57 protein-coding genes and 1 pseudogene (1 of these 58 running past the window's edge) are annotated in these 57,671 nt (G+C 30.3%); 25 read left to right on the top strand and 33 right to left on the bottom strand.

Annotated features, from left to right (window positions below):
• The 3 genes in view from thrC to SR63_RS03425 are tightly spaced (at most 3 nt apart) and all read right to left on the bottom strand, a layout consistent with a single transcriptional unit that may run on beyond the window.
• Positions 1 to 673, bottom strand: the 5' end (the start) of a protein-coding gene (gene thrC / locus SR63_RS03435) for a threonine synthase (RefSeq protein WP_002878020.1). 740 nt of this gene lie to the left of the window's left edge; the window shows 673 of its 1,413 coding nt (coding positions 1-673); it begins with the start codon at positions 671 to 673; its stop codon lies off the left edge, out of view.
• Complete coding sequence (locus tag SR63_RS03430) at positions 670 to 1,596, bottom strand: tetraacyldisaccharide 4'-kinase (RefSeq protein ID WP_002865989.1); 927 nt, start codon at positions 1,594 to 1,596, stop codon at positions 670 to 672. Before SR63_RS03430 ends, thrC begins: the two co-directional genes overlap by 4 nt.
• 3 nt (positions 1,597 to 1,599) lie before the next feature.
• Positions 1,600 to 2,340 (bottom strand): NAD+ synthase, encoded by a 741-nt coding sequence (locus tag SR63_RS03425; protein WP_002865990.1) that lies wholly within the window; start codon positions 2,338 to 2,340, stop codon positions 1,600 to 1,602.
• A gap of 73 nt (positions 2,341 to 2,413) precedes the next feature.
• On the opposite strand from SR63_RS03425, the gene SR63_RS03420 reads away from it, so the two are divergent.
• A complete protein-coding gene (locus SR63_RS03420) occupies positions 2,414 to 3,010 on the top strand; it encodes an MBL fold metallo-hydrolase (RefSeq protein WP_147498361.1) in 597 nt (198 codons plus the stop codon).
• 12 nt (positions 3,011 to 3,022) lie between these two features.
• On the top strand, positions 3,023 to 3,328 hold the full coding sequence (locus SR63_RS03415) for a hypothetical protein (protein WP_002865992.1): 306 nt from the start codon (positions 3,023 to 3,025) through the stop codon (positions 3,326 to 3,328).
• Positions 3,329 to 3,368: 40 nt separating this feature from the next.
• Here SR63_RS03415 and SR63_RS03410 read toward each other — a convergent pair whose 3' ends face one another.
• The 7 genes from SR63_RS03410 to murJ are packed head-to-tail and all read right to left on the bottom strand — an operon-like array spanning position 3,369 to position 11,948.
• On the bottom strand, positions 3,369 to 4,148 hold the full coding sequence (locus SR63_RS03410) for an enoyl-ACP reductase (protein WP_002878017.1): 780 nt from the start codon (positions 4,146 to 4,148) through the stop codon (positions 3,369 to 3,371).
• Positions 4,148 to 5,044, bottom strand: a complete 897-nt coding sequence (gene dapA / locus SR63_RS03405; RefSeq protein ID WP_002865994.1) for a 4-hydroxy-tetrahydrodipicolinate synthase — start codon at positions 5,042 to 5,044, stop codon at positions 4,148 to 4,150. Before dapA ends, SR63_RS03410 begins: the two co-directional genes overlap by 1 nt.
• The gene (locus SR63_RS03400; RefSeq protein ID WP_063674979.1) at positions 5,037 to 6,287 is read right to left on the bottom strand and encodes a M16 family metallopeptidase; all 1,251 of its coding nucleotides are present in this window, start codon (positions 6,285 to 6,287) and stop codon (positions 5,037 to 5,039) included. The genes dapA and SR63_RS03400 overlap by 8 nt, the downstream gene beginning before the upstream one ends.
• On the bottom strand, positions 6,284 to 7,342 hold the full coding sequence (locus SR63_RS03395) for a quinone-dependent dihydroorotate dehydrogenase (RefSeq protein ID WP_147498360.1): 1,059 nt from the start codon (positions 7,340 to 7,342) through the stop codon (positions 6,284 to 6,286). The genes SR63_RS03400 and SR63_RS03395 overlap by 4 nt, the downstream gene beginning before the upstream one ends.
• 31 nt (positions 7,343 to 7,373) lie before the next feature.
• The gene (locus SR63_RS03390) at positions 7,374 to 9,116 is read right to left on the bottom strand and encodes an ABC transporter ATP-binding protein (protein ID WP_002858782.1); all 1,743 of its coding nucleotides are present in this window, start codon (positions 9,114 to 9,116) and stop codon (positions 7,374 to 7,376) included.
• Complete coding sequence (cysS, locus tag SR63_RS03385) at positions 9,109 to 10,497, bottom strand: cysteine--tRNA ligase (RefSeq protein ID WP_002865979.1); 1,389 nt, start codon at positions 10,495 to 10,497, stop codon at positions 9,109 to 9,111. The genes SR63_RS03390 and cysS overlap by 8 nt, the downstream gene beginning before the upstream one ends.
• Entirely contained in the window at positions 10,497 to 11,948 is a 1,452-nt protein-coding gene (gene murJ / locus SR63_RS03380) for a murein biosynthesis integral membrane protein MurJ (protein WP_002878014.1), read from the bottom strand. The genes cysS and murJ overlap by 1 nt, the downstream gene beginning before the upstream one ends.
• Before the next feature lie 103 nt (positions 11,949 to 12,051).
• Between murJ and SR63_RS03375 the strand changes: the two genes are divergently transcribed.
• From SR63_RS03375 to SR63_RS03350, 6 genes are read left to right on the top strand one after another with little or no spacing between them, the layout of a single operon-like run.
• A complete protein-coding gene (locus tag SR63_RS03375; protein ID WP_002878012.1) occupies positions 12,052 to 13,911 on the top strand; it encodes a flagellar assembly protein A in 1,860 nt (619 codons plus the stop codon).
• Positions 13,887 to 14,438, top strand: coding sequence for a Holliday junction branch migration protein RuvA (gene ruvA / locus SR63_RS03370; RefSeq protein ID WP_002856927.1), 552 nt, complete (start codon positions 13,887 to 13,889; stop codon positions 14,436 to 14,438). The genes SR63_RS03375 and ruvA overlap by 25 nt, the downstream gene beginning before the upstream one ends.
• Before the next feature lie 9 nt (positions 14,439 to 14,447).
• The gene (locus tag SR63_RS03365; RefSeq protein ID WP_002866926.1) at positions 14,448 to 15,488 is read left to right on the top strand and encodes a D-alanine--D-alanine ligase; all 1,041 of its coding nucleotides are present in this window, start codon (positions 14,448 to 14,450) and stop codon (positions 15,486 to 15,488) included.
• A 59-nt stretch (positions 15,489 to 15,547) separates the two neighbouring features.
• Complete coding sequence (locus SR63_RS03360; RefSeq protein WP_002852622.1) at positions 15,548 to 15,763, top strand: type II toxin-antitoxin system Phd/YefM family antitoxin; 216 nt, start codon at positions 15,548 to 15,550, stop codon at positions 15,761 to 15,763.
• Between the two features lies 1 nt (position 15,764).
• The gene (locus tag SR63_RS03355; protein ID WP_147498359.1) at positions 15,765 to 16,484 is read left to right on the top strand and encodes an alpha/beta fold hydrolase; all 720 of its coding nucleotides are present in this window, start codon (positions 15,765 to 15,767) and stop codon (positions 16,482 to 16,484) included.
• Entirely contained in the window at positions 16,485 to 17,912 is a 1,428-nt protein-coding gene (locus SR63_RS03350) for a Mur ligase family protein (protein ID WP_002866924.1), read from the top strand.
• Between the two features lie 58 nt (positions 17,913 to 17,970).
• Here SR63_RS03350 and SR63_RS03345 read toward each other — a convergent pair whose 3' ends face one another.
• The 3 genes from SR63_RS03345 to SR63_RS03335 form a co-directional block, all read right to left on the bottom strand.
• A complete protein-coding gene (locus tag SR63_RS03345) occupies positions 17,971 to 19,287 on the bottom strand; it encodes a Cj0814 family flagellar-dependent secreted protein (RefSeq protein ID WP_038402108.1) in 1,317 nt (438 codons plus the stop codon).
• A 98-nt stretch (positions 19,288 to 19,385) separates the two neighbouring features.
• Complete coding sequence (gene flgS, locus SR63_RS03340; RefSeq protein WP_002881726.1) at positions 19,386 to 20,405, bottom strand: fla regulon two-component system sensor histidine kinase FlgS; 1,020 nt, start codon at positions 20,403 to 20,405, stop codon at positions 19,386 to 19,388.
• 3 nt (positions 20,406 to 20,408) lie between these two features.
• The gene (locus tag SR63_RS03335) at positions 20,409 to 21,287 is read right to left on the bottom strand and encodes a DUF234 domain-containing protein (protein WP_147498358.1); all 879 of its coding nucleotides are present in this window, start codon (positions 21,285 to 21,287) and stop codon (positions 20,409 to 20,411) included.
• Between the two features lie 35 nt (positions 21,288 to 21,322).
• Between SR63_RS03335 and SR63_RS03330 the strand changes: the two genes are divergently transcribed.
• Positions 21,323 to 22,597 (top strand): aminotransferase class V-fold PLP-dependent enzyme, encoded by a 1,275-nt coding sequence (locus tag SR63_RS03330; RefSeq protein ID WP_072238684.1) that lies wholly within the window; start codon positions 21,323 to 21,325, stop codon positions 22,595 to 22,597.
• On the opposite strand, the gene purU is transcribed toward SR63_RS03330, so the two are convergent.
• The 14 genes from purU to SR63_RS03260 all read right to left on the bottom strand — a co-directional run bounded on the left by purU (position 22,594) and on the right by SR63_RS03260 (position 35,296).
• Positions 22,594 to 23,418, bottom strand: coding sequence for a formyltetrahydrofolate deformylase (purU, locus tag SR63_RS03325; protein WP_002866915.1), 825 nt, complete (start codon positions 23,416 to 23,418; stop codon positions 22,594 to 22,596). The genes SR63_RS03330 and purU overlap by 4 nt on opposite strands.
• Positions 23,415 to 24,533, bottom strand: a complete 1,119-nt coding sequence (locus SR63_RS03320; RefSeq protein WP_002893128.1) for a CCA tRNA nucleotidyltransferase — start codon at positions 24,531 to 24,533, stop codon at positions 23,415 to 23,417. The genes purU and SR63_RS03320 overlap by 4 nt, the downstream gene beginning before the upstream one ends.
• The gene (locus SR63_RS03315; protein ID WP_002866913.1) at positions 24,502 to 24,993 is read right to left on the bottom strand and encodes a CiaD-like domain-containing protein; all 492 of its coding nucleotides are present in this window, start codon (positions 24,991 to 24,993) and stop codon (positions 24,502 to 24,504) included. Before SR63_RS03315 ends, SR63_RS03320 begins: the two co-directional genes overlap by 32 nt.
• Positions 24,990 to 25,238 (bottom strand): tetratricopeptide repeat protein, encoded by a 249-nt coding sequence (locus tag SR63_RS03310; protein ID WP_002859818.1) that lies wholly within the window; start codon positions 25,236 to 25,238, stop codon positions 24,990 to 24,992. The genes SR63_RS03315 and SR63_RS03310 overlap by 4 nt, the downstream gene beginning before the upstream one ends.
• A gap of 78 nt (positions 25,239 to 25,316) precedes the next feature.
• Positions 25,317 to 25,490 carry a Sec-independent protein translocase subunit TatA2 gene (tatA2, locus tag SR63_RS03305; protein ID WP_002859817.1) on the bottom strand — a complete coding sequence of 58 codons (174 nt, stop codon included), beginning with the start codon at positions 25,488 to 25,490 and terminating at the stop codon, positions 25,317 to 25,319.
• A 9-nt stretch (positions 25,491 to 25,499) separates the two neighbouring features.
• Positions 25,500 to 25,838, bottom strand: coding sequence for a chaperone NapD (locus SR63_RS03300; protein ID WP_002866912.1), 339 nt, complete (start codon positions 25,836 to 25,838; stop codon positions 25,500 to 25,502).
• Entirely contained in the window at positions 25,831 to 26,745 is a 915-nt protein-coding gene (locus SR63_RS03295; RefSeq protein ID WP_002866911.1) for a WD40 repeat domain-containing protein, read from the bottom strand. Before SR63_RS03295 ends, SR63_RS03300 begins: the two co-directional genes overlap by 8 nt.
• A gap of 4 nt (positions 26,746 to 26,749) precedes the next feature.
• Positions 26,750 to 27,274: a nitrate reductase cytochrome c-type subunit gene (locus tag SR63_RS03290; RefSeq protein ID WP_010891887.1), complete on the bottom strand. Its 525-nt coding sequence runs from the start codon at positions 27,272 to 27,274 to the stop codon at positions 26,750 to 26,752.
• On the bottom strand, positions 27,271 to 28,053 hold the full coding sequence (napH, locus tag SR63_RS03285; RefSeq protein WP_072238685.1) for a quinol dehydrogenase ferredoxin subunit NapH: 783 nt from the start codon (positions 28,051 to 28,053) through the stop codon (positions 27,271 to 27,273). The genes SR63_RS03290 and napH overlap by 4 nt, the downstream gene beginning before the upstream one ends.
• A complete protein-coding gene (gene napG, locus SR63_RS03280) occupies positions 28,050 to 28,790 on the bottom strand; it encodes a ferredoxin-type protein NapG (protein ID WP_002866909.1) in 741 nt (246 codons plus the stop codon). Before napG ends, napH begins: the two co-directional genes overlap by 4 nt.
• 17 nt (positions 28,791 to 28,807) lie before the next feature.
• Positions 28,808 to 31,582, bottom strand: coding sequence for a periplasmic nitrate reductase subunit alpha (gene napA, locus SR63_RS03275; protein WP_147498357.1), 2,775 nt, complete (start codon positions 31,580 to 31,582; stop codon positions 28,808 to 28,810).
• A gap of 269 nt (positions 31,583 to 31,851) precedes the next feature.
• Positions 31,852 to 32,379, bottom strand: a complete 528-nt coding sequence (gene tpx, locus SR63_RS03270; RefSeq protein WP_004304147.1) for a thiol peroxidase — start codon at positions 32,377 to 32,379, stop codon at positions 31,852 to 31,854.
• A 97-nt stretch (positions 32,380 to 32,476) separates the two neighbouring features.
• Positions 32,477 to 33,217: an AcfC family adhesin PEB2 gene (gene peb2, locus SR63_RS03265; protein WP_004304145.1), complete on the bottom strand. Its 741-nt coding sequence runs from the start codon at positions 33,215 to 33,217 to the stop codon at positions 32,477 to 32,479.
• Between the two features lie 48 nt (positions 33,218 to 33,265).
• On the bottom strand, positions 33,266 to 35,296 hold the full coding sequence (locus tag SR63_RS03260) for an ATP-dependent helicase (protein WP_002866906.1): 2,031 nt from the start codon (positions 35,294 to 35,296) through the stop codon (positions 33,266 to 33,268).
• A 128-nt stretch (positions 35,297 to 35,424) separates the two neighbouring features.
• Between SR63_RS03260 and SR63_RS03255 the strand changes: the two genes are divergently transcribed.
• From SR63_RS03255 to SR63_RS03185, 15 genes are all read left to right on the top strand, one after another.
• Entirely contained in the window at positions 35,425 to 36,444 is a 1,020-nt protein-coding gene (locus SR63_RS03255) for a hypothetical protein (RefSeq protein WP_002866905.1), read from the top strand.
• A gap of 22 nt (positions 36,445 to 36,466) precedes the next feature.
• Entirely contained in the window at positions 36,467 to 39,079 is a 2,613-nt protein-coding gene (locus SR63_RS03250; RefSeq protein WP_004304140.1) for a valine--tRNA ligase, read from the top strand.
• 4 nt (positions 39,080 to 39,083) lie between these two features.
• A complete protein-coding gene (locus SR63_RS03245) occupies positions 39,084 to 40,094 on the top strand; it encodes a methionine ABC transporter ATP-binding protein (RefSeq protein WP_002893140.1) in 1,011 nt (336 codons plus the stop codon).
• Positions 40,091 to 41,002 carry a methionine ABC transporter permease gene (locus tag SR63_RS03240; protein WP_004304137.1) on the top strand — a complete coding sequence of 304 codons (912 nt, stop codon included), beginning with the start codon at positions 40,091 to 40,093 and terminating at the stop codon, positions 41,000 to 41,002. The genes SR63_RS03245 and SR63_RS03240 overlap by 4 nt, the downstream gene beginning before the upstream one ends.
• 191 nt (positions 41,003 to 41,193) lie before the next feature.
• A complete protein-coding gene (locus SR63_RS03235) occupies positions 41,194 to 41,967 on the top strand; it encodes a MetQ/NlpA family ABC transporter substrate-binding protein (protein WP_012006685.1) in 774 nt (257 codons plus the stop codon).
• 48 nt (positions 41,968 to 42,015) lie between these two features.
• Entirely contained in the window at positions 42,016 to 42,786 is a 771-nt protein-coding gene (locus SR63_RS03230) for a MetQ/NlpA family ABC transporter substrate-binding protein (RefSeq protein WP_002857015.1), read from the top strand.
• 9 nt (positions 42,787 to 42,795) lie between these two features.
• Complete coding sequence (locus tag SR63_RS03225) at positions 42,796 to 43,572, top strand: MetQ/NlpA family ABC transporter substrate-binding protein (protein ID WP_002866902.1); 777 nt, start codon at positions 42,796 to 42,798, stop codon at positions 43,570 to 43,572.
• 83 nt (positions 43,573 to 43,655) lie between these two features.
• Complete coding sequence (gene flgA, locus SR63_RS03220; RefSeq protein WP_002866901.1) at positions 43,656 to 44,318, top strand: flagellar basal body P-ring formation chaperone FlgA; 663 nt, start codon at positions 43,656 to 43,658, stop codon at positions 44,316 to 44,318.
• On the top strand, positions 44,315 to 44,878 hold the full coding sequence (locus SR63_RS03215; protein ID WP_002877254.1) for a UbiX family flavin prenyltransferase: 564 nt from the start codon (positions 44,315 to 44,317) through the stop codon (positions 44,876 to 44,878). The genes flgA and SR63_RS03215 overlap by 4 nt, the downstream gene beginning before the upstream one ends.
• Before the next feature lie 39 nt (positions 44,879 to 44,917).
• Positions 44,918 to 45,394 carry a pantetheine-phosphate adenylyltransferase gene (gene coaD / locus SR63_RS03210; protein ID WP_002852633.1) on the top strand — a complete coding sequence of 159 codons (477 nt, stop codon included), beginning with the start codon at positions 44,918 to 44,920 and terminating at the stop codon, positions 45,392 to 45,394.
• The gene (gene tmk, locus SR63_RS03205; protein WP_002866899.1) at positions 45,385 to 45,963 is read left to right on the top strand and encodes a dTMP kinase; all 579 of its coding nucleotides are present in this window, start codon (positions 45,385 to 45,387) and stop codon (positions 45,961 to 45,963) included. Before coaD ends, tmk begins: the two co-directional genes overlap by 10 nt.
• A complete protein-coding gene (gene hisS / locus SR63_RS03200; RefSeq protein WP_002866898.1) occupies positions 45,960 to 47,186 on the top strand; it encodes a histidine--tRNA ligase in 1,227 nt (408 codons plus the stop codon). The genes tmk and hisS overlap by 4 nt, the downstream gene beginning before the upstream one ends.
• Positions 47,183 to 49,018, top strand: a complete 1,836-nt coding sequence (gene speA, locus SR63_RS03195) for a biosynthetic arginine decarboxylase (protein ID WP_032595244.1) — start codon at positions 47,183 to 47,185, stop codon at positions 49,016 to 49,018. The genes hisS and speA overlap by 4 nt, the downstream gene beginning before the upstream one ends.
• On the top strand, positions 49,019 to 49,657 hold the full coding sequence (cysE, locus tag SR63_RS03190; protein ID WP_002866897.1) for a serine O-acetyltransferase: 639 nt from the start codon (positions 49,019 to 49,021) through the stop codon (positions 49,655 to 49,657). It begins immediately after the preceding gene.
• Between the two features lie 172 nt (positions 49,658 to 49,829).
• Complete coding sequence (locus SR63_RS03185) at positions 49,830 to 50,999, top strand: pyridoxal phosphate-dependent aminotransferase (protein WP_147498356.1); 1,170 nt, start codon at positions 49,830 to 49,832, stop codon at positions 50,997 to 50,999.
• Positions 51,000 to 51,048: 49 nt separating this feature from the next.
• Here the strand turns inward: SR63_RS03185 and SR63_RS03180 are convergent, their stop codons facing one another.
• Together SR63_RS03180 and SR63_RS03175 are read right to left on the bottom strand one after the other, a co-directional pair.
• Positions 51,049 to 51,390: a cupin domain-containing protein gene (locus tag SR63_RS03180; protein WP_002865985.1), complete on the bottom strand. Its 342-nt coding sequence runs from the start codon at positions 51,388 to 51,390 to the stop codon at positions 51,049 to 51,051.
• A gap of 69 nt (positions 51,391 to 51,459) precedes the next feature.
• Entirely contained in the window at positions 51,460 to 52,482 is a 1,023-nt protein-coding gene (locus SR63_RS03175) for an MBL fold metallo-hydrolase (RefSeq protein ID WP_002865984.1), read from the bottom strand.
• A 108-nt stretch (positions 52,483 to 52,590) separates the two neighbouring features.
• Here SR63_RS03175 and SR63_RS08690 point away from each other — a divergent pair.
• Positions 52,591 to 52,789 (top strand): annotated as a pseudogene (locus tag SR63_RS08690) (flagellar basal body protein FliL); the annotation flags it as partial.
• A gap of 45 nt (positions 52,790 to 52,834) precedes the next feature.
• Here SR63_RS08690 and dnaK read toward each other — a convergent pair.
• The 4 genes from dnaK to SR63_RS03150 all read right to left on the bottom strand — a co-directional run bounded on the left by dnaK (position 52,835) and on the right by SR63_RS03150 (position 57,445).
• Positions 52,835 to 54,706 carry a molecular chaperone DnaK gene (dnaK, locus tag SR63_RS03165; RefSeq protein ID WP_002856760.1) on the bottom strand — a complete coding sequence of 624 codons (1,872 nt, stop codon included), beginning with the start codon at positions 54,704 to 54,706 and terminating at the stop codon, positions 52,835 to 52,837.
• A gap of 22 nt (positions 54,707 to 54,728) precedes the next feature.
• Positions 54,729 to 55,259, bottom strand: a complete 531-nt coding sequence (gene grpE / locus SR63_RS03160) for a nucleotide exchange factor GrpE (protein ID WP_002865982.1) — start codon at positions 55,257 to 55,259, stop codon at positions 54,729 to 54,731.
• Entirely contained in the window at positions 55,256 to 56,047 is a 792-nt protein-coding gene (locus tag SR63_RS03155) for an HrcA family transcriptional regulator (protein ID WP_002856966.1), read from the bottom strand. Before SR63_RS03155 ends, grpE begins: the two co-directional genes overlap by 4 nt.
• A 216-nt stretch (positions 56,048 to 56,263) precedes the next feature.
• Positions 56,264 to 57,445 carry a hypothetical protein gene (locus tag SR63_RS03150; RefSeq protein ID WP_002865981.1) on the bottom strand — a complete coding sequence of 394 codons (1,182 nt, stop codon included), beginning with the start codon at positions 57,443 to 57,445 and terminating at the stop codon, positions 56,264 to 56,266.
• Between the last annotated feature and the right edge of the window lie 226 nt (positions 57,446 to 57,671).

Raw genomic sequence — 57,671 nt, 5'->3', positions numbered from 1 at the left:
TACGCCCAAAATTTACAGAATTAGCTGCGCAAAGCTCATAATTTAAAGCTTTAATTTCATTTTGAAAATCTTTTGAAAAAAGCAATTCTTTTAAAGTGCGTTGCGCTGCGTCAAAATCCTCATCTATGGCAAAAACTTTCAAGTTATCCTTATCTAAAGCTCGCATTTGCAACTCTTGAACTCCACTTGTGCCACCTTTTGGATACATACAAGCTACTTTAACATTTTTTGCATTTTCAAAGCTTTTTAGGGTTGCAGGTCCTGTATCGCCGCTTGTAGCACAAATAATTAAAATATTTTTATCCTTTGAAAATTCACTTAAAAGCACGCCAAAAGGCTGCAAAGCCATATCTTTAAAAGCTCTTGTAGGTCCATGCCAAAGCTCGTTAATATAGGTTTTTTCAGAGATTTTTTGCAAAGAAATAGGTGTATTTTTATCATCAAAGCTTTCGTAACTTTTCAAAGCCTTTTTAAAAAGCTCTTCTTCGCCAAAACCAAAACTTTCTATAAGCTTTAAAGCAAAATCTTTATAAGACAAATTGGCATATTTTTCTCCTTCAAAAATAGGCAAATTTAAAGGTGAGTAAAGCCCTCCTTCTGGGGCGTTTGGGTTAATCAAAGCTTCCTTAAAACTTGATACATTTTTTACATTTCTACTCTCGACCAATTTCACTGTTCAAACTCCTTGATATAAGTTTTTATTTTTTCTCTTAATGAATCTTTTAATTCTATATTTAATTCTATAATTTGACATTTAAAACCAAAATCTTTAACTTTAACAAAATCCTTAAAAGTAAGCATTAGTGTATCGCAATTATGTTTTTTTAGCAAATTTTCTAATTCTTCTTTTTTAAACTCATAATGATCTTTAAAAAAATAACAAGCCCTTGCTTTGATAAAATGCTCATACAATCTAAAAGGTTTAGCAATAGCAGTTACCAAAACAGCCTTTGGATTTTCTTTTACAAAAGAATAACGCACAAAATCCCTGCCTTCTAATGCAATAAAATCAGCCCTTTTTTCATAAAATTTCGGCAAACGATAAGCTCCACTTGGCAAGGTAAAATTAAAATAAGGTTTGATTTTGCTTTCAAGTAAAATATCAAATTTTTTAATATGAAATTTAGAAAAAGCATCATCAAGTACAACGATTTTAGCTCCCAACTCAAAAGCTTTTTCAATACCTTTTACTCTATCTTCGCTCACAATCACACCTTTGATATTTTCTTCAAAAGCATACTCCATAGCTTCATCGCCACTTTGCGTTAAGGTGCATAAAATTTCATTTTGATTTTTAACAACAAACAAACCTTTAGACTTTCTTTTATAGCCCCTAAGCACTATAAAAACGCCATCAAATTCCCTTGCTATAGCTTTACAAAGCGGGGTTTTTCCATTACCTCCAAAACTTAAATTACCAACGCTAATAACAGGCTTTTTAAAAACTATTTTTTTACGAAAAAAAGTATTTAAAATCGCAAAAAAAGCATAAAACACACTTAAAGGTAAAAGTATAAAAGCAAGGCATTTTTGCCAAAAATTAGGCTTAAAAAAATAATTATCAAGCCAAAGTTCATAATTTTTTTCTTCACTCATTGTTTAAATTTCCAAAATTTCAGGCATTTTTCCCTTAAAAGTATTTTTTTGCATGCGATTTTTTAGCATAGCAATCAAAGAAGGATCAAGCGTTCTTAAAAGTTTTTCATCATTAGTTTCTAAGGCTTTTAAACCTTCATCGATTTTTGCATAAGAAAAACCCAAATCCGCCTCATCGCTTTGATTTTCCCAAAGATCCGCACTTGGAGCTTTTTTGATAAAATTTTCATGCAAGTTAAGGTATTTTGCTAAGGTATAAATTTCACTTTTATAAAGCGATCCTATAGGATTAAAAGCACAAGCTAAATCTCCATAAATCGTACCATAACCCAAAAGTAATTCGCTTTTATTAGAAGTGCCTATGACTAAAGAATTTTTCAAAGCAGAATAATCATAAAGCAAACTCATTCTAATACGCGCTGCAAAATTTCCCAAAGATACTAGAGTGGTATTTTCACTTTGCTTTATAAAAGCATCCAAAATGCTTTGAATTTCTATGATTTTATATTCAAGATTTAAATCCGCACAAAGCCTTAAAGCGTCTTCAAGATTGGCTTTATTTGAAATTTGAGTTGGCATTAAAAGAGCAAAAACATTCTCTTTTAAAGCTCTTTTGCAAAGCGTTGCTACTAAAGCAGAATCAATCCCGCCACTAAGCCCCAAAACAACACCTTGACTTTGAGAATTTTTCACTTTTTCTTGTATAAAATCACACATTTTTTCCGTAATCTTTTGCCAATCCATAAAGCTTGCCTTTTAAAAATTTAATGTATAATTATATTTATTTAAGGCAAATTTTTTATTAAAGAGGTAAAAAATGCAAATTATCAAACAAGCTTGTGGAGCTTATGAGACAAATTGTTATATTTTATTTAGTGAGCATGGAGAAATTATCATTGATCCTGGTTTTGATGCACTAAATTTCATCAAAAAACATGTAAAAAATCCTTTAGCGATTTTAAACACTCACGGACATTACGATCATGTTTGGGATAATGAAAAAGTAAAACAAGCCTATCAAATCCCCATTTATATTCATAAAAATGATGCTTTTATGCTTGAAGATCCTTTTAATCAAGGTTTTATGCCTAGCAAAGCGGATTATTTGATTAATGATGAAAATATCATTTCTATAGGCGGACTTGACTTTAAATTTCACTTTTTACCAGGACACACACCAGGTTGCACTATGATAGAAATTGTAGGTAAAAATATCATGTTTAGTGGAGATTTTTTATTTTATAGAAGCATAGGAAGATGGGATTTTCCTTATTCAGATGCAAATTTAATGAAACAAAGCTTAGAAAAAGTTATGACTTACAAAGAAGATTTTAAACTTTTACCAGGACATGGACAAGAGACTACTTTAAAAGAAGAGCAAGTCCATCTACCCTCTTGGCTTAGATACTTTTAAGGTATATTTAAAATGGAATTAGATCAAATTTTATTATATGCTTTTATTTTTTTAAATCTTTTTGCCTTTTTTGGTTTATTTTTGGGAAATAAAAAGAAAAATCAATTTAACGATAAAAAATTTTATAAAATCTGCCCATGTAAAAAAATGGCAGAAAATGGATCTTTAAGTACGATTTGTATTTATTCAGCTGTGGGAGGATTTTTTTACAGCGTATTATCTATAGGTTTTGTAGGTTTTGGCAATTGGACTTTAAATTTTATTTTTTTACTTGCATTATTAAGTGTTTTTTTAGGATGGAAATTAAAACTTGATTGAAAAATATTTTTAAGAAAAATCCATTGATTTTTCTTAATTTTTATTTAAAAGTTGTACCACCATCAACGATGAAAGTATGTCCTGTTACCCAACTTGCCTTACTTGAACAAAGAAAAAGACACGCTCCAGCCAAATCCTCAGGCTGCCCCATGCGATTTAAAGGACTTAAATTTATAGTAGCCTGTTTTACTTCTTCATAATTTGTAAAAGCTCTTAAAGCATCAGTTTCAATAGGCCCACCACTTACGACATTTACACGGATATTTTTTTCTCCAAGTTCAGTAGCCGCATATCTTGCCATAGCTTCTACGGCAGCTTTTGCTGTGCCATGACCTGAATAATTTTCTATATACACTAAATTTCCTGTAGATGAGATAGAAATAATGCTTCCACCCCCTACTTTTTCCATTCTTTTAGCTGCTTCTTGTGCGCCCACAACAAAAGCATTTACTGTGGCTGTAAAGATGTTATTAATTCCTTTTGGTTTTAATTTCATAAATTTAGTATAACCACCTACAACCGCACGTCCTGAAATGATAGCATTTGAGATGAAATAATCCACTCTATCAAAATCCGCATCAATTTTTTCAAAAAGTTCTTTATAAGTTTCAGGTTCTAAGATATTAAATTCATAAGCTCTAGCTTTAATTTTATAATTTTTTTCCAAATCTTGTACCATTTCATCAGCAATTTGTGCATTAGAATTATAAGTAAAAGCTATATTTACACCCACTTTAGCAAATTCATAAACTATAGCCTTACCTATCCCACGAGTTCCACCGCTGATTACTAAAGTTTTTCCTTGAAATTCTGTATTCATTAAAATCCTTTGATCTTATATTTTTTCATCACTTCTTCAATTTTAGCAAAATTTTCCTTACTTGGAGGACAAAGAGGAAGTCTAAACTCCAAACTTTCTATCAATCCAGCTATATACATAGCCGTTTTAATAGGAATAGGATTACTTTCGCAAAATAAAATTTTATTGATATTATAAAGTTCATCATTGATTTTTTTAGCTTCTTTATAATTTTCATCTAAAGCGAAATGAGTTAAAGCGCTAATCATATCGGGTAATAAATTTGAAGTTACTGAAATAACTCCCTTTCCGCCATTTGAAAGTATAGGATAATTGATCGCATCTTCTCCTGAAATAAGCATCATTCTAGGTTCGTGCGCAAGCAAATCCACACACTTATCGATATTTCCACTCGCTTCTTTTACCCCATAAATATTTTCACAATCTCTAAAAAGCTTGATAATAGTATCTGTTGAAATTTCACAACCTGTTCTTCCTGGAACATTATATAAAAGCACAGGAATATCTACACTTTGCGCAATAGCCTTATAATGCTCATAAAGTCCTTGTTGCGTAGGTTTATTGTAATACGGTGCCACACTTAAAATCCCATCGGCACCATGTTCTTTAGCAAATTTAGCCAAACCCACTGCCTCATGAGTTGCATTACTTCCCGCACCTGCTAAAACCTTAACCTTAGTTCCTTTGCAAGTTTCAACGGCTATTTCTATGCAAGTTCTATGTTCTTCATGGGTTAAAGTTGCACTTTCTCCTGTTGTTCCTACTGGAACTACTGCATCGATGCCATTTTCTATTTGTCTTTTAATCAATCTTGCATAACTTTGCTCATCAACTTTTCCATTTTTAAACGGTGTAATAAGGGCCGTCATCGCCCCAATGATAATATTTTTATCCATTTGAATCCTTTCTTAGAATTACCGTAGTTGAATTTTCTTGAATAAAATATTTTTTAGCACAAGAAATCAAATCTTTTAATTCCAAATTTTGTATATCTTTCCCATAATTTAACAAAGGATCGATATCCCCTCTTGCTAGATATGAACCATAAATATTTGCCACTGCACTAGCATTGTTAAGTGAGAAAATAAAATCACTTTTGACATTATTTTTCACTCTTTGCAAATCTTTTTGAGAAATTTTACCCATTTTAAGTTTATCAATGATTTTTAAAAGCTCTTTTTCTACTTTTTCTGCATTAACATTGGGGTTACAATTACAAATAAAAATAAATAAATTTTCATCTATACAATCATTAACATAAGCATAATAATCATTGATTAAATTTAATTTATCAATCAAAATTTCACTCATTAAAGAACTTTTCCCACTTCCTAAAAGCTCGGATAAAGCATTTAAAGCAGGTATATCTTTGTGCTTGAAATTTGGAATTTTATAAGCAAGGGCTAATAGTTCAGTATCTGAGTTTTTATGCAAATATATTCTTTTTACTCCATCTTGCTTAGGCTCTTTTGTGTGAATTTTAGGTATAGTCCTAGTATTTTTAATCTTTTCAAAATGTTTTTTTGAAAGCTCAAAAACTTCTTTACTTTCTATATCGCCACTTACAAGTAAAATCGCATTTTTAGGTTGATAATAAATACTATGAAATTCTTTAATATCTTCAATGCTCCAATTTTCTATATCCTTAAAAAAACCTATAGGAGTCCAATGATAAGGATGATACATAAATGCATGATTAAAAAGTCTAAAATAAAGATATCCCAAAGGATTATTATCTGTTCTCCATCTACGCTCTTCTAAAACCACTGCTCTTTCAGGCTGAAATTCTTCATCTTTTAAATTTAAATTTGCCATAAGTTCTGCAAAAAGTTCCAAAGCTTTATCTAAATTTTTCTTCGCACATTTAATATAATAATGAGTATAGTCAAAACCTGTGCTTGCATTATCCACACCACCAAAACCCTTAACAATCTCATCAAATTCGCCAGCTTTTAAATTTTTAGTACTTTTAAAATTTAAATGTTCTAGCATATGAGCTATGCCGCTTTTTCCCATGATCTCATTTCTTGAACCCACTTTATAAAAAATATCAACGCTAATCACATCGCTATTTTTATTTACAGGTAAAGCATAAACTTCAAGCTTGTTTTTTAATTGAATTTTTTCATAAGCAATCATTTTAAATTTACCCCAACAGCTTCGCTAATGTGTAAAAAACCATCTTTTCTTAAAAGCTCTATAAGATTTTGATTGATATTTTTTACCAAAGAAGGGCCTTTAAAAATCAAAGCTGTATAAACTTGCACTAAATTAGCCCCATTTTTAATACGCTCATAAGCAATATCAGTACTATCAATCCCTCCACTTGCAATAAGCAAGGTTTTGCCAAAAAGAATTTTAGCTACTTCTTTGAAAAAAATACCACTTTTTTCCGTAATCAGCCTTCCGCTAATACCACCAAAAGTACGATTATTATCTAGCAAGCTATAATCAACACTAGTATTGGCTAATATAAACCCATCTGCACCTTTTTTAATGGCATTTTCACATAAATTTAAAGCATCATCTATTTTCATATCAGGAGCAATTTTTATCAAAATAGGCTTAGAAGTGATTTTTTTGGCTTCTTCAAGCAAGGTATTTAAAAAATCATCATTTTGCAACTCTCTTAAATTTTTAGTATTAGGAGATGAGATATTAACGATAAAATAATCACACAAATCCTTAAAATCTCTAAACAAAGTAAAATAATCCTCCAAGGCTTTATCATTTGGAGTGATTTTATTTTTCCCTATATTTACCCCTAAAGGCAAAACAAAAGGATAAGTTTTTGCAAGTCTTAAAGCAATCTTTTCAGCACCTTCGTTGTTAAAACCCATAGCATTTTGTATACTTTCTTGTTTTACAAGTCTAAATAGGCGTGGCTTTTCATTGCCTTCTTGAGGTTTTGGAGTAAAAGTTCCCACTTCTAAAAAACCAAATCCTAAAGCACTCAAAGGTCTTATCATAGTGGCATTTTTATCAAAGCCTCCTGCTAAACCTACAGGATTATTAAAATCAAGTCCAAGTAAATTTTGCCTTAAACTCTCATCATCAACTATATATTTGTGTGCTAAAAAACTTAAAGCTCCTGGAAAACTAGCACTTAAAGCCCTTAAGCTATATTCAACCAAAGCATGTGCATGCTCAGGGTTTAACTTAAAAAGTAAAGGTTTTATCATTTCATAAGCCATTTTTTAATCCTTTTTGAAATTCTAACTAAAATTAACTAAAGCTAGGCTTTGTTTTTTCTTTGCTTTTAAATTTTTGATACAAAGAACAAGTTTGCAAAAGCTCTTCATCTTTACCTATTGCCAATACCTTGCCCTTATCCAATACTACTATTTTATCTGCATTTTCTATAGTGCTTAAACGATGTGCAACCACTAAAATCAATCTATCTTGTTTTAAATTTTCTATAGTTTTAACTATTGCTTTTTCACTTTCATTATCCAAAGCTGAAGTTGCTTCATCAAAAATAAGCACATCAGGATTTTTATATAAAGCTCTAGCGATTGCTATTCTTTGTTTTTGCCCTCCACTTAAGTTCTTACCATGTTCTTTCACTTCAGCCCAAATCCCACCCATTTCTTTAACAAATTCATAGGCATTGGCCAATTTTAAAGCTTGGATGACTTTTTCTTCTTCTAACTCTTCGCTATAAGCAATATTTGCAGCAAAACTATCATTAAAAAGATAAATATTTTGCGTTACAAGTCCTATTTTAGCATGTAAGCTTTCTATGGTAAAAGTGCTAATATCTTCTTGATTGAGTAAAATTTTACCTTTTTGCTTTTCATAAAAATACATCAAAAGATTAATAATAGAAGATTTACCACCCCCACTTGTCCCTACAAGAGCAAGCATTTGCCCTTTAACAAAATCAAAATTTACGCCTTTTAAAACACTTTTATGCGGATTTTCATAAGCAAATTCAACATTTTCAAAGCTAATTTTTTCAATGTTTTTTAATTCTTTGCTTCCACCTTTAATTTGAGGTTCTAAATCCAATAAATAAAAAGTTCTTTCACTTGCCGCAACAGCACCTTGAAGTTTTCCATATAAAGACGAAAGACGCTTTAAAGGAGTATATATCGCAAAAAGTGCCGAAACAAAACTGATAAAACTTCCCACACTCATAGAACCATTGATAACCTCTCTACCCCCTACAATAATCACCACAGCAACCCCAACAGAACCCATCATATCCATTAAAGGACTTGTAAGTGCATCAATACGTGCGGATTTTAGGTTTAATTTACATAAAGTATCATTATGCTTAGCAAATTTATCACTTTCTTTTTTTTCATTATCATTAGCTTTGATCAATTCAATATTTGAAAAAATTTCACCCAAATAAGAAAGTAAATCCGAATTTGTTTCTTGTATATTTCTTGCATATTTTTTAAGTTTTTTAGCAAACCATACCAAAGGAAAAATAGCTAAAGGCAAAATCACTAAAGCAAAAAAAGCCAAAGTAGGACTTTGATACAAGACTACCGCAAGCAGTCCTATAGCAGTTAAAAGCTCTCTAAAAAAATCAGGAATAATGTTTGATACTATGCTTTGAAGTGCATTAATATCATTAGTACAACGACTTACAAGCTCTCCGCTTCTATAGCGTTTAAAAAAATCCATATCCAAGCGTAAAACATTTTTCAAAACCCTAGCACGCAATACTCTTAACATATCTGTTCCTATAAAGGAAACATAAAAACTTTGTAAATAAGTTCCAAGATTTTTAAAAAAATACATCAATACTAGCAAAAAAGGCACTGTATAAAGTAAAGCTTCATTTTTTTCAACGAAAATATAATTTAAAATAGGCTCTAAAGCATAAAAACTTCCAGCAGTTCCTCCGCTTGCTAAAATCATACCGAAAATAGCTATAGCAAATTGTTTCCAATATCTTTTATAAAAGGGCTTAAAGCGTATTAAAACCTCTTTTAAATTCATCTCATTATGCATTTATTTTCTCCCAAATTGTTCCATTTGGAGTATCTAAAAGAGTGATTTTTTTACTACTTAATCGCTCTCTTATTGCATCAGCTGTGTTAAAATCTTTGTTTTTCTTAGCCTCAGTTCTTTCTAAAATTAACTTTTCAATTTCTTCTCGTTCTTCTTTGCTTACACCCCATTGAAAATATAAAGTTGTATCCATAAAACCAAAGCCAAAAATTTTAGCTAGCTCGCTTAAAGCTTCTTTGATATTTTGTTTTAAAATTTTATTTTTGCTTTCTTTATCCAACTCTAAATTTGCACTACTGATAAAATCATCCAAAAGAGCTAAGGCTTTAGAAATATTTAAATCATCATTTAAAATCTCTAAAATTTGCTTAGCAATTTCGCTTTTTATTTCAATATCATTTAAAACATCAAAATCAGAAATTTCACCTAAATCCAATCTTTTTTTAAGGCGATAAAATTTATCTAAACGTTTTTTAGCATTTTCTAAATCCGATAAAGAATAATTAAAATGAGATCTATAATGAGAACTCAAAAGATAAAATCTTAAAGCCTCGCCCATAAATTCTTTTAAAGCATCTTTTATAAAAAAACTATTATTTAAACTTTTACTCATTTTTTCACCATCGATTTTTACAAAACCATTATGAAGCCAAATATTTGCTAATTTTCTCTTACATCCACAACGACATTGCGCAGCTTCATTTTCATGATGAGGAAAAAGCAAATCTATCCCTCCAGCATGTATATCAAGAGTATTTTCAAAAATAGAATCAATCATAGCAACACATTCAGTATGCCAACCTGGACGCCCTTTGCCAAATTCACTTTCGTAAAAATTTTCATCAAATTTCCAAAGCACAAAATCGCTTTCATTTCTTTTTTGCACTTCATTACTTAGACGAGAGATATTTTCTTCTAAATTGCGATTTGATAGGCTTAAATATTTTTCATCTTTACTTGTATCAAAATAAATTCCATCTTCTAGAGTATAAACAAACCCATCCTTAGCAAGCTTTTTAATCAAATCAAGCATAGCTGTTATATAATGCGTTGCACGAGGTTTAAAATCAGGATCTAATACATTTAAAACCCTCATATCCTCTTCATAACTTTTGATATAAAATTCCGTAATTTCCTCTAAAGTTTGACCACTTTGAGCCATTTTTTTCAAAATCTTATCATCAATATCTGTATAATTTCTAGCAAATTTTACCCTATTGCCATTAGCAAGTAAAACCCTACGCAAAAGATCAAAACAAACACTACTTCTTGCATGTCCTAAATGTGCATCATCATAAACCGTAGGCCCGCATAAGTAAATACTAATATCTTTTTTATCAAGTTTTATTTTCTCTTTTGCTACACTGTCTAATAATCTCATTAAAAAACTCCTTTAAAACTTGTAAAAATTCCTATAAAAAAACTTAAAATATAAGGTTTAATCAAAATAAGTAAGATTGTAAAAACAATCAAAGCAACTATAACCAACAAGCAAATTTTAATAGATATTAAAGCAAAAAATTTCTTAAAACCAAATTCTTTGATATTAGCTCCAAGCAAATAAAAAGCACTAATAGAGCTTGAAAGTGCTACTGCAATAACCTTTAAACTTTCATCTTTAATCAAAAATATAAAAGCCATAGAACATAAAGCACTGATAATTAAAGATTTTACCGCGATCCAAGCTGCTGTTTTTTGTTTAAATTTTGCATAAAGCCACAAAGAAAAAAGCTTTTGCAAACCAAAAGGTAAAAGCCCTATAAGATAAGCAATCAAAACATAAGCCGTAATCACACTATCTTCGTGAGTGAAATTTCCTCTTTCAAATAAAAGCTTTGAAATTTCCAAAGCAAACGCAGAACCTATAATACTAGAAGCAATAAGCAAAATGCTTAAAAACGCTAATGCTCTTTGCATAAATTTTAAGGCTAAATTTTCTTGACCACTTTTTAAATGTTTTAAAATTTTTGGAAAAGAAACTTGAGTTAGAGCGATAGCAAAAAGTGCAAGGGGGAGTTGGAAGACACGATTTGCATAATAAAGATAAGAAATACTCCCGCTCATTAAAAAACTAGCTATAGTTGTATCAAGCAATGAGCTAAATTGAGTCGCAGAAGAACCTAAAACTCCATGAAAAAAATTGCCATAAAAACCTTGTAATTTCGCCTTGGCTTTTTTAAATTTTATACTTAAAGCCATAGCACGGATTACAGGATTGTTTTTTAAAACAAGCAAATGTAAAATAAGCTGTGCCACCCCGCTTAAAACCGTTGCATAAGAAAAATAATAAAGTGTATTTTGCGGTGCATTTTTATCCACAAAAAAGGCAGCTATAACAATACTTAAGTTAAATAATGCCGCAGAAAAAGAGGTAATGAAAAATTTTTGTCTATAATTTAAAATAGCTCCTAAAAAAGTAACTAAAAAAATAAAAAACAAATACCAAAAATTAATCGCCACCAAAGGAGCCGCTAAAGCTATAGTATCTGCGTTAAACCCAAAAGCAAAAAGCTTAGTAAAAAAAGAGGAAAAAAAACTTACCAAAAGACAAAATAAAAAAACTATAAGGCTAAATTGCATCATTACACTAACACAAAAAGCTCCTTTTTTTTTCGCTTTTACAAAATTAGGCAAAAAACTTTGTCCAAAAGCCCCTTCTGCAAAAATTCTTCTAAAAAAAGCAGGCATTTTTAAAGCCACAAAAAAAATATCACTATAAAGCCCTGCTCCTAAAAAAAGCGCTATTAAAACATCTCTAGCAAGCCCTAAAATTCTTGAAAATAAAATTCCTAAAGCATTGATAATAAAATTTTTAAATACTAAACTCTTCATTAAATTTTTTCATAAATTTCAAAATATAAAGAGAACTATTTTAACTAAAATTGATTAAAAATTGACTATAATTACATTCTTAATTTTTTACAAGGGGAAAGTTTTGGCTTTGGATGAAAAAATTATTGCCTATACAGAAAATCCAGCTCGAGAGCTTTTAAGCGTAGCTTCACGAACAAACCTTAGCTTAAATGAGCTTGATTTTAGTTTATTGGCATTTTCTACACAATATCGTTTTGGAGATTTAGAATGGGAAAAAATCTCTGAAAAAGAATTAACTCTTTTTGATAAAGATGAAATTTTTTTAAAAAATGATCTTCAAATCAAGCAAGAATACAAAATAGAAATTTTCCACGGTATAAACCAAAGCAAAGCATCTCAAGCAGTCAAACTGGTTGCAAATAAAAATTTAACCAAAATAGTTGCTCAAATTGATTTTACAAATTTAGACTTTCATGAAAAACTAGCACTAGAACTTTTGCAAAATATTTATAAAAAGATGTTGAAACTTAAATTTTTAATAGGTATCCGCATTTTTGATTTTAAGAAAAATTTAATGTCTTTTTGCAATCAACATAAAAACACCCCTTTAAATAAAACTATACAAATCACCGTTGCACAAGGTATTGATCCTATAGAAAGTCAAGATGAATCCCTGATCTTGACTTATAAAGAAAAAACCAAAAACTACACTATCGATGAAAAACGCTCAGGTATTATTGTTGTTGATGAAAATGAAGTTGTTTTAAAACACGCCAAATTTAAACAAGGTAAAGAAGGAAAAGACTTAAATTTACACACCTTAAAAGTTTTAGCCGCAAATGAAAATAAAGTTAAATTTTCTTGTTCTTCGGCTTTTAAACAAGTAGAGCAAGATGGATACACAGAATATATAGCTTTAAAAAAAGGTTATGTAGTACAAGATGGTGAAAAATTTGATATTGCCAATGAACTAGATTTTAATGGGGTAGATTTTAAAAATATAGGGATTATAAGAGCTGGACTAGACAAAAATGTCAAAATCAATATAAAATTTCTTTCAGAAGTAAAAGATGCTGTAAATTCTGGTGTTGGGATAGAATGTGAAGAATTAAATGTAGTCGGAAGCGTAGGAAGCAACACTCAACTTAATGCCACTAAAATGAAAATTGAAGGCACTACACACTCTAAAGCCAAAATTCAAGCCAAACAAGCCTATATAAAAACTCATAGAGGATTTGCGGAAGCCGAAATTTTAAATATAGATTTGCTCGAAGGTGGAACAATCAAAGCCAAAGAAGTGAGAATTAAAAAAAGTTTAGGCGGAAATATACAAGCTGATAAAATCTATATAGAAAATTTAGAAAGTAATAATTCTTGTGTGTTTTTTGAAAACACCACAATAGAACGCATTAACGGGGATAACAATAAATTTCATGCTAAAATTAAAACTCTTGATAAAAATTATGATGAAGAATTTGCGATTTTAGGAGAGCAAATTTCTAAGTTAAATCATAAAATAAATAAAATAAGACAATACATTTTATCAAGCAAAAATGGAATTTTAAGCGTTGAAAAAAAGATAACAGAACTTAAAAATCAAGGTCAAAATGTTCCTGTACAATACGAAAAAGCCCTAAAAGATTTCTCTTTACAAAATCTTGAATTAAATAAACTACAAAATGAAGAAAAAGAACTTCTTGAACGCAAAAAATCTTTACAATTAGAATTAATCAATTTGCAAAAAATGCTTTTTGAAGCAACTTTTATAAATAAAAGCGGCAAATGGACTGATATGAATGAAATCAAATTTTCACTTCTAGAGCCTAAAGAAGATATTTTTTACTCTTCATTTGTTAATGAAAGTGCTAAATTTATAGGCATTAAAAAAGTCATACAAAACAACCAAGAAAGTATAGAAATACATAAAAAATTAGATTATGAAGAAAAGGATATAGCATGGTTGTCGGCATCGAAGGAATAATCACAAAAAAAGAACCTACTTTTATCATTGTTAAATGTGCTAGTGGTTTAAGCTATGGGATATTTATTTCTCTTTTTTGTTCTGCTAAAATTCAAACCCAAGAAAAGCATGAGTTTTTTATCACTCAAATCATCAAAGAAGATTCTAATAAATTTTATGGCTTCTTGGATAAAGATGAACAAAAAATGTTTGAAATGCTTTTAAAAGTCAATGGAGTGGGTGCAAATACTGCTATGGCGGTATGCTCTAGTCTTGATGTAAATTCTTTTTACAAAGCGTTAAGTTTGGGCGATGAAAGCGTGCTTAAAAAAGTACCTGGAATAGGTCCAAAAAGTGCAAAACGCATTATAGTAGAACTTTCTGACACAAAAACCAAACTTGAAAATGTAAGCGATGATAAAAGCGAAGCCTTAGCCGCACTTCTTACTCTAGGCTTTAAACAAGAAAAAATCATAAGTGTTTTAGCAAGTGCTCAAGCAACAGGAACAAGCGAACTCATCAAAGAAGCTCTTAAAAAACTAGGATAAAGGAATAAAATGAAATTTGCAATACTTTTTGGCGGAAATTCTTATGAACATGAGATCAGTATAGTAAGTGCTGTAGTACTTAAAAAAGTTATCAATCAAAATTTAGAATTTGTTTTTTGCGATGAAGAAAGAAGATTTTATCACATTCCAAGCGAAAAAATGAATTCTAAAACTTTTAGCACCAAAGCTTATAAAAATGAAAAAGAACTCTTCATCAAACAAGGAGGTTTTTTTAGCAAAGGCTTTTTAAAAGAAAATAAACTAGAGTGCGAATGCGTGATCAATCTTATCCATGGTAGAGATGGAGAAGATGGAAAAATTGCGGCTTTATTTGAGTTTTATTCTATTAAATTTATAGGACCTAGGCTTGAAGCTAGTGTATTATCTTTCAACAAAGAACTTACCAAACTTTATGCCAAAAGCGTTGGTGTAAAAACACTTGATTATACCATGCTAAGAAAAAATCAAAACTCTAAAGAAAAGCTTAGTTTTCCTTGTATTATCAAACCTGCAAGACTTGGAAGTAGTATAGGTATTAGCATAGTAAAAGATGAAAAAGATTTAGAATACGCCAAAGATGTAGGTTTTGAATTTGACAATGATCTTGTAGTAGAAGAATTTAAAAACAATATCAAAGAATACAATCTTGCAGGATGTATGATCAATGATGAGTTTGTTTTTTCCATTATAGAAGAGCCAAAGAAAAAAGAATTTTTAGACTTTGAACAAAAATATCTTAGCTTTTCAGGACACAATGAACTTATAGAAGCGGATTTAAGCGAAGAATTAAAAGAAAAACTCAAAGACAGTTTTAAAAAGATCTACAATCCTTTGTTTAAAGGTGCTTTAATACGCTGCGATTTTTTTATACTGGATAATGAAGTATATTTAAATGAAATCAACCCAAATCCTGGTTCTTTGGCTAATTATCTTTTTAAAGATTTTAATACCACTTTAAACGCTTTAGCTGATCAAATTTCACTTGAAAAAATGATAAAAATCAATTACAACTTCCTTCACTCCATCAACGGACAAAAAGGAAAATTATAAGCTTTTAAGTCAAAATACGCTAAATTATACATAAAATTTAGCGTATTTTAGGAAGAAAAATGCTCTCTTTTAAACAAGATGAAATTTACACTGCCACCGAAGTGGTAAGAAATTTTAGCCCCATTATGGAAAAACTCAAAAAAAGCGAAAGTGGAAAAATAGTTATTTTAAAAAATAACAAATTTGAAGCTGTAATGCTTAGTATGAAAGAATTTGAACGCTTACAAAATGCCATGCAACTTTTAGAAAATATCTACAAAAATCAAAAGGCTTAAAATGGCTCAAACTCAACTTTCTTATAAAAACAAAACTTATCAAATTTCTTATGAAATTTTAGGTGATCTTTCCTTACCGCAAATACTTATCTTACACGGCTGGGGAGCCAATAAAGAACTTATGAAGCAAAGTTTTTGTCCTTTTTTGAAAGATTTTTGTCAAATTTATATGGATTTAGCGGGTTTTGGAAATTCAAGCGTGGAAGAAATTTTAAACACTCAAGATTATGCCAATATCACAGAACTTTTTTTAAAACAAAAAAAACTCGATGTCTGTTTTTTCATGGGACATTCTTTTGGTGGAAAAGTAAGTACCCTACTCGCAAAAGAAAAAGACACTCTAATCTTACTTTCAAGTGCGGGAATTTTGGCTAAAAAATCCCTAAAAGTGCGTTTTAAAATCTGTATTTTTAAAATTTTAAAACTCTTTGGTTTGGGGAAATTTTATCGCTATTTTGCTAGTAAAGATGGAGTAAATCTTAGTCCTATGATGTATGAAACCTTTAAAAAGGTTGTTGATGAGGATTTTAGTGAAATTTTTGCCAAGCAAAAGGCTAAAAGCTTGATTTTTTGGGGAAAAAGCGATGAAGCTACGCCTTTGTATTGTGGTGAAAAAATGCATGAACTTTTAAAAAATAGCACTTTTTATCCTTTAGAGGGGGATCATTTTTTCTTTTTAAAACATTCTGCTTTCATAGCTCAAAAAATCAAGGAAATTTAAATGCTTATCAATGCTCTTTATTTTGTCAATTCTTTATTTTTTAATTTTTGTATAGCTTTTTATCTTATGAGTGCTTTACAATGGTATTCTTATAAATTTAAACGCGTGTTTTTTCATTATCATAAACCTTTGTGGCATTTGTATTTTTTATTTATTCCTTATTTTTTATTCTTAGCTTTTCCTTTATATTCTTTGGCATATTTTGCATTGATCCATACTCCGATTTTGTATTTTTGGAGCAAAGGTATAGATAAAAAGCTTGTTTTTACAAGTAAGGTTAAATGGTTTTTTGTTTTTGTTTTTGTTTATAATGCTATTTTTGCTATACTTGCTTTGCGTTTTTCTTTTCTTTTTAATCTTTTTAGCCTTCCTTTTGCTTTATTTAGTCTTAAAATTTATGAGTTTTTTACAAATTTATATTATAAAAAACAAGCCAAAGCCAAATTAAGAGCCAATGAAAATTTAAAAATCATACTCATTACCGCAAGTTTTGGAAAAACAAGTATTAAAAATTTTCTATACGAACTTTTAAAAGATGACTTTAAAAGCTACAAAACACCACGCTCTGTCAATACCTTGCTAGGTATAGTTGCTGATATCAATACCAATTTAAGCCAAGATACTCAAATTTACATAGCTGAAGCAGGTGCTAGACTTAAAGGCGATATTGATGAAATCACTCGTTTTTTACAACCTCACATCAGCATAGTAGGAGAGATAGGCAATGCACATTTAGAGTATTTTAAAAGTGTTGAAAATATCCGTTCAACCAAACTTGAAGCCTTAAATTCCAAAAGACTAGAAAAGGCTTTTTTACACTCTAGCACCCAAAAAGAAGAAGATAAACTCATCAGCCTTTATGATGATAAATTAAGTCTTATTCATTCAAGTCTTGAAGGTTTAGAATTTAAAATCGATATAGAAAATAAATCCTATGATTTTAAAAGTCAAATTTTAGGGGATTTTAACGCGCAAAATCTTTGTGTTTGTATACTTTGTGCTCATTATCTTGGTATAAAGCTAGAAAAAATTCAAAAGCAAGTTTTAAATATAAACTCCGTAGAACATCGCTTGCAAGTGCTTTCAAGAGAGCCTAAATTTATCATAGATGATGGTTTTAATGGAAATTTTAAAGGTATGAGCACAAGCTATGAACTTTGTAAAAGCTATAAAGGACGCAAAGTTTTAGTAAGTCCTGGTATAGTGGAAGTAAGCGAAGAAGAAAATATAAAACTTGCTAAAATCATCAATGAGTGTTTTGATCTTGCTATCATTAGCGCACAAATCAATGCTGAAATTTTCAAAAAAGAGTTAAAAATAAAAACCATTATACTTAAAGAAAAAAGCCAGCTAGTTCAAACTCTAGCTAAAGAGACAAAAAACGGAGATTTAATACTCTTTTCAAACGATGCGCCTAGTTTTATGTGATTCGTATAAGTATTTGCAAATGTCATCATTTTCAATTTGACTTCGTGCAAATACTTCTTTAAGCCCTAGTTTGTCCTATAAGATTATTTAATCTATCCATTATAGATCCAACATAAGAATTTATACTTTCACTACTTGCTTTCCAGCCATTAGCAAGAGCTTGTTTAATCTCAGCGTCTAAAGCCCAATTGCCTAAAGCTTGCTTAGGAGACATACCCTTTTCATACATATAAAGCTCTCCAGCTATACGACCTCTATCAAGTTCATATTTTAATAAACTTGCAAAATCAACCTTACCTGTCATGATATCAGTCAAATCAACGCTAGTGGTTGAAAAACTCTCCTTAGTCATAGCTGTATTGTAAGCTTCTACTTTTGGATTAAGTGTAGTTTTTGGACTCTCAACGGGTTGTCCATTTTGAGCTTTTAAAAAACTCATAAATAAATCTTCTTTAGTATAAGTTCCATCTTCATTTTTTGGATAAAATGACATATCAGGTTTAAATTGCCAATCTTCACCTTTAGAAACATTTTTGATTTCTTCTAAGGATAAACCTAAAGTTTTAGGCAATAATCCATCAATCATATATCCTGAATCAACCCAAAGATCATCAGCTTCTTTTGCTTGTTCATGGGTTTTATAAACATTTGAAATTAAAGAATTTGAAAAATCTTTTAAACCTGTAATATTCATTCTATTGCTTGGATCATTAAAGTCCATCCATTGCGTTCCACTTACACCATAACCACTAGGCATAGAATTTATATCTGCTTCACTAAAACTTGTTTTATCACTTGGAAAACTTTGACCTAAAGCATTAGAAAAAAGATTGTAGTATTGTTTTATGGTTTCAGCCATATCTATATTAGAATAATATTTATCTACACCTAGATATTCTCTTATATCAGAAACATTATATTCAGCCACTCTCTCTATCTCATCCAAAGTAGATTTATGTATCTTAAAATCTTCAGGCAATCCTGCAGCTTTGTTAAAATCACTTCCCATATAGCCATCTTTATCTACACTATAACCATAGGCTGTATTATTACTTATATCTGCTTGTTTATATTTTAGAGTATAAATAGAGTTTTTAAATTCACTAGATATATCATAATTAGGAGAACTTGTCTTACTACTTATACTAAAATTAGTGTTATTGCTAGTATTTGTTGTATTAGTAGAATTTAATACTTCACTTCTTGCTAGAGTTTGTGAATTTGCACTTTGAATTTCATTTAACTTACTAGCATTTTGTTTTAAAAAAGCATTAGCAAAACTTATTTTAGAATTTTCTTTACTTTCTTTATTGGCTTTACTTTGTGAAAGTATAGAATTATAGTTTGAGTTATCATTGATACTAAAGATACTCATATTAATTCCTTGATTTAGATTTTTTTGCCTTCAATCTAAATATATTAAAATAATATAAGCAAAATCTGTTCCGTTTTGGGGTGAAAAGAAAATATTTATCACACCAAAGGCAAGGTAAAATAAAAATTCTTAGGATCGCTTTGAAAACTTAACTCTCCCTTATGAGCGTTTATGATTTCTTTAGAAAGAGACAAGCCAAGCCCATTGCCTTTAAGTTTTGTTGTTTTAAAAGCTTCAAAAACCAATTTCTCATCTTTTATTTCACAACCATTATCATACACTCTGATGCATATTTTTTCATTATCACAACTTGCTAAAATTTTAATCATAGGCTTTTCACATTCGCTTTCTTCTATCGCATCAATAGCATTATAAATCAAATTTTGCAAAACCAAACCAAGAAGAGCTTTATCAGCACAAATCTGCTTATCCAAAAAAGATATTTCAAAGTCTATTTGAGAAGTGAAATTATAAGAGTTAATGGCACTTTCACACTCTTCTTTTAACTCTAAAAGATTAAAATTTAAAGCATTGATGTGCACACCCTTAGTAAAAAGTAAAGTTGAATTTACGATACGCTCTACTCTAGCAATAGCCTTTTGGATTTCAAGAACTATATGCTTATTTTTAAGCTCACTACGAGCAAAAAGAGTTGAAGCAAGTAAAGATATAGATCCAATAGGATTTCTTATCTCATGTGCCAAATGAGCCGCTACACTACCCATACTTGCAAGCCTTTCATTGCGTTTTTCATCGCTAATATCTATAGCTGAAACTATAGTTTTTTCATTATGTGCTATGATTTTTACCGCATAAAACCTACCTTCAAATTCAAGCTCATCACGAATTTTATCCAGACTAATGATACTAAGTAATTTTGGATTTTTCAAGGCTTCTTGATTTTGTAAAATAATATTTTTTTCTTTATCTAAAATCCAAAGTGCACTAGGCAACACCTCTATAATCTCATCAACCATTGCGCGTAAGGAATTATAGTTTTCATTTAAAGTTTTGTATTCATTTTCTATTACATAAGTTTGTTCTATAAGACTTTCTAAGCCTTTTTGTAGGGTTTCTTTTTCATTTGAGTCTAAACTTTTTAAAATACTTTCATTCATTTATCATTCCTCTAATAAAATCTTAAAATCATTCAAATCAAGTAAAAGCAAATTCTGTTCACATATTTTATCAAATTCCTTGCTAAAACCATTTTTTGAGATTATAATGTAATAATTTGGAGCCAAATTTAAAGACTTTGCTTTTGATTTTAAAAGATTTAAAATATTTTTACAAATTTTTTTATTTTTAAATTTAACCTCTCCGACAAAACACAAATTTTCATCTTGATAATAAAGATCAAGTTCTAAATTCTTATCCCAGTAACTTTGCACTCCATTGATATTGAATTTTTTCTCAAGCAATTCTCTAGAAAGCTGTTCAAAACAAAAACTTTGATAAAGTTCAAATTTTTCCTTAATACATTCTAAAACTTCTTTATAACGATTTTGCAAAATAAGCTTTTCATTGGGCTTTAAAAAATAAAAAAAGAAACGAGTAAAATGGCTGCTAAATATAATCTTATCTTGGACAACATAAGATCTTAGTTCTTTTTTGATTTTTTGTTTTTTATCTTTTATTTTTTTAGCTTCCTTACTATACTCAAGTTTTATTATACCTGTTTCTAAAAGATATTTAAGTGTAGATAAAGCTTTAAAATGTTGAATTTTTCTATTGATAGAAAAACGCTTACGATTGTTTTTAGCTAGCAAAGTAAGAGCGTAAGAACTTGTTTCATCCAAGGCAAAATAACTTTTAATTTTTAGATAATCATCAAGCAAAATTCGCTCTATATTTGTAAATATATCGTCTTCAAAATTTAAAATGTTTAATTTTTCAAAACCTTCAAACACACTATAAAAATCAAAAAGCTTGCTTAAAGACAAATTCTTATGCAAATCTACAAAGTTCTTAAATTTTATATTTTTCCTTTTATAAAGCATTTTTATAGTATAATTTTAGCAAATTTTTATAAGGATTGTATTTGCAAATTTCAGATTTAAAAAAAGAATTGATCTTAAAAAAAGGTATTTTGCATTTTGACTTCACAGCAAGTGCTTTAGCTCTAAAATGCGTAGAAAAAGAAATTTCAAAAATTCTCCCAACCTATGCAAATACACATTCTGATAGCTCTTTAAATTCTTTTAAAACTCAACAAACTTACGAACAAGCAAGAAAAGATATAAAAAAAAGTTTATCATTAGATGAAAATTTTGCCCTTATAGCTTGCGGAACAGGATCAAGCAGTGCTATTAAAAAATTTCAAGAATTGATCGGCATTTACATTCCCCCTCTTGTAAAAGAAAGATATTTTACGCAAATCGATAAAAATACCTTACCTTTAGTTATCGTAGGGCCTTATGAGCATCATTCTAATGAACTTTCATTTCGAGAAGGCTTATGTGAATGTATTAGAATTCCCTTAGATAAAAATGGAGAAATTGATTTTGATTTTCTAGAAAAAACTTTACAAAAAAATAAAAAAAGAAAAATAATCGCTAGCTTTTCTTTAGCTTCAAATGTTACTGGGATATTAAGTGATTACAAACGCATTTCTGAAATGGTTCGTAAATTTAAAGGGATAGTTGCTTTTGATGCATCTAGTTTCATTCCCTATAAAAACATATCTTGTCAATACTATGATGCGTTGTTTATAAGTTCTCATAAATTAATCGGTGGTATTGGCGGTTCTGGACTTTTAGCCATCAAAAAAGATCTTTGTGGAAACAAGCCTAGCTTTGCAGCAGGTGGAACTGTGGGCTATGTTTCTCGCACTTCACAATGCTACCTTTGTAATGAAGAAGCTTTAGAAGAAGGAGGAACACCTGGAATTTTACAACTCATTCGCGCTAGCTTAGCTTTTAAAATCAAAGATTCTATAGGGATTAAAAATATAGAAAAAAAAGAAGAAATTTTAAAAGATTATTTTTTTGAAAAACTAAAAACTATACCTAATTTAATTTTATATGCAAAGAATTTAAAAACCCGATTGCCTATTTTTGCTTTCAATATCAAAGGAATTTCTCCTTTTGATATCGCTTACGAACTTAGTAAAAAATACCACATAGAAACACGCGCTGGATGTGCTTGCGCTGGGCCTTATGGTCATGATTTGCTAGGCTTAAAAGACAATCAAAAACTTAAAACAAAACCAGGTTGGTTAAGAATAAGCTTGCATTATACACATGAAAAAGAGGATATTGATTATTTTTTTAATGCTTTAAATAAAACTATAGTAAAATTATCGCATTAAAATATTATAGTTTTATTATTATGTATAAAAATTCTATCTTCAAAAGCCAAATCAAGTGCTTTTGAAAGAACATCTTTTTCTATATTTCTACCTGCTTGTTGCATATCTTGCCAAGTAAATTCATGGTTTACAGGTAAAACAGCTTGAGTGATAATAGGACCTTCATCAAGATTATTATTTACAAAATGTGCCGTAGCTCCAATTATTTTAACCCCTCTTTCAAAGGCTTGTTTATAAGGATTTGCTCCTATAAATGCAGGTAAGAAAGAATGGTGAATATTTATAATCTTACCTTCAAAATGCCTAACAAAATCAGGAGATAAAATTCGCATATATTTTGCCAAAACCAAATAATCAAATTTATATTGTTCAAGACATTTTAAAATCTGATTTTCTTGCTCTTTTCGATCTAAATTTTCAGCGCTGATAAAATGATAAGGAATTTCAAATTTCTCAACTAAATCCTTTAAAGAGTTGTGATTTGAAATCACAGCTTTGATATTTGCTTCAAGTTCGTTACTATAATGCTTTATTAGCAAATCTCCCAAACAATGACTTTCTTTAGTAGCAAAAACAACAATATCTTTTTTTCTCTTCTCGCAAAGCTCTATCAAGGCTTCTTGTCCAAGCATAGCCTCAAGCGTTCCTATAAAAGCTTCTTTATCAAACTCACCTTCTAAAAGAGCACGAAAAAAAAACATTCCTTCGCCTACAAATTCATCGTTTTTTACTATATTGATATGATATTTAAAAATAACATCAGAAATTCTATAAATTAAACCTTTTTGATCTTTGGTGCAAATTTTTAATACAGAAATCATTTAACTAAACCTTTTATATATTCTTTTAATTCATTCTCTCTTGCTTCTTGAAGCTTTAGACCAAGAATTTTACCACAAAATCCAGCATTTATGAAATCTTTTGCTAAAATTTTACTTTCAAACTTATTCTCATAAAGCCCTAATCTTTTAGCTTGCTCAATACGCTTTTTACTCCAAAGTCCAAGCCATTCCTTCAATGGCATTTCAAAAGCAATTTTTGCTAGTTCAAAATCACTTATATCATCAAGATAAAAAGCTTGATTTGCGTATTTTAGGTATTCTTTTTTAAGTTTAGTTCTTTTAAAAAATATATCTTTTTCTAAATTAAAAAAATTCAAATACAAATACAAGAATAAAGCATCGCTTTTTACAAATTCTCTACTTTGTCTGAGTAAATTTTGAAATTCCAAACTCTTAAAAACACTCTCAAAGCCGAAAACCTGTTTCTCTAAGCCAAGTTCTTGTAAATATCTATAGCCGACATCAAGTCTAGGACTTTTAAAGAATTTATAAAGCTCCGCATTGATCCTATCTTTACTAAGATCAGTTATATCCATACTTTGCATCAATTTCAAGCTTTCACTAGTTATCTTAAAGTTAAACCTTGAGGCAAATACTACTGCTCTTAATACCCTTAAACTATCCTCTTGAAAGCTTTGTTTGTCAATATGCCTTAAAAAGCCTGCTCCTAGATCTTTTAATCCTCCGTAAAAATCTAAAAACTCATCGTTAAAAAGATTAATCATCATAGAATTTATGGTAAAATCGCGTCTTTTGGCGCCAAGTTTTTCATCATTGCAAATTTGAACTTCAAAACCTTTATGTCCATAGCTTATTTTGTTTTCGGTTCTAGCAAGAGCTAAATCATAATTTTTAAACTTATACACAAAAAAACTTTTTCCAAAGCCTTGTGCGCCCAATTTTTGCATAATCTTTTCAAAATCTTTAAGTTTTATATCATAAAGCTCTATATCATAGTCACAAATTTTTAAACCTAAAAACAAATCCCTAACACTACCTCCAACCAAATACGCTCGTTTGGTATAAGGCTTTAAAAACTCAGCAATAAACTGTAAATCGGAATTATTTTTTAAGCTTATCTTCGATATTTGCAAGTAAAAACTCTAAAAAATTTATGGTCAAGTTTAACCTATTTTCAAGATCATCTTTTTTTATACTATTTAAACCTTCAAAAAGAACTAAAATTCTCTCTCTAAGATGTTTTAAAAAAATATCCTCATTAAGCGTTTGAACCTCTGTTATAACACTAGGATTTAAAATTTCACTTTGTAAAAAAGGCTCTTCTTTTTTAAACTCTTTATTTTCCTGAGTAGAAATTTCAATATTATTTTGTATTTTTTGCTCTTCTTCAAATTTTGCCATAGAAATTTTATCTTCTAAGTCTTGCGGAGTATCGAGCTCTTCGCATACAAACTCCATAGGCGGTAATTCATCTTTTATTTCAGTTTTTCTATTTAATTCTTGTTCTTTTAAAATTTCATTTTGTCTTCTTTGCTCTTCCATGATAGAGCTAACTTCGCTAATGGTTTTTTTAGCTAAATCTTCCAAATTCATATTTTTATCAACCACCTTTTAAATTCATTAATTTCTTCATCGCTTTTCATATTAATAAAAAAATCCAACATTTGAGTGTTTAAATCTTTATGCTTGGATCTAAAACCACTAAGACGACGAACCGCATCGATAGCGTTTTGGTTATCTGGATCTTCTTTTAAGATATTTTTATAAATTTCTAAAGCTTCGTCTTTTAACCCTTGAGCCTCATAGATAGAAGCTTCAGTGACTGTATTTTTCATCACTGTTTCCTAAAATTTTTCTTTAATTCTAGCAAAAAGCTTTTTAATTTATCTTTAAGAAAATAAGATGTTTTTTAATGTCTATTTTGTTTTAAACAATTTTTCTATATATTCTTTTTTTTCTTTCTCTAAGCTAGAATTTAATTCTTTTTGTTCTTTTTTAACTTGCGCTTTTAAATCTTGATTTTTAAAATACACATAATCAATTCCAAAAATAACACCAATTATAATAAGCAATGGGATTAAAAATACCATCTTTACACTTTAAGAAAATTGATTAAACACACTACCATAGTAGCGAATATTCTCAGCATTTTCATTTTTTTCTATCGTTTCTATTGCGCCACTATTGATTGCTTTTTGGATATCATCATTTAAATCTTGATAAGAAAAAACCATATTAATACTGATAATATTTGGCAATTTCTCAAGCATTTTATAAGAGTTTAACTCATCTTCTAAATTTTCACTTTCAATCACAACTATAATCTTTTCATTTTCACAAAGTTCTACAGAACAAAAAGGAATTTCAGATATAGCCTTTTTTAAATCATTTATATATTCTTCTTTTACTAAAATCAGAACACTAGAAAGATTATTCATCAATACTCCTAAACATTATACTATCACCAAAGCCTGAAATGATAAAATCTTTATTGTTTAAAAAAATAATAAACTCACTCATCAAATTTTCATTATTAAAAGTTTTAACAGGCTTAAAATCACTTGTACTAAAAACTTCACTAACTCCAGCTTCATTATCGCTATAAACAGCCAATTCTCCATTAGGACTTAAAGCGCAAGTATATATCAAAAAATCTTTTTGTAAAAAATTTTGCTCTTCATTTTTTACAACTCCTATACGCCTATCCGTTCCACAACTTAAAATAACATTATTTTTAAAATCTACTTGATAGATATTATCTTTATGCATTTTATCATAGTTTTTTAACATCTTCCAATTTTTCAAATCAAAAAGTTCTACTTCGCCACTCTCAAAACCTGCAACTAGTCTACTCTTATCTTCATTTAAAACTGCATCATTAAGACTAGAATGGGAAAAATTAAATTTTTTTATATTTTTTAAACTTTTATCAATCAATTCTATTTCAGAACCAATAGAAATCAAAAGATAAGTATTTTCATTGATAAAAAATGCTTTTATTATGCTATTTTCTTCGAGCTTTTTGATTTGTAAATTTTCCTTATAAAAACTTAAATTTTTAGCACCAAAATCACCCTCGCTAAGTATTAAAAGTGTATGTTTAAAAACATCAATGTTGTAAATTTTAGCAAAATCATCACCATAATAATTTTTAATCTTTGGCAAAGATAAAAGTTCTTTTAAACTTTTATCTTTAATGTTATATTGTAAAATTTCACCTTTATCAGTGCCTATATATAAGTTTTGCTTATCAAGCTTTAAAGCTGTTATATTGGCATTTAATTTCAGCTCATAAGCATAAGACAAAACACAAAAAAGACTCAAAATAAAAAGAAATTTTTTCATTTATTTACTTTACACCCTCATTAATCACATCAATTAAATTTGAACGACTTTTTAATTGTTCATTTTTAAATTCAGGTTTAAAGCTATTTCCCACTAAAGGTTTTGCATCGCTTTGTGGAACATGACACTGAGTACAATTAAAACGACTATCGCTAATCATATCTCCTGTGGTTTTATTGTGTCTAAAATCATAATAATGACTAGCAGGAAGTGGAGTTGCACCAGCATCTGCTGCTATAGCCTTATCATGGCAGCTTAAGCACATATTGTTATCTTTAGTTATAGGTAACAAATCTTCAATAGCATGCGGAATTAATGGTGGTGCATTTTCATAAGAACGCTCAAAACGAGTAGATTCCCCAGGTTGTAAAGTTGTGAAATTTGCTTCCACTAAATTTACTTTATTTTCATTTTCTAAACTTGCTTTTCTAAGTCCAATTTGTTCCGAACTTACCCCACTATTCATTGCACAAGCGGCAAAAAATACCACTGCAGCACTTCCTAATAAAACCAATTTCTTCTTCATCATTTATTCCTTAAATCAAAAATATTAAAATTCAAAGCATCATCATTACAAACTTCTATACATCTTGCACACCTTATACACTCTCCTGATTTCACGCTAGTACTTTCTTTTCCAACCATCCACAAAACCTGTTTTTCAGGACAAATACGGATACATTCATAACATTTAGTGCATTTATCACTATCATGCTTTATTTTAAGCAAAGCAAAACGAGAAATAAAAGCATAAAAAGCTCCTAGTGGACAAAAATGTGAACAAATTGCCCTAGGGCTTAAAAAAGTATCGATACAAAAAAGTATAAAGGCTACAAAAATCCAAGAACTTGTAGCAAAAATAATCCCTCTATGTATCATTCCTATATAAGAAAAACTTTCAAACACAGGCAATGAAAATACAAAAGAAAGGACTAAAACCAAGACCAACACAAAATAGCGTAAATTTTTAGGTAAAATTAAAAATTTATTATTAAGGGTTAATTTATTTCGCACAAAAGCAGCAAAATCTGTGATTAAATTAACAGGACAAACCCAAGAGCAAAAAACCCTTCCTAAAAGCAAACCATAGATAAAAAATATAATCAAAGCTCCTATTAAAGCCATTAAATCTATACTCCAGCTTGCTAAAATGATTTGCAAAACCGCAAAAGGATCGCTTAAAGGTATGGTATTAAAAAATCTAGAAGAACTTAAATTTCCCTGCAGGATAAAATCTGTAGCTTTAAAACTAAAAAGCGCTAAAATTCCAAGCTGAACGATGCGTCTAGCAATTAAATACTTCATCACAGTTCTCCATCATTTAAATAATTGGTTGCTTTTTTAGCATCAAAATGTTTTGAAGTATCTGCATTTTTTATACGTCCTTCATCTTTTTCATCCCAGCCTTTTACATAATGAGATCCTGCTTTTCCCAATACATACTCCCTTGGCAAAACACGAATGGCTGGTTTTTCAGTAATACAAGCAAGTTCACAAAGCCCACAACCTACACACACTTCATGATCCACACTAGGTAGTAAAAAAGCGTGCTTGGCGGTGCGTTCATTGCGTTTAAGCTCAAGTTTTAAAGCCCTATCTATCAAAGGACAAGCTCTATAACAAGCATCACATTGAATTCCCCAGTGTGCCACACAAGAAGCACTATCAACAATAGCAATACCCATTTTCAAAGATTCTATACCCTGTTCTAAATGCTTTTTATCTAAAGCATCAGTTGGACATTCTCTAATGCAAGGAATATCCTTACAAAGATAACAAGGAATTTCTCTTGCCTTAAAAAAAGGTGTACCATTTTTTGGACTATCTAACAAGCTAGCAAGCTTTAAAGTATCATAAGGACAGGCTTTTACACAAAGCCCACAACGAATACATTTGCTTAAAAATCTAGCTTCATCTTCAGCCCCAGGAGGACGCAAGGCATAATTATCATCGGCTTTTAAAGCCAAATTAGCCAAAAATCCACCTCCTGTACATAAACATGCAGCCTTAAAGGCACTAACGAAAAATTCTCTTCTACCTTTCATTTAATCAAAACCCTAAATCAAGCCTTATAAATTTTTACAGCACATTTTTTAAAGTCAGTTTGTTTTGAAAGCGGACAAGTCGCATCCAAAGTAACTTTATTGATATATACATTCTCATCAAACCACGGCACATATACAAGTCCTACAGGCGGTTTGTTTCTTCCACGCATATCTACTCTTGCTTTTACTTTACCACGACGAGATTCCACCCAAACTAAATCACCTTGATTTAAGCCTAATTTCTCTCCATCTTTCTCACTCATATAGCAAAGTGCTTCAGGCACAGCACGGTAAAGCTCAGGCACACGCATAGTCATAGTTCCACTATGCCAATGCTCTAAAACCCTTCCTGTTGCAAGCCAGAATGGATACTCTTTACTTGGTCTTTCAGGTGCTTTCATAAATGGCCTAAAGAAAATTTTAGCCTTATTTTTAATACTGTGCTCTTTTTCATCTTTAGGAGCTATTAAATCCCCATTTGTAAGCATTTTGTTAAAATCACCATAAAAAGCAAAATCTGAATTTGGAGCCGCTTTTTTAGCATAATAATCAAATTTAGTATTAAATCTCCATTGTGTTTCCTTGCCATTAACCACAGGCCATCTTAAACCCCTTACTTTATGATAGGTATCGAAATCCGCTAAATCATGTCCGTGTCCTAAGCCAAATTTACGATATTCTTCCCAAAGGTATTTTTGAACGAAAAAGCCATAACCTGCAAATTCTTTTCCATCACTGCCTTGAATTTTTCTCTCATCACCTTTAACATCAGTATTATCAAAGCCTTTTGCGATAGTATCGTTTGGATTAAAGCTTTTTGCTTCTTTATTGGCAAATAGCACATCAAAAAGTGTATCATCTTCGCTATAACCCATAGCTTTTGCCTCTTCTAAAACACTTGGCAAGGTAAGCTTATTATCCACTTTTTGCTCTTTCCAAACTTCTTTAAGCTTAAAGCGTTTTGCAAATTCTAAAATTTGCCAAGTATCACTCATGGCAGCACCTACAGGTAAAACTTGTTGTTTCCAATGTTGAGTTCTTCTTTCAGCATTACCATAAGCACCCCATTTTTCATAAATCATAGCACTTGGTAAAATAAGATCAGCTATTTTTGCTGAAATTCCAGGATAACAATCACTTACAACAATAAAATTATCCATTTCTCTTGCTGCTGCGATCCAGTGATTTGCATTTGCAGTGTTTTGCCATGGATTATTCACTTGCACCCATGCAAATTTAATTTTTCCATCTTCTAAATCTCTCATGATATTAAGATAAGGAGAGCCTGGTTTTGGGTTGATGGTCTTTGCAGGAACTTTCCAAATTTTTTCAGAAATTTCTCTGTGTTTTGGATTGGCTACAACCATATCTGCAGGCAAACGATGCGAGAAAGTTCCTACTTCTCTAGCTGTTCCACAGGCACTTGGCTGTCCTGTTAAAGAAAAGGCTCCACTACCTGGTTTAGCTTGCTTTCCTAGTAAAAAATGCACCATATAAGCTTGTTCATTTACCCAAGAACCTCTTGTGTGTTGATTAAAGCCCATAGTCCAAAAACTTACGACTTTGCGATTTTTTTCTATGTAAAGATTAGCTAATTCTTGAAGTTTTTTCTTAAAATCTTCCAAAGATTCATTATCATCGCCTTTGGCTACTTTTGCAGTGTATTCCAAAGTATAAGGGGCTAAACCTTTTTTAAATTCTTCAAAAGAAATTTCCCAGTTTTTATCAGCCACACCTTGATGTTTCATTTCAAATTTATCACCCGCTTTAACGCCAAGATAAGATAAAGAAGTAGCCTCTTCATCGTCTAAAGTGATTACATTTTCTTTTTCAACTGTATCTTTTTCACTTTCTTTAAATTTTGGATGATTTGGATTATTTCTCATACCATAACCAATATCAGCATAACCAGTTGCAAATACGCAGTGATCTTTGATAAATTTCATATCCATAGCCTCTGGATGATTATAAACAATCTCTCTTGCTATGTAGTTCCAAATAGCCAAATCTGTATTTGGTTTAAAAATAATTTCAATATCAGCAATATTTGAAGTACGGTTAGAAAAAGTGCTTAGATTAACAACTTTGACTTTATCAAGATTACTTAGTTTTCTATCACTTACTCTTGACCAAAGGATTGGGTGCATTTCAGCCATATTAGCTCCCCAAGTGATGATAGTATCTGTAAGTTCTATATCATCATAACAGCCTGATGGTTCATCTACACCAAAAGTTTGCATAAAACCAACCACTGCAGAGGCCATACAATGTCTTGCATTTGGATCGATATTATTTGTTCTAAAGCCCGCTTTTGCAAGTTTTAAAGCAGCATAACCTTCTTGGATGGTGTATTGCCCACTACCAAAAATCCCTATACCTGTAACGCCGAGTTCATTGTAGGCTTTTTTAAATTGTTTTTCCATTTCATCAAAGGCTCTTTGCCAAGAAACTTGTTGAAATTTGCCTTTTTTATCAAATTCGCCTTTTTCATTCATGCGAAGTAAAGGCATAACAAGACGATCTTCACCATACATGATCTTAGCATTAAAATAACCTTTGATACAATTAAGTCCGCGATTTACGGGTGCTGCAGGATCACCTTTTGTTGCTACGATTTTGCCATCTTTTCTGGCTATCATAATTCCACAGCCAGTTCCACAAAATCTACAAACAGCTTTATCCCATTTCCAATCTTCTTCTTGTGCACCAAGCATAGAGCTTGGAACACTAAGTCCTGCAACACTAGCAGCACTTGCAATAGCGGTATTTTTAATAAAATCCCTTCTATTCATCCTTATTCCTCCAAAATAAAAAAATCATCTTATTATAAAAAATGGAGTATAAAAATCTCTTGAAATTTTAATAAAAATAATAATTTTAAAGCTCTATTTTATAGGAGTTTTATTGTCCTTTTTATATTATTCTTACACAAAATAAATATTAAAAATAATCAACTTAACAATTAAAATATAATCAACTTAACAATTAAAATATAATCAACTTAAAATAATAAAAAAATGAAGATGTAAAAATTAAGCCCTAAGAATGGGCTTAATCAAAATTAATGGCAACCACAACCACCGCAGCAGCTAGAACCACCAAAAAATGCATCAAGTTTTGCAATATCTGGCATTTCTGTGATTTCATTTACAAGTTCTTTATATGCCACTTTACCCTCTTTAATCACAAATACGGCACGAGCTAAAAGCCCTTCTAAAGCACCTTCATTTACCAAAACACCATATTTTTCACCAAATTCTTTTGCCACAAAATCACTTGCAACACTTAAATTTTCAATACCTTCTGTACTGCAAAATCTTCCCATAGCAAAAGGTAAGTCCATACTTACTACAATCACTTCAGCACCATTGTAACTGGCTACTTTTTTATTAAATTCTCTAGCTTCTGTAGCACAAACTGGTGTATCTAAGCTTGGAACACTTAAAATGATTTGAGTTTTACCCGCTGCACCGATTTCAATCACGCTTAAATCTTTAGCTTTAAGATTTACCTTAGGAGCATCTGCTCCAACTTCTACTGAATTTCCTTTAAGTTTTACAGGATTTCCTTTAAAATTTACTGTACTCATTTAATTTCCTTTTTTGATATTTTAAACATTATTGCAATTAATGTTTTAGGAGTGATTATATCCTATAAATATTAATTATTTTTAATTTCACTGAAAATTATTTTACTTCTTTCCAAGTATATTTTTTCCACACTTTTTGAGCTTCTTTACTCTTAATAAAATCGACAAATTCTAAAGCTTTTTTATTTTCTAAACCTTTTTTTGTAGGAGCTATTTCAGCTGCACGATAAATCACTGCATTTTTATCTTTGATAAATAAAGCTTTATCATCGCCTAAAGCCTTTGCCCAATGAGACCAAATGATTAAAGCATCAATATTTGGATTGTTATTCCACTCATCTACAGCAGCTTTGGAATTTTTAGCATAAATTTTTATATTTTTACGTAATTTTACCAAATTTTCTCTTTTTGCACTTTTTAAAGCCATATCTTCATAAAGTCCAACTTGTCCTGCACCATCAACCACCATAACATTTACGCCATCTTTTAAAATGTCTTCAAAATTTTTAATATTTTTTGGATTATTTGGACGCACGATAATACCTGATGGACGCACATTTAAAACGCTTAAATTTTCCAAACTTAAACTTGGAATTTTTTTAGCAAAATCATCCATCATTGAAGTATTGCCTGAAAAAATCAAATCTGCATTTTCTTTTGCTTTATCTATCCAAGCTGGAGTTGGACCTGCGGTTACAATCACCTTTTCTTTTGTTTTTTCCTCAAATTTTAAAGCAAGCTCTTTTAGCACAGGAGCAGGACCACCTGGACCATAAACTAAAATTTCAGCATTTAAAAAACTTGCTGCTACTAAACTTAAAATTAATATTTTTTTCATAAAATAAACCTTTCTTTAATAATATAACTTACTTGAAAGGAAATTTTATCAATCTATAGTTAACTCTCCCTTGCAAAGCCCTGCTTCTATAAGAAAACGAGAAGGAGCAAAAGAAGTTTTTTTGTTTTTATCATATTTAGCATAGCTTAAATAAAGTATATTTTTTGCCCTAGTTACCGCAACATAAAAAAGTCTTCTTTCTTCTTCTAAGCTTCCACCCATTCCCATAAGCTTTTGATTAGGAAAGCGACCTTGTGCAAGATCAATCACAAAAACAAGATCAAATTCCAAGCCTTTACTCGCATGCACGCTAAGCAAATTAACTCCTTTGCCGCTACTCATTTCGCTTGCACCTAAAGTTAGAAAATTATAATACTTGTAAATATCGCTATAATTTTTTGTAAGCTCTTTTAAAACATTGAATTTTGTTTCTATTTTTTCTAAATTTTCACTCTTTCTTAATAAATCCACCTGCCCTGCTTTATTTGTCGCTCTTTTGGTTGCAAGTTCTTCGCAAATTTCTCTATAAAAAGAATTTTCACAAATTAAATTGACTAAAGTCAAAGAATGTTTTATTTCCATAGCTTTTTTTAAAAAAAGATAGATTTTTTCCAAATTTCTAGCGCACAAATCATTGATTTTTGAAAGTCTTAAAATAGGATGTGCATCAAATTCACTCTCAAATTTAAAACGAGTTTCGCTGGCTAATTCTTCCAAATCTGCAAAAAGCCCAAGTTGATAATTTCTTTTTTGATGATTTTGCAAATTTACATTTTTATCAGGATCTAAAAAACCTTTTATTAAATTTCCATGCCCTAATTTTAAAAGTGCGTCAAAAATTTCTTTTGCTAAAACTCCACCCACACCTTTGGTGTATTGAACCAAATGAATAAAAGCCATAATATCCTTAGGATTTACCACAAGAGCAAGCATAGAGCTAAAAGCTTTAACTTCTAAACTTTCAAAAAAACTTCCACTTCCCTTTCTCACACTTGCAATGCCCTGCTCCCTTAAAGCTACTTCAACCCCATCAGCACTTGAGTTGTTGCGAAAAATCACGGCAATTTCTTCCAAACTTACTCCGCTTGTAAGTATCATTTTGGCTATATTTTGATACTGATCAAATAATTCTTCAAAAGTAAGCAAAGATGGGGCTTTAAACTCATCATTTCTTGTAACAATAAGTTCTTTTGGATATAATCTTTCGTTATTTAAAATCACTTTATTAGCCAAAGCTAAAATACTTCTTGATGAACGGTAGTTTTTATTTAAAGAAAAAATTTTTGCATCTTTAAAACGATCTTTAAACCCACCTATGATATTAATATCCGCTCCATTAAAAGCATAAATACTTTGATCATAATCCCCTACACAAAACAAACTTTTACTATGAAAAGCCTCTATTAAGGAACTTTGCAAAGTGTTTGTGTCTTGATATTCATCTACTAAAATTTCATCAAATTCATATTTTTCTTCTTTTAAAAGCTCTTTTAGATTGATAAGTAAGTCATTAAAATCTACATAATTAAAACGCTTTTTTTCATTATCATATTCTTTTAAAATATCTTCATAAATTTCAGCATAAATACTTTGATCTTCGTAGTTTTGACAAAACCAAGTATAAAAATCTTGATTGTGTGCTTTGTTTTGAAACAAAGAATAAAGATCATATAAATAACTTGATTGATAAGGTTTTATATCACTTAAATGCCTAAAAGTTCTTTTTTCATAGACACTTTTAAGTAGAGTTTTTAACTCGCTTGCTTGCTTTAAGGCTATATTTTTATCCGCATTTCTAAGTAAGGTATAAGCCGTACTATGAAAAGTTCCTGCAAGTATTTTACTGGTAATATTTTTATCAAAAAATTTCCCTAAACGCCCTATCATTTCTTTACTAGCTTTATTTGTGAAAGTCAAAAGCATAATTTTTTGAGGTGCCACTCCCTTGCTTAAAAGATAAGAAATTCTTGCAACAATAGTAGAAGTTTTTCCCGTCCCTGCACTTGCAATAACAAGATTGCGTCCAAAATCAGCAGTAGCGGCAAGATATTGTTCATTATTTAATTTTGAAAGTGGCATTATTTTCCTTATAAAAGTTAAAATTATAAAAAAAAATTACTTAAAAATATAAAAATTTAAAATTACTTTATATTAGATTATAGTACAATGCTAAAATTATTTAACTTTCTGTTTTTAAGGGATAGCAAATGAATTTGAAAATTTTTTCTATTATTGTTAGCATATTAATTGCTGTTATTGTGATATTAGGTGGAACATATTATTATCTTTTTGAATATTCAAAACCAAAGAATTACACCTTAAATACCAACACTTACACCGAACAAAAATCGTATACCAATAACTACGATAATTCCTATTCACCTTCGATCCAAACCAACAATAGTTCATCAGATATAAATATTAATAACAATACCATCCAAAAGCAAGAAACAAACCTATTAGATGAAAATCAAAGCTTAAATAACGATACATTTAATACATCAATAAGCGAAAACAATCAAAGCTTAAATAATGACACCAATACAAGTAATAATATTAATACAAATGAAAATAAGCAAATTTTAGATACGGATAAAGAAAAATTAAAACAAGAAAATAAACAAGCCAAAATAGAAGCTCTTAAAAAAGAAATCAGCAAACAACAAAAGATCTTAGAAAGAGAAAGAGCTGTAAAAAAAGAACTTCAATCAAACAAATCAAACAAAAATAAATATCTAAATACCGCTAGAGAATATCTAAGCATAGGAAAAAACAGTCGTTTAGAACCTGAGCTTAGCACAGAAAATATGAAAGTTTACATTTTAGATGGAAAATTTTTAAGCCAATACAGAATCAATCTGTTAAAAGATATGCTAAGCGTTATACAAGATAATGCAAAAGATTATTATCTAAGTATTTTTGTTAAAATGCTACCAAAAGGGGAAATGAAATTAACTATCTATAACAAAGAAATTATCTTTTCAGATATGAAAAAAGCTTATAAATATATTAGTTTAGATAGATTAAGCCCATATTTAAACAATCCAAAAGAATTAAATGAACATGTAGCACGTGAAGAAATTTTAGAAAGACTTAAACTTCAAATTAAAAAAGACGGCAAAGGAAGTGATTTTTCTAAACATATCAAAAGTTTGAAAACTGGACTTAATACAGCACAATATTTCTTCCCGTTTTGTGAAATTATAGAAATTAGCTCTATTAAATAAGCTAAAACAATAAAGGCAAATAATGTATGATAAAAATTTAGAAAAAGAGTATTATCAAATTTGCGAAGAACGCGGATATTTTGAAATCGATGGCAATAAAACCATACAAGAAAAAGATAAAAATTTCTGCATTATGATGCCTCCTCCTAATGTCACTGGAGTTTTACACATAGGACATGCTTTAACCTTCACTCTACAAGACATTATGACGCGTTATAAAAGAATGGACGGTTATAAGGTTCTTTATCAACCAGGACTTGATCACGCAGGTATTGCCACTCAAAATGTTGTAGAAAAACAACTCCTTGCTCAAGGCATTAAAAAAGAAGAACTAGGTAGAGAAAAATTTATAGAAAAAGTATGGGAGTGGAAAGAGCAAAGCGGTGGAAAAATTTTAGACCAAATGAGAACACTAGGCATCACTCCTGCATGGAGTCGCTTGCGTTTTACTATGGATGAAGGTTTGGTTAATGCCGTAAAAAAAGCCTTTGTAGAACTTTATGATAAAAGACTTATTGTACGCGGAAACTATATGATCAATTGGTGTACTCACGATGGCGCTTTAAGTGATATAGAAGTTGAATACAAAGAAAACAAAGGAAAACTTTATCATATTAAATACTTTTTAAAAGATAGCGATGAATTTTTAGTAGTAGCCACAACGCGTCCTGAAACTTTTTTTGGCGATACTGCAGTTATGGTACATCCTGATGATGAACGCTATACTAAATTTGTGGGTAAAGAAGTGATTTTGCCTATAAGCAAAAAAGCCATTAAAATCATAGCCGATGAACATGTAGAAAAAGAATTTGGAACAGGAGTTGTAAAAGTTACTCCCGCTCATGACATGAACGATTATGAAGTAGGACTTAGACATAATTTAGATTTTATAAGTGTTTTTAATGAAAAAGGAATTTTAAACGAGCATTGTTTAGAGTTTCAAGGTTTAGAACGCTTAGAAGCAAGAGAAAAAATCGTAGCCAAACTTGAAAGTCTTGGCTTTATAGAAAAAATAGAAGAGCATAACAATCAAATAGGATATTGTTATCGTTGCAACAATATAGTTGAACCTTATATCTCCAAGCAATGGTTTGTAAAAAAAGAAATCGCCCAAGAAAGTATAGAAAAAGTTGCACTTGGCGAAAGTAAATTTTACCCAAATCACTGGATAAATAGCTTTAATGCTTGGATGAAAGATTTAAGAGATTGGTGTATTTCAAGACAACTTTGGTGGGGGCATCAAATTCCTGTGTATTATTGCGAATGCTCTCATGAATGGGCAAGCCAACATACGCCTAAAACTTGTCCAAAATGTCAAAGTCAAAATTTCAAACAAGATGAAGATGTACTTGATACTTGGTTTTCTTCAGGACTTTGGGCTATGAGTACTCTAGGCTGGGGAAATGAAAATTGGGGCAAAGATAAAATTTGGTCTGAAAATGATTTAGAAGATTTTTATCCCAATTCTTTACTCATTACAGGTTTTGATATTTTATTTTTCTGGGTGGCTAGAATGATGTTTCAAAGCACTAATGCTTTACATCAACTGCCTTTTAAAGATATTTATTTACATGCTCTTGTGAAAGATGAGCAAGGTAGAAAAATGAGTAAAAGTCTTGGAAATGTCATCGATCCAAATGAAAGTATTAAAGAATATAGTGCTGATATTTTACGCTTTACTTTAGCACTTCTTGCTATACAAGGACGAGATATTAAACTTAGCAATGATAAACTTTTACAAGTTAGAAATTTTACAAATAAAATTTATAATGCTACAAATTATCTGCTTTTAAATGAAAGTAAATTTGAAGATTTGGAAAATATCACACTTCATTCAGAATTAGCAAAATATATCTATGCCAAATTTCAAACTTGTGTTAAGGATGTAAGAGAAAATTTAGACAATTATCGCTTTAATGATGCAGCTAATACTCTATATAAATTCTTTTGGGATGATTTTTGCGATTGGGGTATAGAGCTTAGCAAAGCCGAAAAATCAAGCGTTAAAGAACTTGGTAGTATTTTCAAAGAAGCTTTAAAACTTTTAAATCCTTTCATGCCTTTTATCAGCGAGTATTTATACCACAAACTAAGCGATACAGAACTTAAAACAAGCCCTTCTATTATGATAAGCAAATATCCAAAATTTAAAGAACAAGATAAAAATATAGAAAAAATCTTTTCTTTGCTCATAGAAAGCATAGTTGGTATCCGCCGTGCTAAAAGTTTAATCGATCTTGGAAATTCTAAAATAGAAAAAGCTTATATCAAATTTAACGATAAAAAAATCAAAGATGAAATCAAAGCTTATATGAATTTTATCATGATGCTCGCAAAGTGCGAGCAAATAGAATTTAGTGAAGAAAAATTACCAAAGGCAATATGTGATGTTAGCGAGAATTTAGAAATTTTTATTACGCTTGAAAATGTTGATTTAAGTGGTATTTTAACAAGACTTGAAAATCAAAAAAATAAGCTTGAAAAAGAAAGTTTCAAGCTTAACTCCATGCTTTCAAATGAAAAATTCATCGCTAACGCACCTAAAGAGGTGGTTGAGCAAAATAAAGAAGCTCTAGAAAATTTAAAAATTCAACTTGAAAAAATATCAGTTGAACTTCAAAATCTAAGAGGTTAAAAATTTGATAAAAATAAAAAATTTAAAAAAATATTATGGCAAGGAACTCGTGATAAACGATGTTTCTTTGGAGATTAAAAAGGGTGAAATTTACGCCATAGTAGGTCATAGTGGAGCTGGAAAATCCACTCTTTTAAGATGTATTAATGGACTTGAGAATTATCAAGAAGGAAGTTTAAAAGTCTTTGATCAAGAAATTAAAGATTTAAGTCAAAAAAAATCAAAAGAGCTAAGAGTGCTTAGAAAAGATATAGGGATGATCTTTCAAAATTTTGCCCTAATGGAACGCAAAAATGTATTTGAAAATGTTGCTATGCCTTTAAGAACACACTATACTCAGTGTAAATTTCATGCCAAGCTTTTTAATAAAGAATACATGAGCGAAAAAGAAATTGCCCAAAAAGTCAATTCCTTACTTGAAATCGTAGGGCTTGATCATAAAAATAAATCCTATCCAAGAGAACTGAGCGGGGGGCAAAAACAACGCGTTGCTATTGCTAGAGCCTTAGCTTTAAACCCAAAAATTTTACTTAGTGATGAAGCTACTTCGGCTCTTGATCCAAACACTACAAAAAATATTTTAGAGCTTATATCTAAAATCAATGCTGAATTTGGGATTACTGTTGTTTTAGTAACTCACGAAATGGATGTAGTAAAAGACATAGCTCAAAAAGCTTTATTACTTGAACATGGACAAATCATAGGAAGTGGAGCAATTGATGAGCTTTTTTTAAGGCCTAATGCCAAAATGAAAGAATTTTTAGGAGAAAGCGACTTCTTGCCTGAGCACGGACTTAATATCAAACTTTACTTTCCAAAAGAAGTTGCCCAAAATAGTGTCATCACTCATATGGCAAGAACTCTAAATATAGACTTTAACATAGTTTGGGGTAAAATAGAAAAACTTAATGGAAAAGCCTTGGGAAATTTAGTTATAAATATAAATGAAAAGGATAAAGACAAGGTTCTTGATTACATAGAAAAAAGTGGAGTATTATGGGAGGTGGCATCATGAATGAAGAAAACATCTCTATCATCAGTGCTTTTTTTAGTAGAATTTCTCAATTTTTTAATGAATTTTCTTGGCAGGATATTAAAGAAGTGAGTTTAAGTTCTATTACAAGTTTCAGTGAAAATTATGAAAACATTTTAAAACCTGCGCTTAATGAAACAATTTATATGAGTTTAATGGCTGTACTATTTGGATTTTTATTGGCTATCATTCCTGGAATTTTACTTGCTATTTGGGATAAAAACGGAATTAAAGAAAATAAAATCGCTTATAGCATTTTAGATTTTATTACAAATATACTGCGTGCCTTTCCATTTTTAATTCTTATAGTTGTTCTTTTACCACTTTCTAAAATCATAGTAGGCACAAGCATAGGTACAAATGCTGCCATAGTTCCTTTAGCTATCGGAATAGCTCCTTATTTGGCAAAGATGCTTGAAAGCGCTTTTAAAGAAATAGACAAAGGAATCATAGAAGCAGCAAAAAGTTATGGTGCTAGCAATATTCAAATTATCTTCAAGGTTATCTTTAGTGAGGCCCTTCCTGCTATAATTAGCGGAATTACCCTAACTTTGATCTTTACCATTGGTTTTTCTGCTCTTGCTGGAACTGTCGGTGGTGGAGGTTTGGGAGATGTCGCTATTCGCTATGGTTATGAAAGATTTAACAAAGAAGTTATGATTCAAACTGTAGTTATTTTACTTATATTAGTTCAGTTAGTTCAAATTCTAGGTAATTTATTTTATACTTGGGCTAAAAATAGTAAAACTACATATATTATTGCCACTCTATTGATTTTACTTGGAATTAGCATAGTTATCAATATAAACAATGATGAAAATTTCTTTTGGCAAGTAATTGTTTTTATCTTATTTTTGGGAAGTTTGCTTTATAAAGGTTTCGAAAAATAAGGAGATTATATCTCCTTTTAAGATAAATATAAGTTTTTTTAAGTAAAATTTAAACAAAAAATTAAAGGAATTAAAATGATGTATCAGATGCGTTAATCTGACTATCAACAAGTTTTTATATGCTTCTTCCTGATAGTCAGAGTGAATTTATTAAGATTAAAGCAAGCACAAAATGACTAAAAAGGAAAAAAATGAAAATCAAATCTTTATTTATAGTAAGTATTTTAACATTAAGTCTTAATGCAAATGCATTAGAAACCATCACAGTTGCAGCAACTCCCGTCCCTCATGCTGAAATCCTAGAGCAAGTAAAACCTGATTTAGAAAAACAAGGCTATAAACTTGAAATCAAAGAATTTACAGATTATGTTTTACCTAATCTAGCTGTTGATAACGGAGAAGCCGATGCAAATTTTTTCCAACATACTCCTTATTTGGAAGAATTTAATAAAAACAAAGGCACCAAACTTATCAAAGTAGCCGCCATACACATAGAACCTATGGCTGTTTACTCCAAGAAATATAAAAGTCTAGATGATATTAAAGAAGGGGTTAAAATCGCCATTCCAAATGATCCAACCAATGAAAGTAGAGCTTTAGATATTATTGCAAAAAAAGGTTTGGTAAAATTTAAAGATAAGGCTTTAAAAACACCTCTTGATATTATAGACAATCCTAAAAAAATTAAATTTGTAGAATTAAAGCCCGCACAACTTCCAAGAGCTTTAGATGATGTTGATTTTGCTGTAATTAATTCCAACTACGCTCTCTCTGCAAATCTAAATCCTGCAAAAGATAGCGTATTTATCGAAGATAAAGAAAGCCCGTATGCAAACATTCTTGTTGTAAGAGTGGGACATGAAAACGATCCAAAAATCAAAGCCTTAACCCAAGCTCTACAAAGTGATAAAATCAAACAATTTATCATAGAAAAATACAACGGATCTGTTTTACCTGCTTTTTAATTTTGTCCCTTACCTGGGGACTTTTTTCTTAAATACAAAGGAGTTTTTATGAATTTATTTAAAATTATTATACTCGCTTGCATTCTAAATTTATCTAGTCTATTTGCACAAAACATTACTATAGGAGCCACTCCAAATCCTTTTGGTAGCTTACTAGAACTAATGAAAGATGATTTTAAAAACAAAGGGTATGAGCTTAAAATAGTAGAATTTTCAGACTATATTTTGCCCAATCGTGCATTAGAGGAAAAAGAACTTGATGCAAATTTATATCAACACAAACCTTTTTTAGAAGAATACAACCTAAAGAAAGGTTCAAATTTAATTGCAACAACGCCTGTACTTATAGCTCCAGTAGGAGTTTATAGTAAAAAAATCAAAAATTTAGAAAATCTTAAAGAAGGTGCTAGAGTTGCTATACCTAATGATGCCACCAATGAAAGTAGAGCTTTAGAGCTTTTAGAGAAAGCAAAATTAATAGAGCTTAACAAAAATACTCTAAAAACCCCATTGGACATAAACAAAAATCCAAAAAAACTTAAATTTATAGAGCTTAAAGCTGCACAACTTCCAAGAGCTTTAGATGATGTTGATATTGCTATAATTAATTCTAATTTCGCACTTGGAGCCGGTCTGAATCCAAGTAAAGATACTATTTTTAGGGAAGATAAAAATAGCCCTTATGTAAATTATGTTGTGGTACGCTCAGAAGATAAAAATAGCGAAAAGACCAAAGTAATTGATGAAATTTTAAGAAGCGATAAATTTAAAGCCATCATTAATGAACATTATAAAGATATATTAATCCCAGCTTTTTAGGAGTATAACATGAATATTAAAAAAATATTTTTAAGTGTTTTATTTACAATTAGCCTTAGTTTTGGAGCAGATAAAACCATAATCATAGGTGCAACACCAACGCCTTATGCTGAAATTTTAAATTTCTCCAAACCCTTATTTCAAGAAAAAGGTTGGAAGTTAATAGTTAAGGAATTTAATGACTATAATATACCTAATATCGCTTTAAATGAAAAAGATTTAGATGCAAATTTATATCAGCATAAACCTTTTTTAGATGATTTTAATACCCACAAAGGAACAAATTTAAGTTCTTTAGGTGCTATTGTTTTAGTTCCTATGGCTATATATTCTAACTCCATAAAAGATATAAAAGATATTCCTAATGGTGCTAAAATCGCTATACCTAATGATGCTACCAATGAAAGCAGAGCTCTTGATTTACTAGCTAAAGCAAATTTAATAGAGTTTAAAAGTCAAAGCACCCTTAAAACCCCTATTGACATAAGTAAAAATCCAAAAAAACTTAAATTTATAGAGCTTAAAGCCGCACAACTTCCAAGAGCCCTAAATGATACTGATTTGGCTGTTATTACCACAAACTATGCTCTTGGAGCAGGTTTAAACCCTTTAAAAGATGGTATTTTTATGGAAGATAAAGATAGTTTATATGCTATTGTTTTAGCTACAATAAAAGGTGAAGAAACAAGTCAAAAAAGTCTTGTTATTAAAGAAATTTTAACAAGCGATAAAATTAAAAATTTTATCATAGAAAAATATAAAGGCTCTGTTATCCCTACTTTTTAACTCTATACAAAGCCTTCTAAAGGCTTTGTTAAACTTATAAAAGCTAAAATACTATTTATTGCATTATAATTCTTAGGATAAAAATGAAAATTATTTTTTTAACTTTTTTTATTGTGATAAATTATATCCAAGCAGCTAGTTTAGAAGAAATCAAAACAGCACTAGCTAAAGAATTTAGAAATAATTTTCCTAAAATTATAATTTCTCAAATTGATTTAAAAATAACATCATTGCCTAAAGATTTTGATCAATATGAATTTCTAAGAATCGCTAATGGACGTTTTAATCAAGCACAAGGCTTTTTAAGGGCTGAATTTAAAACTCCGCAAAATATACAAAAAAATGTATTTTTTAGATATTTCATTCAAGCAAATTTAGAAGTTTTAAAAAGCGAACGCACTATAAAAAGAGGAGATAAACTTGGAGCTTTTGACTATAAAAGCGTATTGATTGATTTTGATAAAGTTCCTTTAAATGCCTTAACCTTAGATGATGTAGATAATCTTGTAGCTAAAAGCAATATTAACAAAAACGCTATTTTAAGAGCAAATATGTTTAAAACCACAGCTTTAATACGCCGAAATGATCCTATAATCGGGGTTTTAAGCGAAGCAAATGTTGATGTTTTAATCGAACTTGTGGCTTTGCAAAGTGCAAATATGGGCGAAAGGATTCGTGCAAAAAACAAAGAAGGTAAAGTTATGCAAGGCATCGTAGTGGGTAAAAATAGGATGATTATACAATGAAGGTTTTATTAGGAATTTCTGGTTCAAGCAGTGTCAATTTAGGCTTAAAATTATTAAAAAATTTAGAAAATCAATGCGAACTTTATTGTATTTTAACTCAAGGTGCAAAACTTAGTTTCAAAGCTGAAAATGAAGTAAATTTAGAAGAAATTTGTCAAGAAAATTTTAAATACACTCATTTTTTAGATGATAAAAATTTAAGTCTAAGTGTAGCAAGTGGATCTTTTGGAATAGAAAAAACTATCATTGCTCCTTGTTCGATTTCAAGTTTAGCAAAAATTCACGCTGGTTTTGCAGACACTCTTTTAATGCGTGCTGCAGCAGTAGCCCTAAAAGAAAGAAAAAAACTCATCTTAGGCGTACGTGAAATGCCTTTTTCTACTTTAAATTTAGAACATATGTTAAAACTTAGCCAAATGGGAGTTATCATCGCACCTCCTATTATCGCAAGTTATTCTAAAGCAAACAATCTAGAGCAAATGGAAAATTTTATCGTAGGTAAATGGTTAGATCTTTTAGAAATAAAACACAATTTATATGAAAAATGGCAAAATTTTTAGTTTAAATTTGTTATATTTTTAAAAAAAATTGGAGCAAAAATGACTTGTTTATATCCTGGGACTTTTGATCCTATTACCAACGGGCATTTAGATGTTATAAAACGGGCTTTAAAAATTTTTGATGAAGTCATCGTTGCCATAGCAAAAAGTGAACATAAAAAACCTTGCTATGATTTAGAAAAACGCAAAGAACTAGCCCTGCTTGCAACACAAAATTTAAAAAATGTTAAAATCATTGCTTTTGATAATTTACTTGTAGATTTAGCCAAAGAATTAAAAGTTAATACTATAATCCGTGGACTTAGAGCAGTGAGTGATTTTGAATACGAATTGCAAATTGGCTATGCAAATCACGCACTTTGGGAAGATATGGAAACCATTTATCTTATGCCAAGTCTAAAACATGCTTTTATTTCAAGTTCTATTGTTCGCTCTATAGTAGCACATGGGGGCGATGTAAGTTCTCTTGTTCCAAAAGAAATTCTACCTTTTTTAAAGGATCAATCTTGTATGTAGTTTTTGAAGGTATTGACTGCGTAGGAAAAAGTACGCAAATTTCACTTTTAAAAGAAATTTACAAAGACGCCATTTTTACACTCGAACCTGGCGGAACAGAACTTGGAAAACATTTAAGAGAAATTTTACTTAATAAAACTCATCCTATTAGCAAAAGAGCTGAACTCTTGCTTTTTTTAGCTGATCGTGCTCAACATTTTGAAGAAATCTTAAAAACCAATCAAAACAAACTCATTATTAGCGATAGAAGTTTTATTTCAGGCATGGCTTATGCCAAAGATTTTGAAAACGATTTGCTTTTTGCTTTAAATAGTTTTGCTTTAGAAAATTTTTTTCCACAAAAAATTATCTTTTTAAAAGGAGATGCAAACCTTATCCAAGAACGCCTCAGTCAAAAAGAACTAGATAGCATAGAAAAACGTGGCATTGAGTATTTTTTAAGTGTGCAAGATAAACTCGAAAAAGTGCTTCATTTTTTAAAAGAAAAAATTTCTATAGAAATTTTAACACTTGACGCAAAAGAAAGTAAAGAAAAATTACACCAACAAATAAAGGAATTTTTACAATGATTAACGCTTTAAAAGGAATGAAAGATTTATTAGATAAAGATGCATATTATTATGAAAAAGTGATTAAAACCTGCGAAGAAGTAGCTAAAAACTATGGCTTTACTTTTATCAATACACCGCATTTAGAACTTTGCACCCTTTTTAAAAGAAGCGTAGGAGAAAGTTCTGATATAGTAGGTAAAGAAATGTATGAATTTATCGATAAAGGCGAAAATCATGTTTGCATGCGTCCTGAAGGAACTGCTGGGGTGGTGCGTGCCTATATAGAAAAAAAACTCGATAAAAACACTAGTGTGAAAAGATGGTTTTATCATGGCTCTATGTTCCGCTATGAAAGACCCCAAAAGGGACGCTTAAGAGAATTTCATCAATTTGGCGTTGAAAGTTTTGGAAATGCAAGCGTTTATGAAGATGCAAGTATTATTTTAATGTTAGTAGAAATTTTTTCACGCTTGGATATTAAATTTAAATTACTGATTAACTCTTTAGGCTGTTTAAAATGTATGCCAAAATATCGTGAAAATTTAATACATTTTTTAGATAGCAAAGAAGGTTTTTGCGAGGATTGTTTGCGTAGAAAAAACTTAAATCCTATTCGTGTTTTAGACTGCAAAAATGAGCATTGCCAAAGCTTACTTAACGATGCTCCGCTTTTAAATCAAAATTTATGCTCATCTTGTCAAAAAGACTTTGAAATTTTACAAAGCGTTTTAAAAGAAAATGGAGTGGATTTTGAAGTGGATTCTAAGCTTGTTAGAGGGCTTGATTACTACTCTAAAACGGCTTTTGAATTCATTAGTGATGAAATTGGTGCAAAAGCTGCTATTGCTGGGGGCGGAAGATATGATAGACTTATTGAATATCTTGATGGAAAAAGTGGTTTTGGTGTAGGTTTTGCCATGGGCATAGAAAGAATTATAGCCATTTTAGAACAAAAAGAAGAAAAGGTTCAAAGAGAAGGAATTTATCTTTGTGCTATGGATGAAATTTATATCCAAAAACTTTTGCATATCGCTACAAATTTAAGAAAAGAACATAAAGTGCTTTTAAGCTATGAAGCAAGAAAACTAGCTAAACATCTCGAAAACGCGGATAAAAATAATGCTGAAATTTTTCTTTGCATGGGAGAAAATGAAGCACAAAATGAAAGTTTGTTTTATAAAAATTTAGTAAAAAAAGAAGAAAAAATGATTAAAATTTCAGACTTAAAGAAGGTTTTATGATGGATTATGGTATTGATATTTGGGGAAATGAAAATTTCATTATCAAAAATGGTAAAGTTTGTATCAATCACGAGAAAAAACCTGCTATTATTGATATAGTTAAAGAATTAAGAGATGATGGATATAAGGGACCTTTACTTTTAAGATTTCCTCATCTCATCCAAAAACAAATTGAAAATATTTACGGAAATTTCAATAAAGCAAGAAAGGAATTTGGCTATAAAGGAGGATTTAACGCTGTTTATCCTTTAAAGGTAAATCAATACCCTGGTTTTGTAAAAAATCTTGTAAAGCTTGGAAAAGACTATAACTACGGACTTGAAGCAGGTTCTAAAGCAGAGCTTTTACTCGCTATGGCTTATAATAACGAAGGTGCACCTATTACCGTAAATGGCTTTAAAGATAGAGAACTTATCAACATAGGCTTTATCGCAGCTGAAATGGGACATAATATCACTTTAACTATAGAAGGACTTAATGAGCTTGAAGCTATCATAGACATAGCTAAAGAACGCTTTAAACCTAAACCAAATATAGGCTTACGTGTGCGTTTACATTCTGCTGGAGTTGGAATTTGGGCAAAAAGCGGTGGGATTAATTCTAAATTTGGACTTACATCCACTGAACTTATAGAAGCGGTAAATTTACTCAAAGAAAACAAACTTTTAGAACAATTTACCATGATTCACTTTCATCTAGGCTCACAAATTACCGAAATTCATCCCTTGAAAAAAGCCTTAAATGAAGCAGGAAATATTTACACAGAACTTAGAAAAATGGGAGCTAAAAATCTAAAAGCTATCAATCTTGGTGGCGGTTTAGCTGTAGAATACTCACAATTTAAAAATGAAAAAAGTAGAAATTATACCTTAAGGGAATACGCTAACGATGTAGTTTTTATCCTAAAAAATATAGCTGAACAAAAAAAAGATTTAGAGCCTGATATTTTCATAGAAAGTGGACGTTTTGTAGCAGCTAATCACGCTGTTTTAATTGCTCCTGTATTAGAACTTTTTTCTCAAGAATACGCAGAAAACAAACTCATACTTAAAAAACAAAATCCAAAACTTATCGATGAGCTTTATGATCTTTATAAAAGCATAAAACCTTCCAATGCATTAGAATACTTGCACGATAGCATAGATCATTTAGAGAGTATTTTAACTCTTTTTGATTTGGGCTATGTGGATTTACAAGATCGTTCCAATGCTGAAATTTTAACTCATTTGATTACAAAAAAAGCCATCTTGCTTTTAGGTGATAAGCAAAATCCTGCGGATTTACTTGCTATACAAGATGAAGTACAAGAAAGGTATTTGGTAAATTTTTCACTCTTTCAAAGCATACCCGATTTTTGGGGCTTAGAACAAAATTTCCCTATCATGCCACTTGATCGCTTAGATGAAGAACCGACTCGAAGTGCAAGTATTTGGGATATAACCTGCGATAGTGATGGAGAAATTTCATACTCTAAAGATAAACCTTTATTTTTACACGATGTAGATGTAGAAAAAGAAAATTATTTTCTAGGGTTTTTTCTTGTAGGTGCCTATCAAGAAGTACTTGGAATGAAACACAATCTTTTTACTCATCCTACTGAAGCTATTATAAGTATCAATGAAAAAGGCTATGAAGTTGAGGGGATTATAGAAGCACAATCCATACTTGATGCCTTAGAAGATTTAGACTATGATATACACGCTATCATGGATATACTTAATGAACGCATAAGTAATTCTAAGCTTGTAAATGACAAGCAAAAAAAGCATATTTTAGGGGAGCTTTATCTTTTCTTAAATGATAATGGTTATTTAAAAAGCATAGGAGTTTAGATGAATTTTTGGGGTATTATAAAAGAAGATTTTTCTCAGCCAAAGGCACAAGATCCAGCTTTTAATTCTTGTATAGAACTTTTTTTTAATTACCCTGGAGTGTGGGCTGTAGTAAATTACCGCTTTGCACATTTTTTTTATATAAGAAATTTTAAACGCATTGCTAGAATGATTAGTGGAATTTCACAATTCTTAACTGGGGTAGATTTACACCCTGGCGCAGAACTTGGAAGGCGTGTTTTTATAGATCACGCCAATGGAGTGGTTATAGGTCAAACAGCAATTATAGAAGATGATGTTTTAATTTATCAAGGCGTTACTTTAGGTGGAACAAGCCTAGAAAAAGGTGCTAAACGCCATCCAACCATAAAAAAAGGAGTGATCATAGGCTCAGGCGCAAAAGTACTTGGCAATATCACCATAGGAGAAAATGCCAAAATAGGCTCAAATGCTGTAGTAGTTAAAGATGTAGGTGCAAATTTAACTGCCGTTGGCATTCCTGCTTATATTATCGAAGAGCGTAAAAATAAAAACATTAGAGCCATAGATGCAAATTGCGATGACAAACTAGAAAAGTTAGAAAAGAAAATTTTAGAACTTGAAAATCTTATATTAAAACAACCTGAATCACAAAAATAATAATTTTTTATAATACATAAAATTATATGTATTATTATGCGTATTAATTTTTCCTAAAAAATTAATACAAATTTTCACATTTATTGAAATTTATAACTCATTTTTAAATTAAATTTATTGTAAAAATGCAATTTTCTGCTAAAATTAAACAAAAATTATTAAGGATTGAAAAATGCTTACAAAAAGATCTCAAGTTTTAGAAGAATCTATCACTTTAGCCATCACTGCACTTACCAATGAACTTAAAGCTAAAGGCGAAGATATCATTAGTTTTTCAGCAGGCGAACCTGATTTTGACACACCACAAATCATCAAAAATGCCGCTATAAGTGCTATTGAAAAAGGATGTGGAAAATACACTGCTGTTGCGGGAATTCCTGAAGTATTAAAAGCTATTCAAATCAAATTTAAAAAAGATAATAATCTTGATTATGAAACAAGCGAAATTATCACCAATGTAGGCGCAAAACACTCTCTTTTTGAATGTATAGAATGTTTAGTAGAAAAAGATGATGAAGTGATTATCCCTAGTCCTTACTGGGTAAGCTATCCTGAAATGGTAAAATTTGCAGGTGGAAAACCTGTATTTGTAGAAGGCTTAGAAGAAAATGGCTTTAAAATTACCGCTGAACAACTAAAAAAAGCTATCACAGCTAAAACCAAGGTTTTGATGTTAAATTCTCCTTCAAATCCTGTGGGGTCGATTTATTCTAAAGAAGAATTAACTCAAATTGCAAAAGTTTTAGAAGGAACACAAATCACTGTTTTAAGTGATGAAATGTATGAAAAACTTCGCTATGATGGTTTTGATTTTGTAGCTTTTGCAAGTGTAAGCGAAGATGCTTTAAAACGCACTGTGACTATTAACGGGCTTAGTAAATGCGGGGCTATGCCAGGATGGCGTTTTGGCTATATGGCAAGCAAAAATAAAGCCCTAATTTCAGCCGTTAAAAGACTTCAAGGACAAAGCACTTCAAATATTTGTTCCATCACTCAACATGCAGCCATTCCTGCTTTAAATGGAGAATGTGATAAAGATATAGAAAAAATGCGTCAAGCCTTTGAAAAACGCCGTAACTTAGCCTTAGACATACTTAAACAAATCCCAAATATCAGTGTTTATAAACCAGAAGGTGCTTTTTATCTTTTTGTAAATATACAAAAAATAGAAAAAGATTCTATGAATTTTTGTCAAAAATTACTTGAACAAGAAAAAGTTGCCGTTGTTCCAGGTGTAGGTTTTGGAATGGATGGATACTTCAGACTTTCTTATGCCACAAGCGATGAGCTTATCAAAAAAGGTTTAGAAAGAATAGCAAATTTCATTAAAAACTATAAATAATTCTAGGTTAAAGCCTAGAATTATTTAGGCAAATTAAAACCTTATAAAATCAAGGCTTTTTAAGCACAGCATTTACCCTTTGAACACTATCTGATTTATTTAAACTCAATCTTATTATAGAATTTTCTAATCCACCTAAAGAATGCGCTACATTTGCCTCTAGGCTTATCATATCTAAAACATTTAATTCAAATTTTTCCTTTTCCACTTCAAACCAAATTTTACCACTTAAAACTTGAACATGTATAGCAAAAGGAGCTTTATGCTCTTTCATCACACTATCTTTAGCTAATAAAATTTGAATTTCTTTACCTTTTTCATTGTCAATTAAAACATTGATTTTCACTTCTTTTGGGCTAAATTCCGCCCTATTCCATTGAATGATTTTCACAAAATCTCCTTTTTTAGTTTTATAAAACTATAGCAAAAACCAAAATATAGATTATAAACTTGTGTTAATTTATCCTTCTTTCCACCAAAAATCCTGTTTAAATTTAGCCCCTATTTCATAAGCCTCGCCCATTTTTGGTGTGATAAGGGGTAAATCTAAATTTTCATAAAGAAATTTTATCACTTCATTCCACGCGTGAGTTCCTACTAAAAATCTCCCCCAATGTATAGGCATGACAGCCTTTGCATTAAGATCTTTCGCTTCTTTTAAAATTTGATCAGGAAAAGAGTGTGAATATGGCCAAGCGATATTAAACTGTCCGCTTTCAAGACAAGCTAGATCAAAACTTCCAAAATATTCACCTATTTTTTTAAAATGTGTAAAATATCCTCCATCTGCACTAAAAAACACTCTCTTATCTACACTTAAAAATTCCATCACAAAAGAAGCCCAAAGGGTTTTGTTTTTACCATCTCCTCTACTTGAACTGTGCTGTGCAGGTGTTGCAATGATTTTTAAATCACCAAATTCTACTCCACTCCACCAATCAAGCTCTATGATTTTTTTCTCACTCACCCCATAGCTTTTTAGATAATTTCCCACTTTTAAAGGTGTGATAAAAAATCGTGCTTTTTCTTTTAAAGCTTTTATACTCTTAGCATCTAAATGATCAAAATGCGAATGCGTGATAATCACAGCAAAAATTTCATTAAAATCATTTACATTATAAACAGGAGTATTTTTAAAAGCCTTATTGATAAAAGAAATAGGCGAAGCATGAGTGTTAAAAACAGGATCAATCAAAATTTTATATTCTTTAAAACTTATAAAAAGCGAAGAATGTCCAAGCCAAGTAATATGCGGAGTGCTAAAACCACTCAAATCAGGCTTGAAAAAAGGTAATTTAAAAGAAGGAATGGCATTTTTTGGATAAAGATAATAATACCTCAAAATTTCTTTAAAAGACACTTTAGGAGTTATAAGACTTTGCTCATTTTCATTAAGAAAAATTTCATATTTTTTACCCTGCACTTTTTTAGCTTTTGATCGTTGCACATTAGAAATATCAAAGGTTTTAAATGATAAATTCAAATTTTTCCTTTTATGTTTATTAAGATTATATCTAAAAAGTTTTTAGATTAATTTTATTTTATTACTAAGTTTTTAGTTTACTTACGCTAAAATGATTTGGATGAAGTTAAATTTTCTTTAGAAGATTTTACAAAAATTTTACCTACATTATTCAAACCATTTTAGTAAAAGAAATACAAGAAAATGAATTATCTGATTTTAAACTGGAACTTCAAAAAGAATTGGTTAAAAAATCAATGAAAAATTAGGTAGCAAGCTAATAAAAGAATTATATTTTACAGATTTTGTCATTTCTTTAAAATTTTAAAAAATTTTCAAGCCTTTTAAAAAGGCTTGAATAGAGATTTTAGGATTACTCAACTTCAGCGTCGATTACATCGTCATCTTTTTTCTTTTTATCATTAGCTGTATTTGGCTCATCTTTTTTATACATATTTTCAGCTAACTTATGAGAAACTTCACTTAAAGCTTTCATTTTACTTTCAATCTCTTCTTTGCTTGCATTTTGATTTTTCAAAGTCTCGCGCAAATCATCAAGAGCTTTTTGGATATTTTCTTTATCAGCAGCAGCAACTTTTTCACCCAGCTCGCTTAAAGATTTTTCTACTTGATGCGCCAAGCTATCAGCTGCATTTCTAGCATCTACAGCTTCTTTGCGTTTTTTATCTTCTTCTTTGTGAAGTTCAGCATCTTTTACCATGTTATTAATTTCTTCTTCGCTAAGTCCGCTTGAACCTGTGATTTTGATCTCTTGAGCCTTACCTGTTGCTTTATCTTTTGCACTAACGGTTAAAATACCATTTGCATCGATATCAAAAGTAACTTCGATTTGTGGCATACCGCGTGGTGCTGGTGGAATTCCTTCAAGATTGAAATTTCCTAAAGATTTATTATCACGACTAAATTCTCTTTCCCCTTGTAAAACATTGATAGTTACAGCACTTTGATTATCCTCAGCGGTTGAGAAAACTTGCTCTTTTTTAGTTGGAATAGTTGTACCTTTTTCGATAATCTTAGTCATTACCCCACCTAGAGTTTCTATACCCAAAGAGAGCGGAGTAACATCAAGTAAAAGCACATCTTTAACATCGCCTTTTATAACCGCACCTTGAATCGCCGCACCAATAGCCACAACTTCATCTGGATTTACAGACTTGTTAAGATCTTTATTAAAGGCTTTTTTCACTTCTTCTTGCACTAAAGGAACACGAGTAGAGCCTCCTACCATAACAATTTCTTTAATCTCATCTTTTTTAAGACCTGCGTCGCTTACTACTTCATTGATTTTAGTGATGGTTTCAGCCACTAAAGAATCAATCATACCTTCAAATTTAGCTCTAGTAAGTTTTTTAACCAAATGTTTTGGCCCACTTGCATCTGCTGTGATAAATGGTAAATTAATTTCAGTTTCATTAGCTGAGCTTAATTCTTTTTTAGCATTTTCTGCTGCTTCTTTCAAGCGTTGTAGAGCCATAACATCATTTTTAAGATCTATACCTGTTTCATCTTTAAATTCATTAGCTAGAAAATCAATAAGTTTATTATCAAAATCATCGCCACCTAAGAAAGCATTACCACCTGTTGCTAAAACTTCTACTACATTATCACCGGTTTCAAGCACAGTAACGTCAAAAGTTCCCCCACCTAGATCATAAACCACGATTTTTTCACTATCTTTTTTATCAAGTCCATAAGCTAGAGCTGCTGAAGTAGGCTCATTGATAATTCTTAATACATTAAGCCCTGCTATCGTTCCTGCTTCTTTTGTCGCTTTTCTTTGTGCATCGTTAAAATATGCAGGCACAGTAATAACTGCATCTACAACACTCTCGCCCAAGAAAGCTTCAGCATCTTCTTTTAGTTTCATTAAAACTTTTGCTGAAATTTCTTGCGGAGTATAAATTTTCCCTGCGATCTCAATAGCACAAGCACCATTTCTTTCAGTGATATGATAAGGAAGTCTGTTTTTAGCTTCTTTAGCCGCGTCTTCATTGATCATCAAACCCATAATTCTTTTAATAGAATAAATAGTTTTTTCAGGGTTAGTTACCGCTTGGCGTTTTGCACTATCTCCTACTAAAACCTCGCCTTTATCTGTAAAAGCTACCACAGAAGGAGTTGTATTTTTACCTTCTTTATTTGGAATTACTTTACTCTCACCGCGTTCATACACAGCAACACAAGAATTGGTTGTTCCTAAATCTATACCTATAACTTTACTCATTTTTTATCCTTTTTATTAAAATTTATTTTGCTACACTAACTTTGGTTGGGCGGATTACGCGATCGGCTATTTTATAGCCTTTTTGAAGCACGGTAACCACTTCACCACTTTGATGATTTTGGCTATCTACATGAAACATTGCCTCATGTAAATTTGGATCGAACTCTTTTTCTTCTTTAATAAGAGCCACTCCATGCTTTTCAAGTTTTTTAAGAAACAAATCTAAAGTGTTTTGCACTCCTTCTTTGATTTTTAAGCTAATTTCATCATGACATTCGACATTAATAGCTGCTTCTAAAGCATCCAAAACATCAAGCAAATCCTTTGCAAAGCTTTCATTTGCATAAGCCATAGCACTTAGCTTTTCTTTTTCCATTCTTTTTTTAATATTTTCAAATTCAGCGTTTGCACGCATATATTTGTCTTTTAATTCATCATAGTCTTTTTGCAATCTGTTTTGCTCAACATCTTCGATATTTTGCAAATTCTCATCTTGCAAATGTTCAGAATTTTCTGCGTTTTCATTTTCAAATTCTTGCTTTTGCTCGCTCACGCCGCCTCCTTTATGTATTGTAATATTTTTTTATAATCCGTATAAACACTACCTGCTAAGATAATATTTACATCTTCGCCCAAAAACTGCGCATCCACCTTAAGCCCCATAAAACCTTCTTTAAATAAAGGTTCAAATTCAAGACTTTCTTTAAAATAACGATGAACTCCGCAATCTAAGAGCTTAACAAATTCATCATTTTGATAAATTTGATAAGCTCTTTCTTCATTGCTTCTATAGCAAATCAAATTTTGCCTTAAGCTAGCTATTTTTTCTACAAGATCCATAAAATGAACCCTCAAAGCTATTTTTTCTATACTAAAAAGATCCAATCCTATAAGACTTTGTAAAAAATTCCATGCTTCTTTTTCATATTTTAAAACGAGCTCTTCTTCTTTAAAATCAAGCACTATAAACTTAGCATTTAGATCAAGCACTTCTTTAAGCACTAAGCTTCTACCACCATAAACAAGACAGTAAATTTCAAATTCTTTACTCAACTCTTTTAAAAAATTCTCACTTTTGATATTGATATCTTGATCTTGTTCTTTTTTCCAAAAACTTTGCCAGTAATTTTGCATTGTCAAAATAGTAGGAATTCTACCACTACTTATATGAAGCTGAGTGATCAAACCCTCGTCGCTAAGCCTTTTAAGATAGACGCGTATAGTTGAAGCAGGGATGCAAAGATTTAAATTCAATTCATTTGAACCAATAGGAACATTATCTAAAAGATAAGTTTGGATGATAGAATCTAAAATCAAATCCTTTTTATCTCGGCTTTTCATAGCTCTTTCCTTAAATTTTTAGCACTCTATTTTTTGATTGCTAGAAGTATTATACAACATTGAGTGTTATTTTGTCAAGTATAAATATAAAAAAATATACTTAATTTTATTTAGTCTATATGACTAAACTTTTATTAGTTGCTTTTTTATAAGAATACAATATATCAATATATCAAAATAAAAATAACAATACACTTTACAAGATAATTATAAAAACTAAGCCCAAATTTTAATTAAATCAGCTATTTTTCCATAACTTGTAGAATTTGTATCAAAATAAGTTTGCTTCATTTCGTTGACAATTTCACCAAGATTGTCATAATTAAGTTTAGTTGCATCTTCAGGTTTTAAACCTAGCATTTTTACACTTCTTTGTTTGAATAAATCCACAAAACCTTCATAGAAAATTTTAAATTTATCCAGATTAAAAACAAGTTTTTTATTACCAGTTTCTTTATCTTCAACTTCATCAAAAATTTTATCAGATAATTGCATTTTAAGTAGAGATTTTTCATCTTCACTTAAATCATCATATTTTACACCTTTACCTAATTTATCCAAGATATCTTTAATTTCCATTGTATTAGTTTGATCAAATTTAGTTAAAGTTAATATACCTACACTTTCAGTCCATCCAGAATTTGGAGCTTTGGTTTTTACTGCTTGCATGCCAGTTTCGCTAAAACTAAGCTCTCCATCAAAATCTCCATCTTTTCTTATCATTTTATCAAGCTCTAAGCCTATAGTTCTACCAGCATAATCTGTATCTTTGGTATCATCTGGACGCATTTCTCTAAAATCTTTTTCAAAACCAAATAGAGTATCTACACTACCATTTAATTGTGTATAAGATTGCACAAAAAGTCCTAAATTTGTTTCCTGTGCTACAAAACCACTTTTCGTATCTTCAAGCTCATAATCTTCTAAATATCCATCATTATTTCTATCGCTAGCCACATAAGCTCTAGTATATGCTATATCAGCATACCATCCAGCCACAAAATTTTCAGCTTTTCCATTTAATATATATGATCCATCAAGTCTTTTAGTCATATCTTCTTTATCAAATTCAATTCCCATTTTATTGATAGCTGTTGAACTTAAAGCACTACGAACAAGGTTATTTGTAATAGGATCTCTAAAATATATAGTAGTCATACCTCTTTCAGCTTTTTTCACTTTATCACTTACCTTTTGATTGAAAACTTTTTCATCTTCTAATCTTTGAAGCATAGTTTGAGCTACATCTGTTTTTTGATCTTGAAATGAAGAGGAATTTTCGTCTTTTTCATTAAGAATCTTTGGTTTTAAATTTAACTTAAAAGATTTATATACACTAGCTTGCTGAGAAGATTTAGATATGGGTTGAAAATGATTAAGAAATTTTATAAAATCCATTTTGATGCCTTCAAATTTTCGACATCTTTTCAAAAATATTGCTAATATATTTTACGTAATTTTAACTTAGAAAATTTTAAATTTTTATCCTCTATTACCTTCCAAACCCTAAAAACACCCTATTCTCTCTAAAAACCCTAACCAGCAGCAAACTCTTTTTTAAACACTATTTCAAACACCATCTAAAACAACAATAAAAATAAACATAGGATTTATATATAAAGTA

The sequence above is a fragment of the Campylobacter sp. 2014D-0259 genome (assembly GCF_008000505.1).
GTDB classification, from domain to species: domain Bacteria; phylum Campylobacterota; class Campylobacteria; order Campylobacterales; family Campylobacteraceae; genus Campylobacter_D; species Campylobacter_D jejuni.
The sequence above is the reverse complement of the archived record's forward strand: the minus strand, read 5'-3'. Positions and strand labels throughout refer to the sequence as shown.

What these genes read in the sequence shown, in the direction of transcription:
- SR63_RS03335 (WP_147498358.1), bottom strand. Translation starts at nt 21,287, where the DNA reads ATGCTTTATAAAAGGAAAAATATAAAATTTAAGAACTTTGTAGATTTG.
- SR63_RS03215 (WP_002877254.1), top strand. Translation starts at nt 44,315, where the DNA reads ATGAAGGTTTTATTAGGAATTTCTGGTTCAAGCAGTGTCAATTTAGGC.
- SR63_RS03395 (WP_147498360.1), bottom strand. Translation starts at nt 7,342, where the DNA reads ATGGCTTATGAAATGATAAAACCTTTACTTTTTAAGTTAAACCCTGAG.
- ruvA (WP_002856927.1), top strand. Translation starts at nt 13,887, where the DNA reads ATGGTTGTCGGCATCGAAGGAATAATCACAAAAAAAGAACCTACTTTT.
- SR63_RS03225 (WP_002866902.1), top strand. Translation starts at nt 42,796, where the DNA reads ATGAATATTAAAAAAATATTTTTAAGTGTTTTATTTACAATTAGCCTT.
- SR63_RS03315 (WP_002866913.1), bottom strand. Translation starts at nt 24,993, where the DNA reads ATGAATTTGGAAGATTTAGCTAAAAAAACCATTAGCGAAGTTAGCTCT.
- SR63_RS03410 (WP_002878017.1), bottom strand. Translation starts at nt 4,148, where the DNA reads ATGAATACAGAATTTCAAGGAAAAACTTTAGTAATCAGCGGTGGAACT.
- SR63_RS03360 (WP_002852622.1), top strand. Translation starts at nt 15,548, where the DNA reads ATGCTCTCTTTTAAACAAGATGAAATTTACACTGCCACCGAAGTGGTA.
- SR63_RS03150 (WP_002865981.1), bottom strand. Translation starts at nt 57,445, where the DNA reads ATGGATTTTATAAAATTTCTTAATCATTTTCAACCCATATCTAAATCT.
- SR63_RS03420 (WP_147498361.1), top strand. Translation starts at nt 2,414, where the DNA reads ATGCAAATTATCAAACAAGCTTGTGGAGCTTATGAGACAAATTGTTAT.
- SR63_RS03260 (WP_002866906.1), bottom strand. Translation starts at nt 35,296, where the DNA reads ATGCCACTTTCAAAATTAAATAATGAACAATATCTTGCCGCTACTGCT.
- SR63_RS03345 (WP_038402108.1), bottom strand. Translation starts at nt 19,287, where the DNA reads ATGAGTATCTTTAGTATCAATGATAACTCAAACTATAATTCTATACTT.
- tpx (WP_004304147.1), bottom strand. Translation starts at nt 32,379, where the DNA reads ATGAGTACAGTAAATTTTAAAGGAAATCCTGTAAAACTTAAAGGAAAT.
- hisS (WP_002866898.1), top strand. Translation starts at nt 45,960, where the DNA reads ATGATTAACGCTTTAAAAGGAATGAAAGATTTATTAGATAAAGATGCA.
- SR63_RS03300 (WP_002866912.1), bottom strand. Translation starts at nt 25,838, where the DNA reads ATGAATAATCTTTCTAGTGTTCTGATTTTAGTAAAAGAAGAATATATA.
- flgS (WP_002881726.1), bottom strand. Translation starts at nt 20,405, where the DNA reads ATGAATGAAAGTATTTTAAAAAGTTTAGACTCAAATGAAAAAGAAACC.
- peb2 (WP_004304145.1), bottom strand. Translation starts at nt 33,217, where the DNA reads ATGAAAAAAATATTAATTTTAAGTTTAGTAGCAGCAAGTTTTTTAAAT.
- SR63_RS03430 (WP_002865989.1), bottom strand. Translation starts at nt 1,596, where the DNA reads ATGAGTGAAGAAAAAAATTATGAACTTTGGCTTGATAATTATTTTTTT.
- murJ (WP_002878014.1), bottom strand. Translation starts at nt 11,948, where the DNA reads ATGAAGAGTTTAGTATTTAAAAATTTTATTATCAATGCTTTAGGAATT.
- SR63_RS03350 (WP_002866924.1), top strand. Translation starts at nt 16,485, where the DNA reads ATGCTTATCAATGCTCTTTATTTTGTCAATTCTTTATTTTTTAATTTT.
- purU (WP_002866915.1), bottom strand. Translation starts at nt 23,418, where the DNA reads ATGATTTCTGTATTAAAAATTTGCACCAAAGATCAAAAAGGTTTAATT.
- SR63_RS03255 (WP_002866905.1), top strand. Translation starts at nt 35,425, where the DNA reads ATGAATTTGAAAATTTTTTCTATTATTGTTAGCATATTAATTGCTGTT.
- SR63_RS03230 (WP_002857015.1), top strand. Translation starts at nt 42,016, where the DNA reads ATGAATTTATTTAAAATTATTATACTCGCTTGCATTCTAAATTTATCT.
- SR63_RS03365 (WP_002866926.1), top strand. Translation starts at nt 14,448, where the DNA reads ATGAAATTTGCAATACTTTTTGGCGGAAATTCTTATGAACATGAGATC.
- SR63_RS03240 (WP_004304137.1), top strand. Translation starts at nt 40,091, where the DNA reads ATGAATGAAGAAAACATCTCTATCATCAGTGCTTTTTTTAGTAGAATT.
- tatA2 (WP_002859817.1), bottom strand. Translation starts at nt 25,490, where the DNA reads ATGGTATTTTTAATCCCATTGCTTATTATAATTGGTGTTATTTTTGGA.
- coaD (WP_002852633.1), top strand. Translation starts at nt 44,918, where the DNA reads ATGACTTGTTTATATCCTGGGACTTTTGATCCTATTACCAACGGGCAT.
- SR63_RS03400 (WP_063674979.1), bottom strand. Translation starts at nt 6,287, where the DNA reads ATGATTGCTTATGAAAAAATTCAATTAAAAAACAAGCTTGAAGTTTAT.
- SR63_RS03235 (WP_012006685.1), top strand. Translation starts at nt 41,194, where the DNA reads ATGAAAATCAAATCTTTATTTATAGTAAGTATTTTAACATTAAGTCTT.
- SR63_RS03155 (WP_002856966.1), bottom strand. Translation starts at nt 56,047, where the DNA reads ATGAAAAGCCGAGATAAAAAGGATTTGATTTTAGATTCTATCATCCAA.
- flgA (WP_002866901.1), top strand. Translation starts at nt 43,656, where the DNA reads ATGAAAATTATTTTTTTAACTTTTTTTATTGTGATAAATTATATCCAA.
- SR63_RS03390 (WP_002858782.1), bottom strand. Translation starts at nt 9,116, where the DNA reads ATGCATAATGAGATGAATTTAAAAGAGGTTTTAATACGCTTTAAGCCC.
- dnaK (WP_002856760.1), bottom strand. Translation starts at nt 54,706, where the DNA reads ATGAGTAAAGTTATAGGTATAGATTTAGGAACAACCAATTCTTGTGTT.
- napG (WP_002866909.1), bottom strand. Translation starts at nt 28,790, where the DNA reads ATGAAAGGTAGAAGAGAATTTTTCGTTAGTGCCTTTAAGGCTGCATGT.
- cysS (WP_002865979.1), bottom strand. Translation starts at nt 10,497, where the DNA reads ATGAGATTATTAGACAGTGTAGCAAAAGAGAAAATAAAACTTGATAAA.
- SR63_RS03355 (WP_147498359.1), top strand. Translation starts at nt 15,765, where the DNA reads ATGGCTCAAACTCAACTTTCTTATAAAAACAAAACTTATCAAATTTCT.
- SR63_RS03185 (WP_147498356.1), top strand. Translation starts at nt 49,830, where the DNA reads ATGCTTACAAAAAGATCTCAAGTTTTAGAAGAATCTATCACTTTAGCC.
- SR63_RS03425 (WP_002865990.1), bottom strand. Translation starts at nt 2,340, where the DNA reads ATGGATTGGCAAAAGATTACGGAAAAAATGTGTGATTTTATACAAGAA.
- SR63_RS03415 (WP_002865992.1), top strand. Translation starts at nt 3,023, where the DNA reads ATGGAATTAGATCAAATTTTATTATATGCTTTTATTTTTTTAAATCTT.
- SR63_RS03295 (WP_002866911.1), bottom strand. Translation starts at nt 26,745, where the DNA reads ATGAAAAAATTTCTTTTTATTTTGAGTCTTTTTTGTGTTTTGTCTTAT.
- napA (WP_147498357.1), bottom strand. Translation starts at nt 31,582, where the DNA reads ATGAATAGAAGGGATTTTATTAAAAATACCGCTATTGCAAGTGCTGCT.
- cysE (WP_002866897.1), top strand. Translation starts at nt 49,019, where the DNA reads ATGAATTTTTGGGGTATTATAAAAGAAGATTTTTCTCAGCCAAAGGCA.
- speA (WP_032595244.1), top strand. Translation starts at nt 47,183, where the DNA reads ATGATGGATTATGGTATTGATATTTGGGGAAATGAAAATTTCATTATC.
- dapA (WP_002865994.1), bottom strand. Translation starts at nt 5,044, where the DNA reads ATGGATAAAAATATTATCATTGGGGCGATGACGGCCCTTATTACACCG.
- SR63_RS03250 (WP_004304140.1), top strand. Translation starts at nt 36,467, where the DNA reads ATGTATGATAAAAATTTAGAAAAAGAGTATTATCAAATTTGCGAAGAA.
- SR63_RS03290 (WP_010891887.1), bottom strand. Translation starts at nt 27,274, where the DNA reads ATGATGAAGAAGAAATTGGTTTTATTAGGAAGTGCTGCAGTGGTATTT.